General features: G+C 64.6%; 50 protein-coding genes and 3 pseudogenes. 15 read left to right on the forward strand and 38 right to left on the reverse strand.

Annotated elements, in window-relative coordinates:
* Positions 1–237: 237 nt before the first annotated feature.
* The 3 genes from dapA to ACFTZB_RS06405 form a co-directional block, all read right to left on the reverse strand.
* Positions 238–1,137 (reverse strand): 4-hydroxy-tetrahydrodipicolinate synthase, encoded by a 900-nt coding sequence (dapA, locus tag ACFTZB_RS06395; RefSeq protein ID WP_378430622.1) that lies wholly within the window; start codon positions 1,135–1,137, stop codon positions 238–240.
* 66 nt (positions 1,138–1,203) lie between these two features.
* Complete coding sequence (locus tag ACFTZB_RS06400) at positions 1,204–2,595, reverse strand: protoporphyrinogen/coproporphyrinogen oxidase (protein WP_378430623.1); 1,392 nt, start codon at positions 2,593–2,595, stop codon at positions 1,204–1,206.
* A 101-nt stretch (positions 2,596–2,696) separates the two neighbouring features.
* Positions 2,697–4,061 (reverse strand): MFS transporter, encoded by a 1,365-nt coding sequence (locus ACFTZB_RS06405; RefSeq protein ID WP_378430624.1) that lies wholly within the window; start codon positions 4,059–4,061, stop codon positions 2,697–2,699.
* 343 nt (positions 4,062–4,404) lie between these two features.
* Between ACFTZB_RS06405 and ACFTZB_RS06410 the strand changes: the two genes are divergently transcribed.
* The gene (locus ACFTZB_RS06410) at positions 4,405–5,997 is read left to right on the forward strand and encodes a helix-turn-helix domain-containing protein (protein WP_378430625.1); all 1,593 of its coding nucleotides are present in this window, start codon (positions 4,405–4,407) and stop codon (positions 5,995–5,997) included.
* 197 nt (positions 5,998–6,194) lie between these two features.
* Here ACFTZB_RS06410 and ACFTZB_RS06415 read toward each other — a convergent pair.
* A pseudogene (locus ACFTZB_RS06415) lies at positions 6,195–7,286 on the reverse strand (IS630 family transposase).
* A gap of 648 nt (positions 7,287–7,934) precedes the next feature.
* On the opposite strand from ACFTZB_RS06415, the gene ACFTZB_RS06420 reads away from it, so the two are divergent.
* The 6 genes from ACFTZB_RS06420 (at position 7,935) to ACFTZB_RS06445 (ending at position 12,713) form a co-directional block, all read left to right on the forward strand.
* Positions 7,935–8,288, forward strand: coding sequence for a hypothetical protein (locus tag ACFTZB_RS06420; protein ID WP_378430626.1), 354 nt, complete (start codon positions 7,935–7,937; stop codon positions 8,286–8,288).
* Positions 8,289–8,709: 421 nt separating this feature from the next.
* The gene (locus ACFTZB_RS06425; protein ID WP_378430627.1) at positions 8,710–9,612 is read left to right on the forward strand and encodes a phosphate/phosphite/phosphonate ABC transporter substrate-binding protein; all 903 of its coding nucleotides are present in this window, start codon (positions 8,710–8,712) and stop codon (positions 9,610–9,612) included.
* Between the two features lie 53 nt (positions 9,613–9,665).
* The gene (locus ACFTZB_RS06430) at positions 9,666–10,415 is read left to right on the forward strand and encodes a phosphonate ABC transporter ATP-binding protein (RefSeq protein ID WP_378430628.1); all 750 of its coding nucleotides are present in this window, start codon (positions 9,666–9,668) and stop codon (positions 10,413–10,415) included.
* Positions 10,412–11,272 (forward strand): phosphonate ABC transporter, permease protein PhnE, encoded by an 861-nt coding sequence (gene phnE, locus ACFTZB_RS06435; protein WP_378430629.1) that lies wholly within the window; start codon positions 10,412–10,414, stop codon positions 11,270–11,272. Before ACFTZB_RS06430 ends, phnE begins: the two co-directional genes overlap by 4 nt.
* Before the next feature lie 2 nt (positions 11,273–11,274).
* Positions 11,275–12,033: a tyrosine-protein phosphatase gene (locus ACFTZB_RS06440; RefSeq protein ID WP_378430630.1), complete on the forward strand. Its 759-nt coding sequence runs from the start codon at positions 11,275–11,277 to the stop codon at positions 12,031–12,033.
* Entirely contained in the window at positions 12,030–12,713 is a 684-nt protein-coding gene (locus ACFTZB_RS06445; protein ID WP_378430631.1) for a TetR-like C-terminal domain-containing protein, read from the forward strand. The genes ACFTZB_RS06440 and ACFTZB_RS06445 overlap by 4 nt, the downstream gene beginning before the upstream one ends.
* Before the next feature lie 24 nt (positions 12,714–12,737).
* Here ACFTZB_RS06445 and ACFTZB_RS06450 read toward each other — a convergent pair whose 3' ends face one another.
* The 18 genes and pseudogenes from ACFTZB_RS06450 to ACFTZB_RS06535 all read right to left on the reverse strand — a co-directional run bounded on the left by ACFTZB_RS06450 (position 12,738) and on the right by ACFTZB_RS06535 (position 33,598).
* On the reverse strand, positions 12,738–13,046 hold the full coding sequence (locus tag ACFTZB_RS06450; RefSeq protein WP_378430632.1) for a hypothetical protein: 309 nt from the start codon (positions 13,044–13,046) through the stop codon (positions 12,738–12,740).
* Positions 13,047–13,796: 750 nt separating this feature from the next.
* Positions 13,797–14,768 carry a porin PorA family protein gene (locus tag ACFTZB_RS06455; RefSeq protein WP_378430633.1) on the reverse strand — a complete coding sequence of 324 codons (972 nt, stop codon included), beginning with the start codon at positions 14,766–14,768 and terminating at the stop codon, positions 13,797–13,799.
* A 604-nt stretch (positions 14,769–15,372) separates the two neighbouring features.
* A complete protein-coding gene (locus ACFTZB_RS06460) occupies positions 15,373–16,947 on the reverse strand; it encodes a class I adenylate-forming enzyme family protein (RefSeq protein WP_378430634.1) in 1,575 nt (524 codons plus the stop codon).
* On the reverse strand, positions 16,944–18,089 hold the full coding sequence (locus ACFTZB_RS06465; RefSeq protein ID WP_378430635.1) for an NAD(P)-dependent alcohol dehydrogenase: 1,146 nt from the start codon (positions 18,087–18,089) through the stop codon (positions 16,944–16,946). The genes ACFTZB_RS06460 and ACFTZB_RS06465 overlap by 4 nt, the downstream gene beginning before the upstream one ends.
* A gap of 57 nt (positions 18,090–18,146) precedes the next feature.
* Positions 18,147–19,607 (reverse strand): aldehyde dehydrogenase family protein, encoded by a 1,461-nt coding sequence (locus tag ACFTZB_RS06470; RefSeq protein WP_378430636.1) that lies wholly within the window; start codon positions 19,605–19,607, stop codon positions 18,147–18,149.
* Positions 19,608–19,681: 74 nt separating this feature from the next.
* Entirely contained in the window at positions 19,682–21,385 is a 1,704-nt protein-coding gene (locus ACFTZB_RS06475; protein WP_378430637.1) for a sigma-54-dependent Fis family transcriptional regulator, read from the reverse strand.
* A gap of 61 nt (positions 21,386–21,446) precedes the next feature.
* Entirely contained in the window at positions 21,447–21,863 is a 417-nt protein-coding gene (locus ACFTZB_RS06480) for a hypothetical protein (protein WP_378430638.1), read from the reverse strand.
* A gap of 236 nt (positions 21,864–22,099) precedes the next feature.
* Positions 22,100–22,615, reverse strand: coding sequence for an SCO family protein (locus tag ACFTZB_RS06485; RefSeq protein WP_378430639.1), 516 nt, complete (start codon positions 22,613–22,615; stop codon positions 22,100–22,102).
* A complete protein-coding gene (locus tag ACFTZB_RS06490; protein WP_378430640.1) occupies positions 22,608–24,245 on the reverse strand; it encodes a hypothetical protein in 1,638 nt (545 codons plus the stop codon). The genes ACFTZB_RS06485 and ACFTZB_RS06490 overlap by 8 nt, the downstream gene beginning before the upstream one ends.
* Before the next feature lie 398 nt (positions 24,246–24,643).
* Positions 24,644–25,690 carry a 2Fe-2S iron-sulfur cluster-binding protein gene (locus ACFTZB_RS06495; RefSeq protein ID WP_378430667.1) on the reverse strand — a complete coding sequence of 349 codons (1,047 nt, stop codon included), beginning with the start codon at positions 25,688–25,690 and terminating at the stop codon, positions 24,644–24,646.
* Between the two features lie 103 nt (positions 25,691–25,793).
* Complete coding sequence (locus ACFTZB_RS06500; RefSeq protein ID WP_378430641.1) at positions 25,794–27,020, reverse strand: cytochrome P450; 1,227 nt, start codon at positions 27,018–27,020, stop codon at positions 25,794–25,796.
* 376 nt (positions 27,021–27,396) lie between these two features.
* Complete coding sequence (locus ACFTZB_RS06505; RefSeq protein ID WP_378430642.1) at positions 27,397–28,581, reverse strand: thiolase family protein; 1,185 nt, start codon at positions 28,579–28,581, stop codon at positions 27,397–27,399.
* Between the two features lie 99 nt (positions 28,582–28,680).
* Positions 28,681–28,938 (reverse strand): DUF3263 domain-containing protein, encoded by a 258-nt coding sequence (locus ACFTZB_RS06510; RefSeq protein WP_378430643.1) that lies wholly within the window; start codon positions 28,936–28,938, stop codon positions 28,681–28,683.
* Positions 28,935–29,114: a hypothetical protein gene (locus ACFTZB_RS06515; protein WP_378430644.1), complete on the reverse strand. Its 180-nt coding sequence runs from the start codon at positions 29,112–29,114 to the stop codon at positions 28,935–28,937. The genes ACFTZB_RS06510 and ACFTZB_RS06515 overlap by 4 nt, the downstream gene beginning before the upstream one ends.
* A 25-nt stretch (positions 29,115–29,139) precedes the next feature.
* Positions 29,140–29,934: an enoyl-CoA hydratase/isomerase family protein gene (locus ACFTZB_RS06520; RefSeq protein WP_378430645.1), complete on the reverse strand. Its 795-nt coding sequence runs from the start codon at positions 29,932–29,934 to the stop codon at positions 29,140–29,142.
* On the reverse strand, positions 29,934–31,949 hold the full coding sequence (locus ACFTZB_RS06525; protein WP_378430668.1) for an acetoacetate--CoA ligase: 2,016 nt from the start codon (positions 31,947–31,949) through the stop codon (positions 29,934–29,936). The genes ACFTZB_RS06520 and ACFTZB_RS06525 overlap by 1 nt, the downstream gene beginning before the upstream one ends.
* 132 nt (positions 31,950–32,081) lie before the next feature.
* A pseudogene (locus ACFTZB_RS06530) lies at positions 32,082–32,702 on the reverse strand (HpcH/HpaI aldolase/citrate lyase family protein); the annotation flags it as partial.
* Positions 32,699–33,598, reverse strand: a complete 900-nt coding sequence (locus ACFTZB_RS06535) for a hypothetical protein (RefSeq protein WP_378430646.1) — start codon at positions 33,596–33,598, stop codon at positions 32,699–32,701. The pseudogene ACFTZB_RS06530 and the gene ACFTZB_RS06535, both read right to left, overlap by 4 nt.
* 160 nt (positions 33,599–33,758) lie before the next feature.
* On the opposite strand from ACFTZB_RS06535, the gene ACFTZB_RS06540 reads away from it, so the two are divergent.
* The 4 genes from ACFTZB_RS06540 (at position 33,759) to ACFTZB_RS06555 (ending at position 36,800) form a co-directional block, all read left to right on the forward strand.
* Positions 33,759–34,679, forward strand: a complete 921-nt coding sequence (locus ACFTZB_RS06540) for a VOC family protein (protein ID WP_378430647.1) — start codon at positions 33,759–33,761, stop codon at positions 34,677–34,679.
* A gap of 33 nt (positions 34,680–34,712) precedes the next feature.
* A complete protein-coding gene (locus ACFTZB_RS06545) occupies positions 34,713–35,186 on the forward strand; it encodes a nuclear transport factor 2 family protein (protein WP_378430648.1) in 474 nt (157 codons plus the stop codon).
* Entirely contained in the window at positions 35,187–36,005 is an 819-nt protein-coding gene (locus ACFTZB_RS06550) for an alpha/beta fold hydrolase (protein ID WP_378430649.1), read from the forward strand.
* Between the two features lie 120 nt (positions 36,006–36,125).
* Positions 36,126–36,800, forward strand: a complete 675-nt coding sequence (locus ACFTZB_RS06555) for a GntR family transcriptional regulator (protein ID WP_378430650.1) — start codon at positions 36,126–36,128, stop codon at positions 36,798–36,800.
* Here ACFTZB_RS06555 and ACFTZB_RS06560 read toward each other — a convergent pair.
* The 6 genes from ACFTZB_RS06560 to ACFTZB_RS06585 all read right to left on the reverse strand — a co-directional run bounded on the left by ACFTZB_RS06560 (position 36,754) and on the right by ACFTZB_RS06585 (position 42,799).
* The gene (locus ACFTZB_RS06560) at positions 36,754–36,978 is read right to left on the reverse strand and encodes a helix-turn-helix domain-containing protein (protein ID WP_378430651.1); all 225 of its coding nucleotides are present in this window, start codon (positions 36,976–36,978) and stop codon (positions 36,754–36,756) included. The genes ACFTZB_RS06555 and ACFTZB_RS06560 overlap by 47 nt on opposite strands.
* The gene (locus ACFTZB_RS06565; protein ID WP_378430652.1) at positions 36,923–37,531 is read right to left on the reverse strand and encodes a TetR/AcrR family transcriptional regulator; all 609 of its coding nucleotides are present in this window, start codon (positions 37,529–37,531) and stop codon (positions 36,923–36,925) included. Before ACFTZB_RS06565 ends, ACFTZB_RS06560 begins: the two co-directional genes overlap by 56 nt.
* A gap of 274 nt (positions 37,532–37,805) precedes the next feature.
* Positions 37,806–38,894 carry an alcohol dehydrogenase catalytic domain-containing protein gene (locus tag ACFTZB_RS06570; RefSeq protein WP_378430653.1) on the reverse strand — a complete coding sequence of 363 codons (1,089 nt, stop codon included), beginning with the start codon at positions 38,892–38,894 and terminating at the stop codon, positions 37,806–37,808.
* A gap of 126 nt (positions 38,895–39,020) precedes the next feature.
* Entirely contained in the window at positions 39,021–39,953 is a 933-nt protein-coding gene (locus ACFTZB_RS06575; RefSeq protein WP_378430654.1) for a lipocalin-like domain-containing protein, read from the reverse strand.
* A gap of 143 nt (positions 39,954–40,096) precedes the next feature.
* Entirely contained in the window at positions 40,097–41,809 is a 1,713-nt protein-coding gene (locus ACFTZB_RS06580) for a thiamine pyrophosphate-binding protein (protein WP_378430655.1), read from the reverse strand.
* A gap of 153 nt (positions 41,810–41,962) precedes the next feature.
* Positions 41,963–42,799, reverse strand: a complete 837-nt coding sequence (locus tag ACFTZB_RS06585) for a mycofactocin-coupled SDR family oxidoreductase (protein ID WP_378430656.1) — start codon at positions 42,797–42,799, stop codon at positions 41,963–41,965.
* Positions 42,800–43,691: 892 nt separating this feature from the next.
* Between ACFTZB_RS06585 and ACFTZB_RS06590 the strand changes: the two are divergent.
* Together ACFTZB_RS06590 and ACFTZB_RS06595 are read left to right on the forward strand one after the other, a co-directional pair.
* Positions 43,692–43,973 (forward strand): annotated as a pseudogene (locus tag ACFTZB_RS06590) (DUF4158 domain-containing protein); the annotation flags it as partial.
* Positions 43,974–45,348: 1,375 nt separating this feature from the next.
* On the forward strand, positions 45,349–45,597 hold the full coding sequence (locus ACFTZB_RS06595) for a Tn3 family transposase (protein ID WP_276141778.1): 249 nt from the start codon (positions 45,349–45,351) through the stop codon (positions 45,595–45,597).
* Here the strand turns inward: ACFTZB_RS06595 and ACFTZB_RS06600 are convergent.
* The 9 genes from ACFTZB_RS06600 to ACFTZB_RS06640 all read right to left on the reverse strand — a co-directional run bounded on the left by ACFTZB_RS06600 (position 45,544) and on the right by ACFTZB_RS06640 (position 53,678).
* Positions 45,544–45,864 (reverse strand): hypothetical protein, encoded by a 321-nt coding sequence (locus ACFTZB_RS06600; protein WP_378430657.1) that lies wholly within the window; start codon positions 45,862–45,864, stop codon positions 45,544–45,546. The two genes, ACFTZB_RS06595 and ACFTZB_RS06600, sit on opposite strands and share 54 nt — an antisense overlap.
* Positions 45,865–46,357: 493 nt before the next feature.
* Positions 46,358–46,801: a molybdenum cofactor biosynthesis protein MoaE gene (locus ACFTZB_RS06605; protein ID WP_378430669.1), complete on the reverse strand. Its 444-nt coding sequence runs from the start codon at positions 46,799–46,801 to the stop codon at positions 46,358–46,360.
* Positions 46,802–46,815: 14 nt separating this feature from the next.
* Positions 46,816–47,400: a (2Fe-2S)-binding protein gene (locus ACFTZB_RS06610; protein WP_378430658.1), complete on the reverse strand. Its 585-nt coding sequence runs from the start codon at positions 47,398–47,400 to the stop codon at positions 46,816–46,818.
* A complete protein-coding gene (locus ACFTZB_RS06615) occupies positions 47,400–48,239 on the reverse strand; it encodes an FAD binding domain-containing protein (protein WP_378430659.1) in 840 nt (279 codons plus the stop codon). Before ACFTZB_RS06615 ends, ACFTZB_RS06610 begins: the two co-directional genes overlap by 1 nt.
* Positions 48,240–48,249: 10 nt before the next feature.
* Entirely contained in the window at positions 48,250–48,978 is a 729-nt protein-coding gene (locus ACFTZB_RS06620) for an enoyl-CoA hydratase (protein WP_378430660.1), read from the reverse strand.
* Positions 48,975–51,320, reverse strand: coding sequence for a xanthine dehydrogenase family protein molybdopterin-binding subunit (locus ACFTZB_RS06625; RefSeq protein WP_378430661.1), 2,346 nt, complete (start codon positions 51,318–51,320; stop codon positions 48,975–48,977). Before ACFTZB_RS06625 ends, ACFTZB_RS06620 begins: the two co-directional genes overlap by 4 nt.
* Positions 51,317–52,084, reverse strand: coding sequence for an SDR family NAD(P)-dependent oxidoreductase (locus tag ACFTZB_RS06630; protein ID WP_378430662.1), 768 nt, complete (start codon positions 52,082–52,084; stop codon positions 51,317–51,319). Before ACFTZB_RS06630 ends, ACFTZB_RS06625 begins: the two co-directional genes overlap by 4 nt.
* A 2-nt stretch (positions 52,085–52,086) precedes the next feature.
* On the reverse strand, positions 52,087–52,893 hold the full coding sequence (locus ACFTZB_RS06635) for an MBL fold metallo-hydrolase (RefSeq protein WP_378430663.1): 807 nt from the start codon (positions 52,891–52,893) through the stop codon (positions 52,087–52,089).
* The gene (locus ACFTZB_RS06640) at positions 52,890–53,678 is read right to left on the reverse strand and encodes an SRPBCC family protein (protein ID WP_378430664.1); all 789 of its coding nucleotides are present in this window, start codon (positions 53,676–53,678) and stop codon (positions 52,890–52,892) included. Before ACFTZB_RS06640 ends, ACFTZB_RS06635 begins: the two co-directional genes overlap by 4 nt.
* 204 nt (positions 53,679–53,882) lie before the next feature.
* Between ACFTZB_RS06640 and ACFTZB_RS06645 the strand changes: the two genes are divergently transcribed.
* Positions 53,883–54,341, forward strand: a complete 459-nt coding sequence (locus ACFTZB_RS06645; protein ID WP_276141788.1) for a thioesterase family protein — start codon at positions 53,883–53,885, stop codon at positions 54,339–54,341.
* Between the two features lie 1,124 nt (positions 54,342–55,465).
* Here the strand turns inward: ACFTZB_RS06645 and ACFTZB_RS06650 are convergent.
* Positions 55,466–55,954 (reverse strand): hypothetical protein, encoded by a 489-nt coding sequence (locus tag ACFTZB_RS06650; protein WP_378430665.1) that lies wholly within the window; start codon positions 55,952–55,954, stop codon positions 55,466–55,468.
* Between the two features lie 467 nt (positions 55,955–56,421).
* Between ACFTZB_RS06650 and ACFTZB_RS06655 the strand changes: the two genes are divergently transcribed.
* The coding region (locus tag ACFTZB_RS06655) for a class I adenylate-forming enzyme family protein (RefSeq protein WP_378430666.1) at positions 56,422–57,617 on the forward strand (1,196 nt) is incomplete at its 3' end.

The following is a 57,617-nucleotide window of genomic DNA, read 5'->3' on the forward strand; positions in this document are numbered from 1 at the left end:
TGCACGGCGTACCGTCACGTCCTCGACGGGGGTTGAGATGGACATCAGAGGTACCTCCATGATCGTGGAACTCGAGCTGCAGGCCCGGTCCGTTGCGGATCCCGAGCCGATTACCGCGGGCGTCGGGTGGGGACTCGGCTCCGGGTGGGGACATCGCGGACCTCTCACCGTCGACGCGATGTCGATGAGAGGGCCGCGACAGTCAGCCGGGGTGCGGTCCGGGCAGTGGTATCGGTCTTACTTGGCCGTCGACAACTGCGGGAGGGCCGCGGCGGCCGCCGAGATGGCCGCTGCCGCCTCCGGATCGAGGTCGAGGGTGGGCTTGCGGCACCTTCCCACGGGGAACCCGACGGCGTCGAGAGCGGTCTTGACCGCGGCGTTGTAGGGGGCGGCCGTGATGGCGTCGATGAGCGGGTAGATCTGTGCCCACTCGCGTCGTGCACGGTCCAGGTCGCCGTTCTGCAGGGCCTGGTGGATGGAGACCAGATGGGCCGGAATCACGTTCGCCGATCCCGACATGACACCTGCGGAGCCCTCGGTGAGGGCGGCCAGGAACAGGCTGTCCCACCCGACGAACGTCGAGATGACGTCACTGTGGTTGTGGATCAGTTGCCCGGCGTACGCCATGTCGGCGCTGGTGTCCTTGATGTATCGGAAGTTGTCGGTCTCGGTGGCGAGCCGCCGGACCAGGTCGGGTGTCAAGGGGACGCCGGTGGCGACGGGGAGGTTGTAGAGCATGATCGGAATGCTGACGGCGTCGGCGACGGTCCGCAGGTAGTGCACGGTCTCCTCGGTGGTGAGGGGCTCGTAGTACGGGGCGACGACCATCAGCACCGATGCGCCGGCGGCCTCGGCGTGCTTCGACAGTTCCACGGCTTCGGCGGTGCTGACGGCTCCGGTCTGGGCGATGACCGGCACGCGGCCGGCGGTCTGATCGATGACGGTCTCGACGACCGTGCGGCGTTCGGCGTTGCTGAGGGCGGCGAATTCGCCGGTCGACCCGCAGGCGACGACGCCGTCGACGCCGCCGTCGATGCTGCGGTCGACGACCCGGCGCAGCGTGCTCGCGTCGATCTGTCCGTCGGGGGCGAAGGGAGTGGTCAGGGCGGTCAGAATTCCATGCAGCTGAGCGGTCATGGGGATACTCCTTGTGTTGCGGCCGGGTGAGGGGCCGGTGGCGGGCGGCTGTGCTTTGGGTTGTGGTCAGTTGGCGGCGGAGACCGGGCTCAGCAGGCGATGGGCGGGACTCTGCCGGTCGGTGGCCAGCAGGCTCTGAACCTCTTGTGCCGCGGTGAGTCCGGTGCCGATGGCGCTTTCGGTGTAGAGGCTGCCGAGGTAGTCGCCGGCCAGGAAGACGCGGCCTCCGCGTCGGGTCAGGGTGGGCTGCAGCTTCGCCCGGCCCGGGAAGCAGTAGGGTGCCCCGGTTGGGAACTTGTGGACCTGCGACTCGACGACCGTGTCGGCGAAGCCGGGCAGGATGTCGTCGAGATCGTCGAGGTAGGTCTTGATGATCTCGTCATCGTCGCGGTCGAGGAGTGAGCGTCCCAGGCTTGCCGGGGAGAACGTCATGAGGCTGCTGCCGGGCTGGCGTTCCTGTTCGTACCCGCGAACGATGTTCGACATGTTCAGCAGCACGTTGAACGATCGCTTCGGGGTGGCGATGGCGTAGGAGTTGTCCCAGACCTGGCGTTCGGTCTCGTTGGTGAGGAACGCGGCGCTTACATGGGTTCCGTACTTGACTTCGGACAACGCCTGGCGGATGTCACTGTCGAGGTCGACGGCGATCTTGTGGCTGACGGTGGCGGGGGTGGCCAGCACGACCGAGCGCGCTTCGACCTCCTTCTCGATTCCGTCCTGACGGTAGCGGACGACGACGGAGTTCTTCTTGTGCACGATCTCCTCGACTGCGGCGCCGAGTTGCACCCGGTCGCCGAGCGCGGCGGCGATGCTCCCGGTCAGGGTCGAGGGGCCACCGACGATGCTCTGGGTCAAGCCGCCGCCGATGCCCCATACGAGGCTGAAGTACCCGACCCCGGCACCGGCGGAGATCTGGTCCATGTCGCCGGAGGAGCGGGTGACGGTGGGCTTGAACAGGGCCTCGACGTCCTCGGGCAGGTCCCCGACGAAGTCGGCGAAGCTGCGGTCGTTCATGAAGTCGTAGACCCGCTGCTGGCGGGTGGCCTCGTCCTCGCCGGGGCGCAGGCCGACGATCTTGGCGTATTTGGCGACCGCCAACCCCACCTTGGCGCCGGACTTGAGCACCCCGATCCGGGAGGACATCGACATCGGCACCCGGAACGGGTAACCCTCGACGCGGCCGTTGAGTAGCAGTGTGCCGTTCATCGCCAGCCCGGTCAGCGATCCGGGGACCGCTACCGAGTCGACGCCGGTGTCGCCCAACAGCCATGCGGTCGAGGAGTTTCCGCCGGCGTAAACGTGACCGCCCCAGTTGAGCCAGTACGGTCCTCGCCGCTCGGAGCGGATGCGGCCGCCGACCCGCTCGTCGGATTCGAGCAGGACAGTGTCCCAGTGACGCAGCCGCCAGCCTGCGGCCAGCCCGGCGATTCCGCCTCCGACGATCACGACGTCTTTCATCGATGTACCTTCCTAATTTCTCTGCCAAGCGTGGGTTCGGCCGGGCGGCCGGTGAAGAGTTGAGGGGCCCCAGCACTGCTGTCGGGTCGACCTCCGGGGGTTCAGGCGGCCGGTTCGACGGTGCCGGCACTGTGTTGGCCGGTCTTCGTCGGCAGCGAGGCACTGTCGCTGAGACTCAGATTGCGTGTCTCCGGCGCCCACAGCACCGCCGTCACCGCTCCGATGATCGTGATGCCTGCGGCGATGAGCATCGTCGCGCCGATACCGAGGCCGGTCAGCGACAGCGGGACCAGATAGGTTCCGACTGCGGCCCCGATCCGGCTCAGCGACGAGGCCAGACCGACGGCCGAGCCTCGCACCTCGGTGGGGAAGAGTTCGTTCGGGTACACCCATTGCAGAATTTGGGCCCCACCGATGAGGACGGCGTACGCGCTGAAGAGTACGAGTACCACCGCGGTGGAGGCATTCGGGAAGGCCCCGAGCCCGAGCAGAGCGAGTCCGGACCAGACGAAGCTGTGAATCAGCAAGGGGCGGCGGCCTATTCGATTGACCACTAGGACGGCGGCCACGCAGCCGATCATGAACATGATGGTGATGACGGCAGAGCCGAGGTGGGCGAGGTCACCTTCGAGGTTGAGGGCGGACAGGATGGCCGGCGCGAAGGCGTAGACCGCGAACAGCGGGATGATCGAGCATGTCCAGAATGTCGTCACGAACATCATCCGCTTGAAGTAGCCGCCGCGGATCAGGGCGCTCACTTTCAGGTTCTCCCCGGTTTCTTCGTCCGGAAGGTCGTCGACGGTCACCCCCGGCCCGAAGACCTTCGCCAGGGCGGCATTTGCCTCTTCGATGCGGCCTCGCTTGAGCAGCCAGCGGGGGGATTCCGGTGTTCCGAATCGGGCGAGGACGATGATGATCCCCGGCACCGCGGCGCTGGCGAGCATCCATCGCCAGCCGTTCTCGTCGACACTGAGCAACAGCTCGCCCACGATATAGGCGACGGCGGCACCGACGAACCACATGGTGGTGAAGAATCCGATGAGGGGCCCGCGGTAGCGGCGGGGGGCGAACTCGGCGAGCAGTGAGGTCGCGATGGGATAGTCGGCGCCGACTGCCATGCCGATCAACAACCGCAACACGAACAGCCAGACCGCGTCCTCGACGAAGAACTGGGCGATCGAACAGACGATGATCATGCCCAAGTCGAGGGTGAACAGCACCTGTCGACCGAAACGGTCGGTCAGCCAGCCACCGGCGAAGGCGCCGAGGAGGATTCCGACGAGCGAGGAGGCACCGATCAATCCCTGTGCCGAGGTGGACAGGTCCAGATGTGGGGTGAGCTGGACCATCGCGACGCCGATGATGCTGAGCACGTAGCCGTCGAGGAACGGTCCACCGGACGAAAACAACGCCAGCCGTTTGTGGAAGGGCGTCAAGGGCGAGTCGTCGAGCGCATTGGTAGTCAAGGTGATCTCCTCGATAAGCCAGGGGAAAGTCGGGGTTTCGCTAAAAGGGCCGAGCGACGGAGCGTCCGCGGTCGCCGATTGAGGCGTGTGAGCTGTGCCCTCACCTATCGGTGGGAGCCGGACCCACATCTGTGCGGCACAGCGTTGAGATGAACGTCGAACCTCCGAGGACTAATTCGCGATCTCCGTACGGGGGAAGCACCGGAGGTCTTCGGCCACCTACCGAGGTACGCGGGGTCGTGCAGTTGATGGCCACGAGTATGTGTCGCTCAACTCACATTGCGCGCGATGCGCGCACGAAATCGACATTGATGAGTCATAAATCAAGTCCTATAGTGTGACGATGCCGAACAGCCTTCTGCAGATCACCGATCGGGATCGCGCAACGCTGACCCGGATGGCGGTGGCAGCGCAGTCGACACGCAACCAGGCTTTGCGAGCGGAGATCGTGCTCGCCTGCACCGAGGTCAGCGTCGCCGAAGCAGCGCGCCGCACCGGGGTGAGCTTTCGTACCGCGATGCGGTGGAAGCGGCGGTTTCAGGACGACGGACTGGCCGGGCTCGACGATGCCCAGCGCCCGGGACGACCGCGGTATCCGGGGGAGGTCATGCACGAGATCTTGACCACGTCGCTGCTCGAACCGCCCGCCGGGAAGTGGACGACCCGTTCGGTCGCCGAGGCCACCGGGATCAGTCAGACGATGGTCAGCCGGATTCGGCGACAAACGTTCCCGCCGGCCCGACCAGGCGACGCGCCGATGCTGGCCGACCAGAGCGCGCTGCTGGCGTTCGTCCACATCGACCCCCATCGCCGCATCCTCGGCTTCTACGCGCCCGCCGAGACCCGGGGGGCACACCGGCGGCGCCGGTCGCCATCCACCTCTGTCACCGATCCCCTCGAGACGGTGCTGTGCGCGGCCCTCGCCGGCGAGAAAGGCACCCACCGCCTCGCGCCGACCGAGGCAACCACCACACTCTTTCGCCGGGCGATCGACGGCGCTCCGACCGATCGCAGCATTACCCTGTTTCTGGATTTCACCCCCGACGCCGCAGCGGAACGGTGGCTCTCCCGCAATCCCCGGATCGACGCGGTCGTTGTTTCCCACGACCTGTGGCTTGCGCAGCTGCACTCACTCGCCGACAACATCGACACCCGCCAACTGCCCGAACTCCTCGAAGTCCAACGACGCATCCGGTCGTGGTATCGCCAACCGGAGGGGCCATTCACCTGGTCCCGCATTGTCCCGATTTTCGGTTCATTGACTCAAATTGTCACACGAGAAGAGGGGGCGTTACCGGCACAGTCTGCCGTCGTCCGCGGCCTGTATGAGAGCATGGCCGACGGAACACTTCACGCCGGCGGCAAGATCGCCGAGCGCAAGCTCGCCACCCGCGTGCAACTGCCCCGCAGTGCCGTCGCCGACGCGCTCAAGCAGCTCGCCGACGAAGGACTGATCAACCAGGACGACAGCGGGCGCTCCTGGATCCCTGCCCCTACCGAACGCGATGTGTCGGAGACCTACACCGCCCGGGCATTCCTCGGCACCACCCTGATCCGCAGGCTCGCCGCCAGCGACGAACCACTTCCCCACCGCCTCGATGCCCTCCACGACGAAGTCGTTCGCCACGCAGCCGAGGGCACCAGTCTCATCACAGGATTCATCGACCTCGATCTGCAAGACGAACTGGCCAGGGCCGCGCACATGCCGAGAACGGAGGCGATGTTCGTACGCCTCACCCTGCAAGTCCGGCTGTTCGTGACCACGATGGGCTTGAACTACCAATATCCCAAGGACGACATCGTCGAAGGCGGGCGCCGGCTCCTCGACGCAATCCACGCACACGACGTCGACGCCGCATTAGCAGCGTGGCGCAGTAAGGTCGACCACGCTGCCCACTACATGCTCGAACAACTCGCCGGACCCACACAACGATGAGTCGAGTCGGCAACAAGAACAGGATCTGCCGACACGCCGGAAGTGATTACCATTGGAATCGAGCGGCGAAATATGTTGCAGCTTAGTATGTTTTGCAACATTCAATGAGCCGGAATGCAAATGTTCAACCCAGATCAGATGAAATGGTTCAGCCGCTACCCATTACCACCGGGTGAGAAGTGCCCCTGCGGCGCACACTAGTGTCCCGCGTCAGAAATTCGTGAGATATATTTGGCGAGGGAATCGAGGATCTCCTCGGCGGTCTTGTGCCAGACGAACGGCTTCGGGTCATCGTTCCAGGTCTTGACCCAGTTGCGAACTCTTTCTCCAGTGCTGCAACGCTTTTGTGTACACCACTGCGGAGCAGCTGATCGGTCAGGAATGCGAACCATCGCTCGACCTGATTGATCCACGAGGACCCGGTCGGGGTGAAGTGGACGTGAAAACGTGGGTGCTTGGCCAACCAGTCGCCCACTGCCGGCGTCTTGTGGGTGGCCAGGTTGTCGCAGACGAGATGCACGTCCAACTCGTCGGGGACGGCCTTGTCGATCGCGGTGAGGAACTTCTTGAACTCCACGGCCCGGTGACGTCGATGAAGCTCGGAGATCACCGTGCCGTCGGCGATGTTGAACGCCGCGAACAGGCTGGCGACGCCGCTGCGGGCGTAGTCATGACTGCGCCGTTCCGGCATGCCGGGCATCATCGGCAGCACCGGCTGGGAACGGTTCAATGCCTGCATCTGGCTCTTCTCGTCCACGCACAGGACGACGGCACGCTCGGGCGGATTATGGTAAAGGCCAACAACATCGACGACCTTGTCCACGAACTGCGGATCCGTGGACAGCTTGAAACCGTCGGTCAGATGCGGTTTGAGTTCGAACTTGCGCCAGATCCGGCCGATCGTCGACGGTGACAGGCCGGTGCGCTTGGCCATCAAGGTACGCGACCAGTGCGTCGCATTGGCCGGGGAGGTTTCCAGTGTCGCGGTAACCACGTCTTCGACCCGGTCCAGCAAGATCGAGGGCGGACGACCCGGTCGAGGTTCGTCGACCAAGCCGTCGAGGCGTCGGTCGACGAAGCGCCCGCGCCATTTGTTGACCGTGTTGGCGGATATCCCTAGGTCTGCCGCAACTTGCTTGTTTGTCATCCCCGGCTCCGCAGGCCAACACGATCCGCGACCTCAGTGCCAACGATTGTGGGGTTTTCGCTCGCCGCGACCATCGAACGAGTTGTTCGCGTTCGTTATCGGTCAACATCAACTCAGCCTTCGGGCGTCCGGTTCGAGGCATGCCTCAGGATATCAAGTTAAAGCACGAATTTATGGCGTACGACACTAGTAGTACTTTGTTGCGCGACCAGGGAATGGAGGTGACCTTGTGTAGGTGACCTGTGTTCGTAAGCTCGTCGTCGCTTGCCGGTGTGAGTCCGGTCCGGGTAACTGTCAGGGGGCCCGGTAGCAGACTGGCGGCTTCGTGGGAAACCGGCGGGGTCGAAGCCCAGTGTCGAGAGCCCTTCAAAGGGGGAGCAACCGATCGGTCCGTAGCATGAAGCGAAGCCTGCGGCGTCGTTAACTACCCGCCTTCGGGTGGGCACAGGGAGTGCCGAGCCGGCAGCATCACGGTGAAGGCCATGGAAGACGCTGAAGACCTGAATGTGCAGGCGTCGAAGAACTCCCCGGCGTATGGGGTGCGGAACGTTCGGATAGTGACGGCGGGAACTGGTGAGGCCTCCCCGGCCCGGCGACCTGCGGAAATATGTCGCCGGAGGGTGGTGCCCTATAACCGATGACCTCGGGAAATGGGTGGCCTGTCGGGAGGGAGTCGGAGGCGGTCGTAGTACCGATCGAGCCGAGCGGACTACAGAACCGTCGGTGAGGGAAGGGCCGCTGCTCCGTCGATGTGTCGTGTTCGTTGAGAGGGGCCTGGTGAGTGCCGGTGATGGCTAGTTCCGCCACGGTGGGGTCCGGGTTGGACCCGGTTCGAGATCCTCATCATGCGCTTTACCGGGCGGCCAAGGCCGATCCCCGGCGACGGTTCCATTCGTTACGGGACAACGTCTTCCGCAGAGACGTTCTGTGGCGGGCGTGGGTGGCGGTGCGTGCCAACAACGGCGCACCGGGTGCCGACAAGACCACTCTGGCCGAGGTCGAGCAGTACGGGATCGAGCGGCTGCTCGACGAGTTGGCTGCGCAGTTGCGGGAAGGAGCGTATCGGCCGTTGCCGTTGCGGGAGAACCGCGTGTACGGATTGACGGGCGGGAGCTGGAAACGGAACCAGATCGGCCACGGTTGAGGAGAAGAACGATCACGTCGACGCGGTGGACCTGCACCGGCCACGCGCCCGGCGACCTAGCGGTGACCGGGGACACGTTGAGGTAGCCCTGATTCGGTGACGGTGTCGACCGCGGCTTCGGCGGCGTGCCGTGCGGCGAACCGCCCGGAGTCCGCGGGCGAGACAACGAACACACCAAGCAGAAATATCTGAAACTCAGAGTCGTAGAAAACGCTCGATTAGGCCCGCGATCCTAACCAGAAGTCGAGAACCGCAGTGCCGCGTCCACGGAGGCGCCGCCCGGCATCAACTGATCCGGTAATCGAGCGTTCACCTGGCGTTCGATTTGAGGTACCGCGTTCTCGTATTTCGACGTCACCTGTTGAGGATTGAATCCCGGTGTCCGTGTCACACGGAGCTTTGCCCCTCAACGAAGGACATCATGCGTATTCATGCCGTGCCCATGGGCATACTGGGTCTCACCGCCCTACTCGCACTTTCCGGCTGTCAGGTTTCCGGCACCGGCAGCGAGAATTCCGCCGTCGCGCCTATCACGATTGCGACACTCCCACTCGGTGATGACCCGACGACCGCCAACCCGATTGAGGTCCTCGGTGAGCTGCTCGAGAAGGAGACTGGCCGGGAGGTCGAGATCGTCGATGTGCCGGACTATCTCAGCGTGGTCGAGGCGATCAGATCCGACCATGTCGATATCGGGTTCATGAGTGGGTTTCCTTCGGCCCTTGCGGTGAACACCGGCGACGTCGACGCGCTCGTGGCCTGGGAAGGCAACGGTGATCCGGTATCGACGTGCGTCGTGCTCGATGATTCGCCGGTGCAGACAGTGGATGATCTTCGCGGCAAGACGATCGCCTTCGCGGATCAGGCGTCGAGCAGCGGGTACTTCATGCCCGTGTACATGCTTCATGAAGCCGGCCTTGAACAGGGGGAGGATTTTGAGTCCGTGTTCTCGGGCGGGCACGAGGGAAGCTTCGCGGCCCTTCGTCAGGGGCAGGTCGATGCGGCATGTACAGCGATCGTGCTGACGCAGCGCGCAGCGCCGGCGTTCCCGTTCGCAGCGGGGGAGTGGCGCGCAATCGGGGAAAGTCCTTCGATGCCGGTGATGGCCACCGTGCTGGCGAGGCAATCGCTCGACGAACCCACACGCGTGTCGCTGCAGGAGGCGCTTCCGAAGGTGTTCGCGGAGGAAAATAGGGAGGCACTCGGTGCCATGGCGTCCGGGACCGTCGGCCACCCCATGATGGCGGATCCCGATCCCGCGGTGTTCGGCCCCTTCGTCGACATCGCCGCGGTTGCCGGTGTGGACCTGGGAGACCTCAAGTGAGTGGTATGCCAGCCATCCCGGTGCTGGAGCCCGTTCCGGTAGGACCTACCGCTGTGGCACCCGTCGTGACGGTACGTGATCTGCAGGTCGCCTACGGCGAGCACACGATTCTGCGCGGCGTCAATCTCGATATCCACCCGGGTGAGATGGTGGCATTGCTGGGGTCGTCAGGATCGGGAAAGTCAACGCTCATGAAGAGCCTGACGGGCTTTGCCCCTGTCACCGGTGGCGTCGCACAGATCGCAGGTCACGATCTCACCGCTCTGCGGGCGGGTGAACTGCGGCGACTGCGCGCGAAGGTGGGACAGATATTCCAACAGTTCAACCTCATCCCGCGGATGAGCGTGCTGAACAACGTGCTGACCGGTGCACTACACCGTGCCGGCCCGCTCAACCTGGTCGGCGGATTCACCAGCGAGCACCGCACCCTCGCACTGCACTACCTCGACCGGGTCGGCCTGTCACACAAGGCAAAGAGCCAGGCGCGCACGCTGAGCGGCGGCCAACAGCAGCGCGTTGCGATCGCTCGCGCCCTCATGCAATCACCTCGCGTGATCCTCGCCGATGAGCCCGTCTCGTCTCTTGATCCGAAGCTCGCCGACTCCGTTCTCGGACTTCTGCGCGACATCGCCAGCGAGCACGCCATCCCGGTGCTGGTCAGTCTGCATGTGCTTCCACTCGCGCTCACGCACAGCGATCGCATCATCGGACTCCGGGGCGGCGAAATGCTCATCTCAGCACCCACCGCCGACCTCGATGCAGACAAGCTGTCCGTGCTGTACCACGAGGAGGACCCGCGATGACCGCGACCTCACCTGACCTGTCTCCCGCCGCAGGCCGGCGGACGGGGCGGGCGCCCGACGTACTCGATCCCGCCGAACGTCGACGCCTCGAGCGCGCGTTCTCCATCCCGCGGACGCGCTTCCTCGCCGGTGTTCCGGTAGCGCTGGTCGTACTGCTCTGGTCATTTGCGGGAGCCGAGTTCAACTTCACCATGCTCGCCGAAGGCTCGATCAACATGGGCGAGTTCCTGTCGCGGTTGTTCCCGCCCGACTTCGCGAAGCTCGGGACCATCGTCGAACTGCTGGTCGAAACACTTCAGATGGCCGTGGTCGGAACAGTTCTCGGTGCTGGACTGTCGTTGCTCGCCGCGCTCGCGGCTTCCTCGAACATCGCACCCCCATGGCTGTACTACCCCACACGGTGGGCAATGAATGTGATCCGATCGATCCCCGACCTCGTGTTTGCCCTGATGTTCGTCTCGGCGGTTGGTCTCGGACCCTTTGCGGGCATCCTCGCAATGACGCTCGGGTCGGTCGGCTCGATCGGCAAGATCTATGCCGAGGCCATGGAGTCCGTGGACCGCGGCCCCGTCATCGCGATGCAGGCAGTGGGCGCTTCGAAACGCCAGGTAATCAGCTACGGGATTCTGCCACAAGCCGCCCCCGTACTCGTGTCGTACACACTGCTGCTCTTCGAGGGCAATGTGCGTGGAGCCACCATTCTCGGGCTCGTCGGTGCCGGCGGCATCGGACTCGAACTCACCACGGCGATGCGGATGTACGACTACGGACATCTCAGCGCCATCATCATCTGCATAATCGCGCTCGTCACGGTGATCGACCAGTGCAGCGCACTCATCCGAAGGAAAATCACCTAACCATGACCGTTGACATCGTCCCGACCGTCCCCGTCAATCTGCGTGATCTTGGCGGCATCCCGATCGCCGGAGGCACACTGCGCACGGGGTTGGCGATCCGCGCCGACGACCTCTCCCTCGTCACGGAGGAGGCGGCACGCGAACTCGTGAACGGCGGCCTCTCCGCTGTCATCGACCTCCGCACCAACGACGAGGTCGCGATCACCGGACGTGGCCCCCTCGCAGAGCACCGAGTTTCGTATCATCACCTGTCACTCGTGGCGAGCGTCCATTCCGATCTCCCCACGTCCGACGAGCGCGCGTTCGTGCTCGAGTACGCGGCGATCGGGGAGTTGTATGTCCGCCTGTTCGAAACTGCAGCACCACAGCTAGCGAGCGCACTGTCGATCATCGCCCTGACACCGGGCGCAACGGCCTTTCACTGCGCCGCCGGACGCGACCGCACCGGTGTCCTTGCTGCTGCGCTTCTCCTCGCGCTCGGCGCCACCGACGAACACATCGTCACCGACTACGCCCGTACCGATGCGAACATGGCCGCCGTCCTGGAACGCCTGCGCCCCAGAACCTCGCTACTCATGCAGCGACTCGGCGTTAACTGGGATGGCACGACGCAATTTCCGAACGAACCCATGGATGTCTCAATGCACATCCTGCTCAACGAATTACGAGCGCGCCACGGCGATCCGCTTACCCCGCTTCGCGCCGCCGGCCTCAATGACGCAACGATCGCACGGCTGCGTGAGCGGGCACTCACCGCATGACGACGCTCGACGATGCCGCGCCCGCGCCCGCTCCGCGCGAGAACCACCGCGGGCGCGGCCCCGGGCGCCCACGCCACGAGGAGATCGACGGGCAGATCCTCCACGCGGTCCTCGAGCTCATAGACATGGGCACACCCGTCACCGCGGCGCACATCGTCGAGCGAAGCGGCGTCGGTCGCGCCGCCATCTATCGGCGCTGGACATCACTGAACCACCTCATTGCCGCAGCTCTCGACGTCGGCATGATCGACCACCCGCCGATTCCGACCGATGGGGACCTCCGCCAAGCGATCCTCGACTTCCTCACCGGAGCGGCGACCAGCGGTGAGGTCGCCGACTATCCGCACGAGCGGTTTCGCCACCGGATCCGGCTCGCCATGACCGATCCCACCCTCCAGAAGGTGTACTGGCAGTCACACACCACCCGCCGGCGAGTCGTACTCGAAGAGGCATTGCGTGCGGGCATCGACCGGCGGATGCTTCGGCCAGACCTGGACGTGGAGGCGTGCTTCGACCTCATCGCCGGTGTCTCCTACTACCAAGTCGTCGCACGCGGCGAACGGATCGACAGTCCCGAGACCCAGGCGCGGATACACGCGGCGTACGAAATCGTCCTCGACGGCATATTTATCCGCGACCCCCGCCTCGACAGCCCTCGCGGTGGTGACGATCTCGCATGAGCGGCGCAATACCCTCATCACCGGTCACGAGCTGCGACTAGCACGAATCTGTCCAAGCGAGGGGCGAACACCGGTGGTAGGCAACGCCTCGACTTCCGAGCCGACCCGCTCGGCCAGGACCGCAATTTCGTACGCCGCCTGCCAGATGTCGCAGTTCGCGGAAGCCGCCACGGCGAGCTGGGATCCATCCCCGTGTGAAGAGACACCGAGGATGTCCAATCGGAAGTTGTCCACGGCGTTGCCGCTGGAATGCCGGGTCGGTGTGCCAAATAACCTGTCCAATGATCGAAAATCGTCGGTCTCCGTGCGGGTCGTGTCAGTGACGTTGTCCAACGCGGAAGCCGGGCCAGAGCAGTCCTCGTGTGGAGATAAGGGGTCTGGACCTGCGGCGAGGACAGGCAGCGAGCACGGTCGGGGCTTTTCGCGAGGAGGGTCTTCAGCGGCTGGCCGGATTCGGCGCGGGCCTGGTGTGTGTACCGCACTGTTCGCTTGGTGGCTGTCGATACCCGATTCATTTCTATGTCGGCAACTGCGAACCGCTCGCCGCCGGGTAGCGACTGGGTTCGATCTCCGGCTTGTTGCCGCACGCCAGGCTTGGCGACTGATGCAATTTCTCTCGACTGCTGAACGGACGGCGTGGCTATCAGCGCGGGAATCCGCGCGGGCAGGAAGGTGCCGAGTGTCCGACGTAGCGCTCGGTCCGGGTGCTCCAACAGTTGCACCGGGACCGAATCGCGCGGGCAATTTACCGGCCAGGAGTGGAACGCATTGCCGCGTAAGCAGCTACCTTCTTCGAGGAAAACCGGCCCAGATGCCTACGGACGTTTGCGTCCGGACCGCCGACCCACCGAGTGGACACCAGGTGGAGTAGTCGGCAGTAGAACTCTTCCGGAGTGAGCCCGAATTCCGCCAGGATCTCATCATCCCCGCCGCCGTAGTCGATCCACCGGGTTGTGTACTCAAGCATGCGTTGTTCTTGGTCGTTCATTTCATCCTCATGCACGAAGTGACATCCGTACGGACATCACGCCAGTTTGTCGCGTTCTGCTACGTCGTCGGGCTCAGGTGCGAGTGGCTACTTCCTCATCGACGGGCTCCACATCTGCGGCCGGTGTGGGCCGGCGTCGGATAACGGCCAGCACAATGCATGCTGCGCCGATGACGAGCAGACCGAGGGGAATGTATTTTTTCGACAAGCGACAGCATCGTGCTCGCGGAGGAGGCCGCGGCGGCCGCCTCTGTAACCGAGGCCTGGGTGAGCTTGGCGTCGATCGACATCACCGGCATCAGTGGGACGGGGCGACCGTTGAGATCGATGTTGGCAATGATCTGCTGTTTAAGCGAGCCGTTGACCGGGGTGCCGGTGACTGTGTCCGCGGCAAGGGTTGCCTGGGTGTCTGCGTCGTATGTCAGCGATACCGGATCTGCAAGCTGCTCGAGTGCGGCGGTAACGCTCACTCGGGTTTGCTCAGGTAACAGGGGTGTCAGGGATCTGAGCAGCGATTTCGGAAGTGCTTTCGGGAGCGTTTCTGCTATGGCAGGGTCTTGCAGAGCGCCCTGGGCCGCAATCGCGTAGTTATAGGTGGTGCGTCCGGCGACCTCTCCGCTGTCGACGAACGTCATCGGAACCGTCGTTCGGGTGGCCGAGTCGTAGTACCGATAGCCGGACGAGGGGGAAGAGTGCAACGGAAGCGAGATCGTCAGACCTGAGTGTGATTCAACCGCCCGGTCGGTAGACGGTGCCCTGTCCAACGTCGACCGGTTCAAGGCGTACGTGTGGTTGTTGGGAATCGATCCTGCGGGGGTGTGCACTGTCGTGTCGTCGTGCGTGATGGCGGTGTCGCCGGATGTGCTCCACACGTACACGTGCCGATCGATAGTGATGGGTACCCCGGTTGCGATCGCGTTGGCGAGGTCCCCGACCTGCAGTGCGTCAGGGTTGAGCAGATTTGCGGTGCCTTCGTACTGAGCTGTGCTGTCGAGGTCGCCGGGAAGCCTCGTTGCTAGGGGGACCAAGACGAACCGGATTGCGGCCGCCGCTAGGAAGAGCAGCATCCCTATCGCGATAAGTATTTTCGAGGAGCGTCGAATTACCACTGTGTCTCCTTGCCGGGTTTCGGCAGATGTGGGAGGGGTGGGGCTATCTGGCTACGCCGTCCGAATAGGGTTCGCGGCTGAAGTTGCGCCGCGACCGCAGGTACGAGGCACGCCGCGAGGGTTTCAATGAGGCAATCTCCCGTGCTCGGTCGCAGCGACGGGCAGCCGAGCTCACGAGGGATCGGTGCACCGTGCCCTGAATGTGCGGGACGCGTTCAATGTGGATGTGCTTTCACCCCTTTGCGGTTTCGAAATCGGAGTGCCGCTCGTTCAACGACATCCGTTGGTTCATCACTGTTCTCTTGCCGCATCAAGCACTGATCTGGTGATGCTGATCAGGCTTGTATGCAACTCTTTTCGAAGTGACGCGCGATGAGACCTCTGCTGAGCCGGAATTCGTCTCACCGCGCATGAAGACGCTGAGTGCCTCGAGTGGTGTCTGAAATGAGAGGCCACGGTGAAGCAACAAGCAGTTTCGATCTCGGCGTGGTCGATGTCGGCAAAAGATGTTCGAGGGTGTCCGATGTGGGGCGACTGGACATCGTTCTATCGTGAAGCGGCTCTACCGGGCGTGGGTGGGATGGAGTTCTGTGAGTTTGCGGCGCATCAGCTTTCCGGATGATGTCGTGGGGAGGGCGTCGACGAAGACGACTTCGCGGGGCCGTTTGTAGGCGGCGAGGTGCTGTCGGCAGTGTTCCAAGATCGATGCGTCATCGACGTCGGTGTCGGGTGTGGCGACGATGTAGGCCACCGCGACTTCCCCTTTCACCTCGTCCGGGCGTTTGCCGACTGCGACCATCGTCACCTGGGGATGCGAGCTGATGACGCGTTCGATCTCGGCCGGGTACACGTTGTAGCCGGCGGTGAGGATCATGTCCTTGAGTCGGTCGACGACGAAGAAATGGCCGGTGTCGTCCACGTACGCGACATCACCGGTGCGGAGCCACCCGTCCGGACTGAGGACCTCCGCGGTCGCATCTGGGCGACCGTAATACCCGAGCATTACCAGCGGCCCGCGCACCATGAGTTCACCTGGCGTGCCGACGGGCACTTCACTCAAGCTGCCGTCGATGGGACCGATCTTGATCTCGATACCTGGCAAGGAAACTCCGATCGACCCCGGTACGGGAGGAGCGTAAACGGAGTGGGTGGCGCCGAGGCCGGCGATCTCGGTCATGCCCCAGAGTTCGAGCATCGGCCCGGCGACACTGGCCTGCCAGCGTTCGGCCAGGCTCGGGCTGAAGGTCTGCCCGCCGATGGTGCTTTTGCGCAGACTCGACAACTCGGCCCTGTTGAACGAGGGGTCGGCCAGCATCATCGAGTACATCGCGGGGACACCCTCGAACATCGTGGCGCTCTCATCGGCGATCAGACGTAGAGCGTGAGCTGCGTCGAACCGTTCCATCAACACGACGGTTCCGCCGGCCAGGAAGGTGCTGTTAATGGCGACGTTGCCGTAGACGTGCGCGGCGGGAAGGGCGGTGACCACGATGTCGTCGTCGCGGCGACCGTGCATGGTCGCCGTCAGGGCGCAGTTGAGCAGTACCGCCTGGTGCGTCTGCATGGCGCCCTTCGGGTGTCCGGTGGTCCCGGAGGTGTACCCGATGCAGCACAGGTCTTTCGGTGTCACCTTCTGTGCCGGTGTGGGCGACGTGTGACTGGCCGAATCCAGGAACTCTGCCCACGAGACGGCGTTCTCGGGTGCCGCACTGGGACCGTTGAGGACGCAGAACAGTTCGACCGACGCCACAGCCTGGAGCGCACCTTCTACGGTGTCCGCCTGTGCGGACCCGGCGAACACCGCCTTCGCACCGCAATCGCCGAGGACGTAGGACAGTTCGGGGCCTGTGAGCATCACATTCACCGGGTTCACCACCGCACCGGCTTTGAGGGCGCCGTGGTAGCTGACGATCCATTCCCAACTGTTCTGGCCGTACAGCGAAACGACATCTCCGGGCCCGATATCGCGGGCTAGCAGGGCTGCGGCGACCCCGTCGGAGAGGTGGTCGAGTTCTCGGTAGGTCAGCCTGCGGTCGCCGACCACCAACCCGACCTTGTCGGGGTGGCGGGCGGCAGCGAACGGGAGAATCTGACCGGGGCTGACCGAGGGAAGGGCCGCGGGGTGGAGATCACTCACTGCTCTGCGCTTTCGGTTTCGGTTTCGGTTTCGCGGGAGTAGGTGTCGAACGTCAAGACGGCCTTGGTGACCTCGCCGCGGTGGACTGCGTCGAGGGCGTCGTTGATTCGTTCGAAGGGGAAGGTGGTGATCAGTTCGTCGAACGGGAACCGCCCGGCCTGATACAGCTCGATCATGCGGGTGACGAACTCGGCGGGGATGGCGTCGCCCTCGATGACGCCGACCAGGGTGCGGCCGAACAGCAGGTGCCCTTGATCGATCGTGATCTCGTTGGACATGCCCTGGAAACCGACGGTGGCGCAGACACCGGGGGACTGCAGGCATTCGAGAGCGCTCCGCAGTACCGCCGGCAGGGCGATGCAGTCGACCGAATATTGGGCGCCGCCGCCGGTGATGTCACGGACCCGGGCGGCGACATCCTCGGTGGCCGAGTTGATCGTGTGGGTGGCGCCGAGCTTGGTTGCCTGCTCGAGGCGGGACTGCTGGATGTCGACGGCGATGATGGTGCCGCAGTCGGCGGCCACCGCGGCGAGCAGCGCGGCCAGGCCCACCGAGCCGACCCCGAAGATGACGATCGAGGAGCCGGTCTCGGGCCGCAGGGTGTTCAGGACTGCGCCGGCGCCGGTCTGGATGCCGCACCCGAGCGGGCCGAGCAGTTCCAGGGGCAGGTTGCGGGGGACTTTCACGCAGTTCTGCTCGTTGGCGACGGCGTGGGCCGCCCAGGACGACTGTCCGAAGAAGTGGCCACGGATCGGTTCGTTGCCGTGGGCCAGTGCGGTGGTGCCATCGATACGGGCCCCGACCAGGTTGAGCTCGACGAACTGCCGGCAATGCATCGGCACATTGTGTTCGACGCAGTTGTCGCACACGCCGCAGAAGTTGTAGGACAGCACCACGTGATCGCCCGGGGCGACGGTGGTGACCTCGGATCCGACTGCGTCGACGATGCCGGAACCTTCGTGCCCCAACACGATCGGCGACTGATCGGGTCCATGGCCTGCGATAACACCCAGATCGGTGTGGCAGATTCCCGAGCCGACGACCCGCACCAGCACCTCGTGCGGGCGCAGGTCGTCGATGTGCAGTTTTTCCAGCGTGAGCGGGCGGTCGGAGGAGCGCAGAACAGCAGCGGTGGTATCCATCGATGTGTTTCTTTCTTGGTGGGGCGGGTCATCGGTGCAGGAACGGCCGGATGCGGGTCAGGAGACGACGTTCCGCGCCTTGTTGAGGGTGATGGTCTGGTTGTTGGTGTATTCGGCGAGCCCGTGCAGGGAGTTCTCGGCACCGATACCAGATTGCTTGTGGCCGCCGAACACCTGATGGGGGGAGTACTGGTGCACTTCGTTGAGCCAGACGGTGCCGGCCTCAAGGCGACGTCCGATCCGCTCGATCGCCTCGAGGTCCTGACCCCAGACCGTTGCGCCGAGGCCCCAGATGGTGTCGTTGGCCCGGGCGATCACGTCGGCCTCGTCCGTCCAGCGCAGCAGCGGCAGGATGGGACCGAAGGGCTCCTCGGCGACGAGGCGGGAGTCCTCGGGCGGGTTGTCGACCAGGGTGACGGGCACGAACCAACCGCCGGCGTTCGGGTCGATCTCGCCGCCGAGCGCGAAGGTGTATCCGTTCGCGGCGCAGTCGTCGAAGTATTCGCCGACCTTTTCGTACTGCTGCAGGTTCTGGATCGGGCCGAGCTGGGTGTCGGCATCGGCTCCGTTGCCGACCTTGACCGTCCGCGCGTACTTGACCAACTCGTCACGCACGGCGTCGTACACGCTGTCGTGAATGTAGATGCGTTTGGCGGCATTGCAGAACTGGGCGTTGTTCTGGAAGGCGGCCCAGAAGATCTGCGGCGCCACCTTGACGGGGTCGACGTCGGCGAGCACGATCGCCGGGTCGTTGCCGCCCAGTTCGAGGGTGATCCGCTTCAACGTGCCGGCGGCCGAGCTCATCACATGGCGCCCGGTCTCGGTGCTGCCGGTGAAGGCGATCTTCGCGATGTCGGGATGATTGGTCATCCACTTGCCGAGGTCGTCGTCGCCGCTGACCGCGCTGAGCACACCGGGGGGAAGTAGGTCCTGGACGAGTTCGACGAGCTTGAGGTCGCACAGCGGGGTGAACGGTGAGGGCTTGACGATGATCGTGTTGCCGGCGACCAAGGCCGGCGCGATCTTCCACACCGCCAACAGGATCGGGAAGTTCCACGGCACGATCGCGCCGACCACGCCGAGCGGTGTGTGGCGGCTGATGACCCGGCGTTCGGAGTCGTCGACGAGGATCTCCTCGTCCAGCGATTGGGTGGCGATCTCCCGGAACCACGCGACGGACCCGTACACCTCCCACTCCGCCATCGGCCGCGGTTTGCCCTGTTCGGCGGTCAGCAGTGCGAGGAATTCCTCGGCGTGTGCCTCGAGTCGGTCACCGATCGCCGCCACGATCGCCTGCCGCTCCTCGAGTGGTGTCGCGGACCAGGTGACGAACGCGGTCTTCGCGGCCGCTACGGCGGCGTCGAGGTCGGCGCGCGAGGCGACCGGCACCTGGGCGATGATGTCCTTGGTTGCCGGGTTGTAGACCGGCGCGGTGTCGGCGGTGGTGACGGGGTCACCGCCGATCGTCATCGGGAACTGCGTGTCGAGGTTGACTCGGGGCTGGGTGTGAACGGTCACCAGATTCGTCCTTTGCGAGTAAGGCTGACTCCCCACTGGAGTGGCCCCACTCACATTTGTCGATCAGGGACGGTTCAACTGTTCCGATTACGAACACCCGGCCGCGGCACCGACTCCGCGATTCCGTACCGGCGCAGACGGTCATAGAGCGTCGTCCGTCCGATGCCGAGTTCTGCTGCGGCAGCGGCTCTGTTGCCGTTGGACGTGCGCAGTGCGGCGACGATCGCGTCCCTTTCAGCGGTTTCCATCAAGGTCAGTGTCCGGGCAGTGCTGGTGTTCATTCGCACCGTGCCGGGGAGATCGTGTTCGATGATCATTCCGCGTTCTCGGCCGCGGGCGCCATACTCGAGAACGGCTCGCAGTTCGCGGATGTTGCCCGGCCACGGTTGCGCGGCGAGAAGTTGGAGGGCCGAGGGGGCGAGCTCGACGGTGGATTCGGGAAGTAGTTCCGCCAGAACGGACTTGGCGACTGAGGCAAGCTTGTGCGGGTAGGTGCGCAGCGGTTGCAGCTCGTGCCGGGTCAGGGCCAGTGACGCGAGAGCGCGGTGTGGTGTGCTCAATTCACCGAGCGGTGCGCTGGTCATGACGACCTGGTTGCGGCTGACCCGCACCGGTCCGGCGAGCTGACCGGCCAACCACGCACTGACAGCGTCGATGTTGTCGATCACGACCGAGCGGCCGTCCTCGCGCAAAGCTGAGCGCACGTCAAGGAACCATTGCTGTTCGTCCCCGATCGCCTCGGCGGCGTCGAAGACCGTGCACCCTGCGCCGCCGATCGTCCGCGCGGTGGTGGTTCTGCCGGTCCCCGGCTCCCCGGTGATCAAGATGGTCCGGGACAGGCCGGTCGGAGTCGGTTCATTCTCCGGTGTGCTGACCGCGGGTGCGGTGCGGGTCCAGGTGGGCCCGGGCATGCTGGTTCTGGCTTCTTCGGTGATCTCGAAGAGCGCGCCACCGTGACTGCCGGCGACGGCCCTGGCCCGGACGGACACTTCGGCACCGGAGGAGAGGGTGAGCGAGCATTCGACCGGCGCGGTCCCGGGAAGATCGGCTGCGATGGCACGCAGGGCGACGTGGTCGGTTCCCTTGACGAGGTCGACCGCTGCGGAGTTTGTCAGCACCAGATTCTCGCTGAGGGCGACCACCGCGTACCTTCGGTGGTTTGCGTGGGCCTGGAATTCGGCGAGGAGCTGCTTCTCCGCCACCCGTGATCCTTCGAGCAGACGTTCTTCGATGTCGCGGGCCGCACGCATCAGGAAGGGCCCGAGCAGCGTGGTCGCGTCGGCCACGGGGCCGGAGACGTCGATGACGCCCTCGAGCCGGTGGGTGACCGGATGGACGATCGGAGCTCCGTAGCAACAGAAACACCGCAGCGCCTCGAGGAAGTGTTCCTCACCGGTCACCGCGATCGGCCGCCGGAGCTCGAAGGCGGTGGCCAACGAGTTCGTCCCGCTCACCTCCTCGAGGTACTGGAAGCCGGGAACGGCGAGGACGCGGTCGAGGGCACGGCCGATCGTGCTGCTGGTCACGCGTCGGTCGACGATGCGGGAGGTCCGGTCCGCGAGGAGTATCGAAAATCGGGTGTCCGCCAATTCGTCGACCATTTTGTCCAGGACGGGACCGGCGGCGATCGTGAGGGTGCTGCGCACCTCGATGTCACCGATCGCGGTTTCGCGGACCTCCATTCCGGGGTCGAGGCCACTCATCGTGGCGCGGTGCCATGCCAGCTCGATTTCCGGTCGCCGGCCGAACGGCTGGTCTCGGGACTGCTCAGGTGTCATCATTGCTCCACTCACCGCGTACGGGAATCCGCACGTGAGGCGCTTGCTTCCATGTTGCCGCTCACGTGGCCATCGGCGCCATTCCCGTGAGCATCAGGAGGCCCGAAGCGACGGCGACCTTCGCCTGATTGCCGATCGGTCGGCGACGAGCAAGAACGGGGTACAGCACGATCGCCGCCCAGCACGTCAATACGAGCGGGCCCAACCAAATTGAAGGATCCATCATCGTCCTACCGAGAGACTCTGCATGGTCGTGGGACAACCGATGAGCATGAGTGGGCAACGCCGCAGAGTTCGTCGACGCAGGGGCAACGAACAGAAGAATCACGGCCATCGCGGTCAGGTCGGCTGCGCAGGGTAAGGCAATCGAGCGGTCCGCCATCTCGCCGGTGACCCACATCGCGAGTGCAATCAGGAAGCAGCCCATGCCCAGGTTTGCCCAACCCGACGTCCCCCCGGGAACGAGCATTGCCGCCATCGCCACCACTATCGCGATGTGCGAAATCCATAGCCTGTGTTGCCGCAGCTTCGCACACGCCAAAGGGAGTGCGGCACCCACAACGCCGAGAAGCATGAGCGTATGAATCAACGGGTGGTCGTGCATTGGAACCCTCGAACTTCGCTTGATCGACTGCCATCAATTCATGCTGGCCCGGACCGCTTCCGAAACGAACACCGAGCGGATCAGGACCATGCCGCCGGCAGCTTCCACCGTCATCGCAAGATCGACGACAGTCGGACAATCAGCTCATCCTCGTCAACGGCATCGGTGAAGTGCGTGACGTACGCCCCGTCCGGGCCGAGGACATAAGTGAACGCCGAGTGCGGCATCTGGTAGCTGTCCGGGTCGTCCGGGTCGGCGACCATGGTGGAAAACACTCGGAAGGATTTCTTGGCACTGTCGATCTGCGCCGGTGTACCGGTCAGGCCCGTGAACCGCGGATAATCGGCCGAGAGGAAGCCCTTCATCACCTGCGGGGTGTCCCGTTCCGGGTCGACGGTGATGTAGAGCGGCTGAATACGGTCGGCGACTGAACCCAGGCGGTCGAGCACCGTCGACAATCGGTGCAAAGCCCGCGGACACACCATCTTGCAATGAGTGAACCCGAAGAAGATCACGACGTATCTGCCGCGGTAGGTCTCCTCGTTGACCGTGCGCCCGTCGTGGTCGACGAGTTCGAATGTTCCACCGATATGTCGTCCGGTGACGCTGTTCGTCGTCTCATTCATGGTCAGTTCCCGCTGCCGAGGACACATCGAGGTGAAAGGTGCGCGGCGCACCGGCGGCCAGCTGAATCTTGATTCCGGCTTCGACACGCTCGATCTCGATGCCGCCGTCGGCGGGGCCTGTTGTGATCGGTTCGCCGGCTCGCCCCGTCGCTAGGACAACTCCGTTCTCCGTCAACGACCACTGCTTCCTGTCTGCGACGTTGCCGAGGACGATCGACCCGTCTCCCTCGCGCTCAGCATGTCGCTGCACGCGGAAGGTCAGCCTGTTCGCGTCGGGAGCGAATCGGGCCTGGCTCACGGCGATGTCACCGGCCACTTCGGTCAGGGACGGTTCGGTGAAATGCGCTGTGCTCCAAGGATCGTTGTACAGCTGTCGCATACCGTCCGGCACATTGAGACGGGCGTATCCGAGCAGGGTGTTGCCGGTCAGCGGTTCGATCTTGGTGCGGTTGCCGTGGTCGTCGGCCTCGGTGTCGTTTCGTGGGTAGTACAGGCCTCCGTCGCGCCAGGTGGGGTTCATGTATCGGTCGGCGTGAGCGAGGAGTCCGTCGAGTGCGGCGGTGTCGCCCATTTCCGATGCCCACGTCGCGACCCATCCGAAATCGCAGGTGTCGTTGATGACGGTTTGGCCCATCACCTGCATGTCAGGTGGGGTCCGCACGGATTTGGTGTCGTCCGGGCCGTCGACGAGGAGGTCCTTGATCTGTTGGGGGTAGTGGGCGTGGACGAACTCGCTGTTCCACGTGTTCATCAGCGTTCCGCACCAGGCGTCGATCCACGGGGCCTGGGCGTCGTTGGGGAAGAGGGTGCCGGAATCCTGGGTGAGCATCATGTTGTAGTGGCCGGTCGAGTCGAGTCTGCCCAGTTGCGCCCAGGCTTGTTCGTAGCTTCGAGTGACCTCGGCTGCGACGTTTTCGCCGGTCACCAGATCGTGCATGCGGAAGCCGATGATCGCGGGTTGGTTGCAGATCTGGAAGGTGCAGTTGGGTTCGCAGGCGACGCCGAGGTAGCCGCTCTCGACCATCTGCCAGTAGAGGTGCTCGTTGAGGGAGTGTTCGTCGTACTCGAATCGTTTCGGTTCGCCGCCCCAGAAGAAGGACCAGTAGTCGAAGGCTAGGGCGCCGGGCTGTGCGTACCGGTCGTCGCCGAAGAGATGGTGATACATCAGGGTCATGGACTGCACGTAGGCGCTGTACATGATGTTGTCGCGAGCGACCGGGTTCCACTCCTCATGGTAGTTCTCGGCCAGGTGCGCATTGAACACCGCACCGCCGCGGCTCACGTCGCGCCAGTACAGCCACGCCTCGGGCATCAGAATCTTATCGATAAGACGTTCGAATACGGGTTTGAACACACCCGGCGCGTTCGGCAGCCGATGGACATGCGCCAACGCGAGCGCGTACGCCATATAGGCAACTTGGAACCGTATGCCGCCGAAGTCGAACTGGCCGATTCCCTTGCCCTGCATCAACGACCAGTCGTTCGGCAGTTGCCGGGACAGGTTGTCGAAATGCCGGATGTGACCGAGCTGCTCCGCGGTCAGTACATCTTTGATATCTCTCCTGTCCGACAGCTCTGGCATGCTCTTCAGTGACGACACGACTGGTCCCTTCTTGGAGTGCTCGTCCATCGAGGCATGTTCTGATCGTGATGCCGCGAGGAACGTTTCTTAGGGGGTGCTGGGGATATGACTCGTCCTAACCAACATCCATGGTAGTGACCTGATTCACAATGCCGGGTTTCGTGGCGAGAGAGTGTTCTGATTGCGAACACTACGGCTCGAGGGGCCCGCGCCGGCTTCGATCATGCCGGTGTCGCTCTTGGTGGAAGCCGTTCGCGCAGAGTTGACGTCGCCGGCGACGCTCGGCACCCGTGCCGGTCTGAGGGCGGCAGGATGGCTGCCACCTCTTCCGGGTGGTTCGGGTGGTCTCTCCCGGTCGGGGCGCACGTTGCGGCCGCATGCGGGGAGTCATCGTTCGGCATTGTGTTGTCGTTCTCGTTGTTTCGTGAGCTGTGCGTAGCTAATAGTTAACTCGGTGAGTTGGTGCTATGGGGCAACGGATTACCGCCCGTTGGCGTGAATTCCTCGCGAAAGATCAGGCGCGGGGACATGCGTCGACGCTTGAACGCCTTCACTGCAGCCGTCACCATGGGTGGAGGGCCGCAAATGTAACCGGCCATTCCTCGACAGGTCGCAAAATCTTCGAGTACGGCATCGGTTATGAGGCCATGGGCGCCGGACCATTGCTCTTCGCTTAATGCCGGTCGGTAATGGAAGTGGTCGTACTTTTCGGACAGTCCTTCGAAGAACTCCACATCGTAGAGATCTTGTTGGGTTCGACCGCCGTGGTAGAGGTAGATTTCAGGCAGAAGATCATGCTCGAGGGCGTGCAGGACGATGGATTTGAGTGGAGCGAGCCCTGTCCCTCCGCCGACGAGGATCGTGGACTCCTGGCGTGGCTCGAAACAGTTGAACTGTCCCAGCGGCCCACGGAGTGCCACCTTCTGGCCTGGTTGCAACGACGAGAAGATCCAACCTGCCGTTGCGGCGCCTCCGGGTGTGAGACGAACATGGAACTCGAGTAGTTGATCCTGCGACGGTGGATTCGCCATCGAATAGTGTCGCGAGATGGGTGTTCCTGGAATGTCCAATGCACAATACTGTCCCGCATTGAACTTCATCGGCTCGTCCAGTTCGATCAGTAACCTACGTGTTCCTGTCGCGATGTCATCGAGTGCTACGACCGTACCGTGGTAGTCCCGCAGCGGGTGGTGGGGAGCCGCGTCGTCTGTTTGATCGACGGGTTCGATAACGAGGTTTGAACATGCAGAGGCGGTACAGGCCAGCGCCAAACCCGTATCGCGTTCCTCGGCTGTCAAGGTGTATTCCGGCGATGCGTTGTGCGCGACTTCGCCCTGCAGCACGCGAATCTTGCATGTTCCGCAGGTTCCCTGGGTGCACGAGTGCGGTAACCATTCATTTGCGCGTAGTGCGGAATCGAGGATGGTTTGATCCTCTGCGGCGTAGAATTGTGCGTTCGTTTTCTGATTTTCAATGCTGTACTCGACGGCCATCGGCTGTTCTCTGTTGCTTCCGCTGGGCATATGGAGTTGATTCACGCGATGTAACGTCTCGCTGACGGTGCCCTCCGGCACTTCAACTTCTGCAGTCGTCATCTCACACTTCCCAATTCGCACTTAGTTCTCGAACGCCACGAAAACCCCAGCCCCAGAATGAGACCGGACGGTCCGGTGCGAGTTCTATGTTCGGAATGGTTTCGAAAAGTTCCTCGAGGCCGATTTTGACAACTGCCGTGGCGAAGTACGTGCCCGCGCATGCATGTGCGCCGGCGCCGAAGGCGAGGTTCGGTACGACGGGCCTGTCCAGGTTGTACTCGTCGGCGTCGTCGTAGACCGTGGTGTCCCTGTTTGCGGAGCCATACGTGAGCATGACCAGAGATCCGGCAGGGACGGTGATGCCTCCGATCTCGGTGTCCTTGAGCGCTCGTTTGGTCACCACCGACCAGATCGGGGCAACCCATCGGAGGCCCTCTTGTACGGCCCGTGGAATCAGCGCAGCGTCGTCGACGACTCGCTCGAGCTGGTCAGGGTGGGTCAACAGGCCCGCCAATGTGGTCGACATGGCATGCCCGGGCTCTTGCATCGCGCCGAGCAAAAACACGTAGAGATTGGGAAAGATCATTTCGTCGGGCCGTGTTGTGCCGTCAGGCATGCCGTCGTGCAACCAGTGCGAGATAGCGCTGTGGTCCGGGTTGGACCGCCAGTGTTCTAGCTTCGGCGCGACGGTCGCGATGATCTCCCGCTTGGCGGCGTCTCCAGGTTCGAACCCATCCGGATTCAGAAAGTCTCCATTCTCATCGAGTGCGGCGTTGACCGATGACTCACTGAGCTGGTGGAACCATCGCCGGAGTTGGTCACTGCTGACGTCGGTGAGTCCCAGCATGTCGCCCAGGGCTCGGACGCTGAGCGGCTCGCAGTACTGCTCGACCAGGTCCGCACGACCATCGGCTTCGAAGGCGTCGAGTAGTTTGCGGGCGTGCGGCCGAACGAGATCGTCTACGTATTTGTCCACAGCCGACGGCTGAAGATGGGGTTCGACCATCGACCGCAGTTCTCGGTGCTCGTCGCCGTTGGCATCGAGGATTGCACCGTCACCGAATGTGCGACGAACAGCTGGCGTCACGATCGCGGGCCAGTTCTCGGGATCACGGGCGATTTGTTCGCACAGTTCCTTGGTCGACACGACCCACATGCCAAGCATCGGCACAAAGACGACGGGCGCCTCCGAGCGCAGCTTCTCGTACAAACCGTTGGGGTCCTTTTCGAGCTCTTCGAACGAAATGTCTCGGACCAGTTCGGGGACTGCATAGTTGGGGGCAACCATTAGGGCTGTTCCTTCCATTGGGGAGCCATGTGAGGCGACGGGAGGGCAGGAGGCCCTTTGGATGCGGGGCAACACGCTGGCACCCGTTTCGTGACGTACAACACCCTCTCAAGTGAATATATACATCGAATACACACTTTTCAACAGCTGGGATCCGAGCGGCAGTGAGGGCGTGCCGGGAGGTCGGCGGATGAACGCGAGCTGGGGGTGAGTGCCGCTGTCTGCGATGGTCGTTGTGTTTGGTTTGCGCATGGTCTCCGTCGGCGGGGGCGTCTGCGGCGAGGTCTGGTCCCTGACATTCGCCCTGGTAGTGGTCGCGATCCCGCGGTCGTGTCCACGATGGGCGACACGGCGGTGTGGCGGGTGTGGGGTGGGTTCAGTGGGCTCGGCGGAGCAACGCGGCGAGGGCTTGGCCGCCTCCGATGCACATCGTGACGATTCCGAGTTCGAGGTCACGCCGGACGAGATCCTTCGCGATCCGGAGGGTGAGGATTGCTCCGGTGGCGCCGACGGGGTGGCCGAGTGCGATGGCGCCGCCGTAGGGGTTGGTCTTGTCCGGGTCGAGTTTGGCGTCCCGGATGACGGCGACGGCCTGCGCTGCGAAGGCTTCGTTCAGTTCGATGGTGTCGATGTCGCCGGGCGTGGTTCCGGTCTGTTCGAACAGGTTCTTCAGAGCGAGGACCGGGGCGTAGCCCATCACGTCGGGTTCGAGAGCGGAGGTGGTGACGGCCTCGAGGGTGACCAGGCCGGTCAGACCGCGTTCGCTGGCCGTCGATTCGCGGGCCAGGACGAGGGCGGCGCCGCCGTCGTTGATGCCGGAGGAATTTCCTGCGGTGACGGTGCCACCCTTCTCGAAGGCGGCGCGCAGTGTTCCGAGTGTCTCGAGGGTGGTCTCAGGTTTGGGGTGCTCGTCGGTGGTGATGGTGGCCGGTCGGCGGCCGCCGACCACGACGGGGGTGATTTCCTCGGCGAAGGCGGCTTTCGCGGCATCGGTGGCGGCTCGGTGTTGCGATTGCAGGGCGAACTCGTCCTGTTCTTCGCGGCTGACGTTGTACTTGCGGGCGACGTTCTCGGCGGTGACGCCCATGTGGATTCCGTGGAAGGGGTCGGTGAGCATTCCGACGGTACCGTCGACGAGTGCACGATCACCGAGCTTGTAGCCGGCTCGGGCACCGAAGTCGTAGAACGGCATCCGGGACATGCTGTCGTTGCCGCCCGCCAGCGCGAGGTCGAGCCCGCCCCAGCGGATCTGCATGGCCGCGGACCATACTGCTTGCAGACCGGAGCCGCAGAGTCGGTTGACGGTGTACGCGGGGGTGGATTTCGGTAGGCCGGCGGCGAGTGCGACCCGCCGGGCGTTGTAGGCGTCGGGGCCGACCTGACCGATGCAGCCCATCACGACCTCCCCGACGGCGTCGGGAGCGACACCGGCACGGTCGAGGGCTGCCTTCGCGGCGGTCGCACCGAGTTCGTGGGCGGGTACGTCCTTGAGGACGCCGCCGAAGCTGCCGACGGGTGTGCGGGCGCCGTCGACGATCAGGATGCGGTCAGGGGAGGTCATGGAGATCCGATCTGTAGTGGTTGCGTGACAAATCATTTGGGTCGTGGAGTTGGTGGCGTCGGTCGTGGCCAGCGATATCTGCGAGGTGTGCACCGGATGTCAGGTGTGGTCTCCCACCAGTTGCAACACCTGTGAGCGTTCGGCGGGTGCGAGGAGGCAGGACGGACAGTGGGTCGACAGAATGCGCATGAGGTCGCGGTAGAACCGAGTCGGATCGACCCCGAACTCGACGAAGATCTCGCCGTCGGGTGGCTCCCCGAATGGTGCCCACGTTCGTGCGAACTCGAGCACGCGCCGCTCCTGCGGCGTCAGGGGATCGGGGACCGCCGTGGCAGTGCCCGGCCGTCGCCGCGTCATCGCTGTGCCCACGAGTCATCGGCGGACACATATCCGACGCTGAACAAGGGAAACGTTCGAACTTTCTCCGCCGGACGGGAGAGGTCGGCGACCGCGACCCGGACCGATTCGGGCAGGCACAGTCGGAGGGTGACCGCCGCGGCGGCGATGAGGGCGTCGAGCATCAGTGTGGGCATGGTCGGTCCTGGTTCGAAAGGGGTGTCAGGTGAAGTGCGGGGTGCGTCTGGTGAGGAACGCGTCTATTCCCTCGTGCGCGGCGGGTTCGTCGACCAGAGTGGTGATCGCCGCGGCCTCATGGTTGAGCTGGGCGGTGAAGTCCTGGTCGGCGGACGTTCGGAGTAGGTGTTTCGACGTGGCGAACGCCCGGGTGGGTCCTGCCGCCAACTGCTCGATGACAGATTCGGCCTCCTGCGGCAGGACGTCCGGGGCTACGGCCCGGCTGATCAGCCCCCAGCTCTGCGCTTCGGCGGCGGTGAAGACGCGGTTGGTCAGGGTCAGATCGAGGGCACGGGCGAGCCCGAGATCACGGGCCAGGCGCCAGGTGCTGCCGAAGTCGGGGCTCAGTCCCGCTGCGGTGTAGGCCATCTTGAACTTCGCGGTGTCGGCGGCGATGACGATGTCCCCGGTGAGCACGATGCCGATGCCCCCACCGGCGGCGGTTCCCTGGACGATCGTGACCACCGGTACCGGCGCCGTCGTCAGCAACTCGATCGCGCGGTGCGCCGTGGAGGTCACCTGGTCCATCAGGGCACTGCGGTCCTCGGCGGTGGCGAAGCTCTGCAGGTCGCCACCGACGCAGAACATCGGCCCCTCGGCATCGAGGACCGCCACGCGCAGACCGGTGGTGCATGCGTCGTGGACTCGTTCGGCGGCTTCGAGGAAGTCTTCGGCCATCGGAAGGTCGAAGGCATTGCCGTGCCGGGGGCGGTCCAGGGTGATGCGGGCGATGACGCCGTCGGATTCGAAGGCGATGCGCTCGTGGGTGAGATGTGCCATCAGTGCGTGTCCTCCGAGGGGCGGTTTCGTTGGGCGGCGAGGTCGATGTACCACTGCAGGGCGGCGGCGTCGTCGACGGCTTGGGGGTCGATGACGGCGTCGACGGGTGCACCTTGGAACAGTCGTTTGATGGGGATTTCCAGCTTCTTCCCGGTGCGGGTGTGCGGAATCGCGGGTGCGGCGAGGATCTCGTCGGGCACGTGCCGGGGTGAGGCGTCGCGGCGGATGGTGTCGCAGATCGCGCGGGTCAGGTCGTCGTCGAGAATGGTGTCGTCGGTGAGTGTGACGAACAGCGGCATCCAGTAGGTCCCGTCGGGGTATTCGACTCCGATGACGAGTGATTCCCGGACCTCGGGGAGTTTCTCGGCGGCCTGATAGATGTCGGAACTGCCCATCCGGACGCCGTTGCGGTTGAGGGTGGAGTCGGAGCGCCCGTGGACCACGACGCTGCCGTGGTCGCTGATGGTGATCCAGTCGCCGTGCCGCCACACGCCGGGGTAGGTGTCGAAATACGCGTCGCGGTACCGCTTCCCGTCGGGATCGTTCCAGAAGTGCACCGGCATCGAGGGCATCGGTTTGGTCAGGACCATCTCACCGACGTCGCCGACGAGGGCGTTGCCGTCCTCGTCCCAGGCTTCCAGCGCCACGCCCAGCGATACGACGGGGATCTCCCCGGCCCGGACGGGCACTGTGGGGACGGCGGTGGCGAAGGCGCTGACGACGTCGGTTCCGCCGGTCATCGACGCGACCTGGACGTCGGATCCGACGTGTTCGGCGACCCAGTGGTAGGACGCAGGGGGGAGCACGGAGCCGGTGACCCCGAGCGTCTTCAGTGTGGAGAGGTCGTGCTCGGCGGCGGGGGAGTGCTGTCCTTTTTCGCAGGCCTGCAGGTAGGCGGGGCTGGTGCCGAGGTGGGTGACGCGGTTGCGGTCGGCGAGCGCCCACAGGGTGTCGGTGGTGGGGAAGCCGGGGCTGCCGTCGTAGCAGACGATGGTGGCCCCCACCAGCAGGCCGGCGACCTGGAAGTTCCACATCATCCAGCTCGGCGAGGTGTACCAGAAGTAGGTATCGCCGGGGGAGATGTCGAGGTGGAAGGACATGGACTTGAGGTGTTCGAGCACCACGCCACCGTGTCCGTGGACGATCCCCTTGGGGCGTCCGCTGGTGCCGGAGGAGAACAGCACCCACAGCGGATGGTCGAAGGCGACGGGGGTGGTCTCGAGTGCGGTGTCACCGGCGGCGGCCTCGGCCCAGGTGTTGATCGGTGCGAGTCCGGCGGTATCGAGTCCGATTCGAGGGATGACGATGGTGGCGTCGAGGGAGGGAATGTGGGATCGGATGTAGTCGATGGCCTCACGCCGCTCGTGGGCTTTGCCGCCGTAGTGGTAGCCGTCGGCAGCGATCAGTGCTTTGGGTTCGAGCTGTCCGAGGCGGTCCACGGCCGCCGGCGCGGAGTAGTCCTGTCCGCAGGAGGCCCAGATCGCGCCGAGGCTGGCGGTGGCGAGGAACGCAACGACCGCTTCGGCGATGTTGGGCAGGTATCCGACGACGCGATCACCGTGCCCTACTCCGGACCGGCGCAGGGTGTCGGCGACGGCACCGACCTGCCGCTCGAGTTCCGCCCACGACAGGGTGCGGCGACCGGCACCGCCGGGTTCGCTTTCGTCGATGACGGCGACGGCATCCGGGTGGCGGTGCCGGAAGATCTGATCGACGTAGTTGAGGGTGGCTCCGGGGAACCACTGGGCGCCGGGCATGGTCTCGTCGACGAGCACCTGGTGGTAGGGGGAGTGGGCAGCGATGTCGAAGTACGCCCACAATGCCCCCCAGAATGCCGAGATGTCGGTCGCCGACCACCGCTGGAGGGCGGTGTAGTCGTCGAAGTCCAGACCCCGATTGGTCTTCAACCAGCGGCGGAAGACCTCCACGTTCGCGTTCTCGGTGCGCTCACGGGTGGGGTACCAGGTCGGCGGCGACCCGTCGGCCCTCCCGCAGACGCGGCGACCGACGGACACGGCCTGCCGCGCGGCGCTGCCGAGCAGGGTGGCGTCGTTGCTCAGCAGGGTGAAGTCGTAGCCGGCGTCGACGGTGGCGCGCACCGCCTCCTCGGTGGCTGCCCCGGCGTTGCCGACCGGCAGACCCGCGGCCTGGACCGCGGCGATGGCCTTGGCGATCAATTCGACGATCGGGGCATCGGTTTCGGCGTGCCCTTCGCTGACAGCGAGGTCGGCTGCACCGATGAGGACGGCGTCGACACCGTCGACGGCGGCGATGTCACCCGCGGCGAGTGCTGCTGCCGCGCTTTCGATCTGAGCGATGCACATCACTTCCTCGTTACCGAACCGGAGGTACTCGTCCCGGTCGAGGGCGCCCCAGTGCCCGGCGCGGCTGGTGTTCCCGACTCCGCGGGTTCCCTGTGGTGGGAACCGCATGGCTTGGACGGCGCTGTGTGCCTCGTCGGCGGAGTCGATGTGCGGGAACATCAGTCCGTCCGCGCCGCTGTCGAGCACCCGTTGGATGAGTCCGGTGTCGGTAGCGGGTATCCGGACGATCGGGGACAGGCCGGAGGTCTTGGCGATCCCGATGAGCGCGTACACCGTTCCGATGTCGAGGGGGCTGTGTTCGAGATCGATCACCACGAAATCGAATCCGGCGCCGGCGACGAGTTCGACGCTTTCGAGGGCGGGAAGCTTGATCCAGGTGCCGAGCGGAAGATGGTTGTCTCGTTCGAGTGCGGCACGGAAACCGCAGGTGTGGGTCGTGTTCATCGGGTCGGGTAGTCCTTTGCGTTGAGAACCCAACCGGCGTCGGAGAAGTCCTGGCGAGGTGGGGAGAAGATGTCGATCAGCTGTTGAGCGGGGCCCACCCCTTGGCTGGTGTGCACGGTGGGCGGGGGGATGATCGCCACCGAGGGGGAGCCGACCGGGGTGTGTTCGTCGGGTTTCCACGCGGTCGAGTCCGGTCCCCACGGGTAGCGGATGTGGTGGACGTAGTCACCGGTGACGGCGAGGGACATCTGCTCGAAGTCGTCGTGGTGGTGGGGCGAGAGCTTGGCCGGTGGCCGGGGTGCGGATTCCTCGGCGAGGAAGTTCACCATGATGGTGGTGGTGCGGAAGATCCGTCCGAACCTGCCCTCGGCGATGGGGGTCTGGGCGAGCGGGTAGACCCGTAGCCGGAAGCCGTCGACGGGGTCGGGCCACGGCTGCCAGGGGGCGACCTGCGGGTCCCGTTCGGTGTAGGCGGCGGTGTTCTGGGCGGTGGCCGCGACGTCGTTCTGTGTGGTGATCAGCCGGATGACCGGCCCGTCGGTCAGGGCTTCGATGCTGCTAGGACCGGGCGGAATCACCACCAGGGCGTCTTCGGTGACCTCGGCACTGTCGCCGCCGGCGGCGACCCGGATCTGGGCGCTGCCGGAGTAGAGCAGGGCGACGTACTCGTCGTCCTGCTCGCGGGGAAATGTGTCGCCGGCGACGGCGTCGGTCCACAGAACGGCCAGGTTCTGACTGCGAAAGACCCAGGTCGTGGAGCCCTTCTCGGTGACCTCGTCCGGTTCGGAATTCCGGAACTCGAGGTACTGCGCCGCTCGGATACCGGTAGCGGGCAGGCCCTGCGATTGCGGCTTGCCGCCCGCGAGCTTCGATCGCACGTCATCTGCCGCGTACATCTCTTACCTCCATTGTCGGTGCCGCGAAGCCACTGAGGGCTCGTTCCGATCCGAGTTCGGATCGCTTCTTTACAGCCCTACCAAAGTGTGTATACGATTTGTGTGTTGAGTATAGGTGATCGTGCTCACAGCGTGTCAACGAACTTCCGAGGAGTAACAAATGGCAATCAACCGGATCGACCACGCGGCCGTGCGGGTCAAGGACCTGGGTCAGGCGCTGGAGTGGTACGAGGGTGTCCTCGGTCTGACCGTGTTGGATCGCAACGCCGATCGTGCGTTGCTGGCGTGTTCGGGCACCGACGCCGACCTGACCCTGATCGACGGCGGGCAGAGCATCGACAGCTTCGCGTTCGGTGTCGACCATGCCGATGACCTGGACGAAATCACCTCGCGGTTGGACAAGAACGGGGTGGCCTACAAGCGCTACAAGGAAGCTGACCGGCCCGGCCACAGCGACATCCTCGGATTCGATCTGCCCAGTGGTCATCGGATGGAATTCGCGGTCGGCTACGGCGACCGGCGGGCCGGGGTGACGAACTTCCAGTCGGACGGCTCGTTCATTCCCACCGACATCGACCACATCAATCTTCTCGGAGAAGGAGATCCGCAGGAATTCTCTGAGTTCATGAAGATGGTCCTGGGCTTCAAGCAGTCCCTCGCGCTGACCATCGCCGGCAAGTGGGCGGCCTCCTGGCTGCGCGCGTCCAAGCTCGACCACGACCTGGCCTACATGCAGGCGCAGCGTCCCTCGGACCGCCTGCACCATGTCGCGTTCGCCGTCCAGGACGGCAACCACTACTTCCGCCTGAGCGACCGGCTCACCGAGACGGGTAACCGGTGGGAGTTCGGGCCGGGCCGGCACATGGGTGGTATCCCGCGGGACACCCAGGGTTTCGGTACCAACAACTTCGCGTACGCCTTCGACCCGACCGGAAACCGCAACGAATTCAGCTGCGGCATGAACGAATTCGAGGACGACGACCCGGGGTACATCGCCGAGACCAGCCCCGAGAAGTTCCCCGAGATCATGAACGGGTGGGCGTACAACATGCCCGAGTCGTTCATGACGATCGGTTCCTGACCCCGTCCCATCACCTTCCCTCAGGAGAAGTGCATGTCTTCGGACCCTCCGCACGGCCCGGCGGCCGCCGAGTCGAATCGTCATACCGAGATCGCGCAGGCGGTGTACCGCAGTTGGTGGAACGTCGACCGGGCCGCCGGGATCGGTAGCGAGCTGCTGTACACCGAAGACGGGGTGTGTGTGATGCCGGCGTTGACGATGACCGGCCGGAACGAGATCGTCCGCGGGTACGCCGCCCGCCAGGCCCACGGGCCACGCCTGTCGCGTCACCTCGTGTCCAATCTCGTCACCGACCACCACGACGACGCCCGGGTCACCGCCACATACGCCCTCACCCTCTTCGCCCGGAACGGGATTGCGCCCCTGGAGTTGGATTCGCCGTCGGCGATCTGCGACGTCGTCGACGACTTCGTTCGAGCCGGCGGCGACTGGCTGATCCGCCGCCGCGTCCTGCAAGCGGTCTTCGTCGCGCAGGACAATGACTCGGTCCTCCTCGGCAGGAAGTGAATGAACGTGGCATCCGACCACACGTGCACCCCACCCGTCGTCCTCGTTCACGGGTGGGGTAGCACGTACGAGCGCACCTGGGGCGGATCCGACCTCGAACGAACCCTCGAGCAGGACGGCCGCCGGATCATTCGCGTGGACCTGCTCGGGCACGGGACCTCCCGTGCCCCGCACGAGAGCGGCGAGTACGCACACATGGCCGACGAGCTCGCCGAGCACCTGCCCGACGACACTGCGGTGGACGGGGTCGGGTTCTCTCTCGGCGGCAAACTCCTGCTTCAGCTCGCCGCCGAGCAGCCCCAGCGGTTCCGGCGACTGGTCATCGCCGGCGTCGGGGATAATCTGCTGCGCCCGGAAAACGGCGCAGCAGTGGCGCAGGCCCTGCACGCGGGAATCACCGACGACACCGCGGCCGCACTGCGCCCCGTGCTCGCCGAGGCGCTCGCATCCGGCAACGACCCACAGGCCCTCGCGGCCGCCATCCAGCGCCCCCCGTCCCTGCTCACCGCACACCAGCTGCACACGATCGGCGCCGAGGTTCTGCTGGCGGTCGGCGACCGCGACGTCATCGCCGGCGTGGCCGATCAGGTCAGCGCGGCAATCCCGCACCTGGCCGGCATCGTTCTCGAAGGAGTCGATCACGTGTCCACGCCCCACTCACCGCGATTGCAGATGGCGGCGGCGCAGTTCCTACAACACGGGAACGCCACGACCGAGGTGCTCGCCTCGTCCCCGGGCGCACCCCGGATAGAGCACACAGCCGCAGGGCCGGGTCAGGTGTCCCGGCCTGCGGCGTCGACACTCGACCTGCCGGGTTAGCCTGGGCAGGAACACGGCAGCGCACGAAGGTTTCGTGTGATCCCGAGGGATAGGATCCTGCTAATGGAAGACATTGATGGGGCCACGCGTGACGGTTCCGGCTCCGGTCCGAGGTCGGTCGTGGACCAGGTCGCCGCGCATATTCTGAATATGATCCTCGCCAACGAGCTCAAGCCTGGACAGCCGGTGGCCATCCAGGAACTCAGTGCGATCCTCGATGTCAGTAATGTCCCGATCCGCGAAGCCCTGCGCCGCCTCGAGGGCCGTGGGCTGGTGACGTTTCGGCGAGGCCGGCGACCGCAGATCGCGCCGATCAACATCGACGACTTCGACGACGTCTACCGGCTGCGCGGCCTGCTGGAGGGGCAGATCGCCGAACGGTCGGCGGAGCTCATGACGCCCGAGCGGCTCACTCTGCTCGACGAGACCCTCGGCGAGCTCGAACGCATCATCACCCGGGGCAACGCCTTCGACGTCTATTCCGTGCACGCCAGGTTCCATCTGTTGATGCTGCCCAGTGCCACCGATTGGGACCGCCGACTGCTCGACCAGCTGTGGGTGGCATCCGAGCGCTACATTCAGCTGTACGTCGGGGCGCAACCGGACCCGGAGGTGGCGGACAGGATCATTGCCTCCCACCGGGTCCTGGTCGACGCGGCCCGCGGCGGCGATGCCAACACCGTCCGTGATGCCGTCGTCGAACACGTCGTTTACAGCCACAAGATGATCGCCCCCCTCGTGCAGGCTGCTAGCGGTAGCCGCCTTCGCCCCGCAGCGGCCGCGCACTGCGACTGAACGACGACAGCATCGCGTGTGCGGTTGAGCGTGGTACGCCGAGTGTATCGGCGACTTCCGATACACCCCATTCAGACCTCGCAGCGATGTAGCGCAGACCCGCGCTTCGCGTCTTCAGGTACTCATTTCGGCTGTAGCGCTGCGGTCCACACGTCGCAGAGGTAGTCGAGGACTTCATCCGGCGACGTACCCACCTTCCCGCGGCTGCTCAGCGAAAAGACAGTGCGAGTGGACGCCTCGAGCAGGACTGCTCGCGTCCGTACCGCGGAGGCTTCCGCCTCGGGTATCTGGTCGAAGTACCTGTGGAGCGAATCGATGAGAGTGAAACTGCTGGTGAATATCCAATCTTCGATCGAAGCGTCACTGAGGGCGGCCGCGGTCAATGCATCGAGAAGCGCGGCGTTCTTGCGCCAGTACTGTTGCCATTCACGCAACCAGTCACGCAGAGACTGACGGAGGTCTTCTTCACCCGACGTCAGCACCTCGTCGAGTCTCGAGTACCGGTGAAGCGCGTACGAGTGCAGGTCATCGAGCATCTCGCGCGTCAACGCGAGTTTGTTAGGGAAGTGTAGGTAGAACGTCGCTCGACTCACTCCAGCCGCGCTGACGATGTCGTCGATCGTTGTGGCGGAATACCCCTTTGTCTCGAAGACTTCGAGCGCCGCACCGGTGAGTCGGGAGCGGGTCACGTTACGCTTCAGTTCGCTCAAGGACGGGAGGTCAGGTTTCATGATGCCCGCAGTCTATCGTCGGCCCCGGCTTCCATAGCGATTGCTCAGCGAAGGATGGCGCATTGCGGGAAGGCGGAGCCGGGGTCGGGGCCCGGCCCCGACACCGCCCTCTGGGTCATTGGCCGCCACGGTTTATCCGAGGCTGCGTTCGGTCCAGTGCACCATGGGTGGGTGCACTCAGACTTCACTGTGCATCGCTCGACCCTTTCGATTCCCGGCTCCGCGGCTCTCTCGTCCGGGAGCCGATGTCGAGTCTGGAGGTCAGTAATTCGGGTCAGGACGCGACGTCGATGAGAACCTTGGCGGCCTTTCCGTCACGCATGTCCTCCATCGCAGAGATCAGCTCGCCCGGCCCACGATGTTCTACGAACGCCGAGACGTCATACCAGCCTTGGCCCATCAATTCGATCACGCGTTGGAAGTCGACGCCCGTGTACGCCGCGGTGCCCATGATCGTCAGCTCGTTGAAACCGAAGTGATTGGGCTCGATCGCGGTGGTAGGGTGCGTCGCGACAGACACCATCCGGCCACCACGCCTCGTGCTGGCAATCGCATCGTTGAACGGTACGAGAGGGTTGCCGTCCGGACCGTTGGCCACCGGCGCGCCGGCGACGTCGAACGACACGTCCGCGCCAATGTCTTCGACGAGATCACCGATGGCCGCGACGATGTCGACTTCGGTGGGGTCGAGGATCGCTTCTACGGCTGGCAGCGCCAACGACTCCACAATCTTGCGGCGAATCGGAGAGATCTCGCTGACAATGATCCGCTCGACTCCGGCCGCGGCGAGCGCAAGGGTCACACCGATCCCCACCGGGCCCGCGCCGTGAACGGCGACGCGGTCATCAGGCCGGGGGGCGCCACGGCGCACCGCGTGCGTTGCCACCGACATCGGCTCGACGACGGCGCCGGCCTCCAGTCCCACTCCGTCGGGCAGTCGGTGCACTCGGTCTTCAGCGGCCACGAGGTACTCGCCCAGCCCTCCCCCGTCGGGGCTGCTCAACCCGAGGTAAGCACTGATGTCGCACAGGTTGTAGTCGCCGCGCTTGCACGGAAAGCACTCGCCGCAGTTCATGCAGGGTTCGACAGCGACGAGGTCTCCCTCTTTGACAGCGGTGACGCCGGAACCGACTTCGACCACGGTTCCGCTGCACTCGTGTCCGAAGACGACCGGCAGCGTGATGCCGGTCAACAGGTGAGGCCACACCGGCGTGAGGATAGGGCCGTCGAAATACTCGTGGATGTCGCTGCCGCAGATGCCGTTGTGCGCAACCTTGACTTTGACGTGTCCGGCTCGCGTCTGCGGTTCCGGAACATCCTCCCAGCGAATGTCCTGGTTGCCGTAGAAGATAGCTGCTTTCATACTCACTCCGATCGTGGGGCCTCGCGCACGGCGAAGCTTGTCACACAGACAATTGGTCCTGCTGCGGCGCGCCCGCTCTACCTGAGGCGATGGTCCCGCGTGTCTCCTGGCCTACTCTTAGGTCCTCTAGGAGGGCCATCCCACGAGGTCGCAGAACCCGTACCCGGCGACGTCGGCGCCGTCATACGATCCGGTGACCTCCAAAGCGCCCGAGTAGAAGAAGAAGCCAGGAGTGTCCTCCACCATTCGTTGGACCACCGTCAGTTCCGCGCGCCTCTCCGGAATGACCAGTCGCCACTCCCGCGGCACTGTGCGTCCTTGCGGTGTGCCAAACGTTCCGCTCGCCCATTTGGCGACAGGCTCGACTGCGGCCAGCACATGTGTTCCATCCGATTGCATGATCGTGGCCCAGGTGTGTCCACCGTCGGCATTCATGCTCGTATCGAAAAGGCTGATCGTCTCCCCTCCCTCCAGACAGATTCCGAACCAACTGAAGGTGGGGATGTCAGCGACGGTGCCGGAGTGCATCCACTGACGGTCGTACCAACCATGCCCTGTGACGCTCATAGCTTGGCCGCCCAGGCGGATTGTGCCCGTGGCCTCCAAGCCAGCTATCGAGTACTGAGTGGTGACGTGGGCTCCCAGTTTGTACTGTCCAGCTCCAGCGTTGAAGAGGACCGGTCTGGTGGGGTTGAGTACGAGATCGAAGCTGTTCCCGTCATCCAGCTCCGCGTGGACTTCGTATCCAGTTGAGAAGGAGCCTGAGAAGCGTCCAGCCTTCGTCGTAGTTTCAAGGTGGTCGGTCGTCAATGTCGACTCGCCGCGCGCGGCGGTCACGCGAAGGCTGTTCCCCGTCTCTTCGTCGAGATCGGCGATGGTTGCTACGACAATGACTTCACCACTCTCAAGGTGTTGGAGTGTCAGGTGAGCAGCGAGTCGGCGTTCACCCGAGGTGAGGATGGTCGTGATCCACCAGATCTCCCAGGGAACGCCTTCATGGGCTGCCTCGTCGCGAGGCCAGTCTACGAGCGTGGGGAGCAGAGCAGGGTTGAGTTCCATTCTCAAGTTTCCTTTCTTGCGGAGGGAAGGTCGCCAGGGTGTGCATGCGCTGCAACCGCCCCGGGGTCCCTCATCTGATCTCGTTGCAGTTAGTGGCCCACTGCTCGCTGAGCATCTCGCGCCGCATTGCAGCGCGCCTAGACCTAGAGAGTGGGGATGTTCTCGTAGTACGGAACCGCGATTTCTCCATCTCCAGCCGGGCCGAACAAGGCCGCGATAGCGGCCGGAACAACCTCGGACGAGGTTGAAACGTTGATGCAGGACGGACGCCCAGAAGCAAACGCGCGCTTCAACGCCGGTTCGATGTCCTCGAGACGGTCCACATTTTCAGCATGACAGCCAAAACCCTGTGCGGCGTCAGCGTATGCGACTCCGGGAATTCGAGTGATGCAACTGTAATCTTCCCCGTAGAAACCTTGCTGACCATGTAGTGAAACTCCCCAGATGTCATTGTTCAGAATTACCGTGACAACTGGGAGGTTATGCCGCCGAAGGGTATCGAACTCTTGAATATGGAATCCCATTGCCCCGTCACCGAGGATGTGCACGATCGGCCTGTTGGGCATGATGGTGGCGGCTCCGAGCGCCATCCCCATTCCGGTTCCGAGCCCGGCGAATTGCCCGGAGGCGAGCACTCCTCCAGGAGTTGTCGTACGAACCACGCTGCTGGTGAAGATCAGAGCTTCGGCGCCGTCCAGCACGTAGACCGCGTCAGCCGGGGAATGCTTGATCACCTCCTGAGCCGCGTGGAAGGGGTGAATTCCGTTGTTCGCAACTTCGGCGGTGAGCATCGTGTCCCGGGAGGTCGGCACCTGCGTAAGTGAATCTCGCCACGCCGCATGATGTTCGGGAGTCGACTTCCATGCCTCAGTGATTGCGTCCAGAAACGCTCCGCAGTCCGAACTGACAGCGACCTCCGGCTGCCGAAGAGCACTCAGTTCGAGCGCCTCGGGGTGTACGTGGATCACGCGGCAGTCTGCCGGAAGGAACGCCCCCGACCGTCCGCCCAGTCCACCACCGAGCCGCTGGCCCAACACCAGAGCTGCGTCGGCGGCGCCGGTACCGGTTGCCGAGGCGATCGCCAGGGTGTCCAACAGGTGCGCATACCCCGGTGCCGCTGGGTCGGCCAAGCCGAGTGCCTGCATGTCTGACACAGCGGGGATTCCCGTGGCTGCCAGGAAACTGGCTACCTGGTCGGGTGTTGCCTGGTACCGGGCGACATCTCCCAGGATGAGGACGGGTTTGACGGCGGATTCCAGGATGTCCACCACTTCACGTATCACCTCAGTATTCGGGACGCTTGGCGCGACCCGAACCGGGCGACGGCCGCCCGCCTGACGTGGACAGGGGCGTACGAGTACGTCGAGCGGTAGCTCTACGACGACGGGTCCGGGCCGTCCGGAGAGAGCTACTGTGATCGCTGTTGCGATCTGGTCGTCGATACGGGCGGGATCGGTGACCTGGACAACATGCTTGGCGATAGGGCGCGCCATCGCCAGCTGGTCGAAGCCTCCCTGCATGAGGTTCAGGCCGGCTTCTCGAAGCGGAGCTGCGCCAACCAGATACAGGACCGGAGTGCCATCGAGGAAAGCGTTGGCCATCGAGGTCAGGACATTCGTGAAGCCCGGGCCTGCTGTCACGACGCAGGCCCCGATGCCGCCCGACAGACGCGCCCATGCCTCTGCGGCATGACCGGCGGAAGCTTCGTGGCGTACATCCACAATCTTGATCTCATGCTCGAGGCAGGCGTGGTAGATCGGGTCGAGGTGCCCCCCGTGCAGCGTGAACAAGGTGGTGATGTTCGCCGCCGACAACGCGCGGACCACCGATGTGGCTCCGTCAATGGTCTCGGTCATTGTTTTGTTCTCCTAATTGTGTTCAGAGCCAGCGAAGCGGGGAGCTTAGAGGCCGCACAAAGACCCGCGCCCACAGCGCAGCTCGCTGAAGTGACGGGGACTATGCGTGCGGCAAGTGCCTCCCCGGCCGCCCAGAAAAAAAGGGGGGGGGGGTTACACCAGCATGAAGCCGGCATCGACCGGGAGGGTTACGCCCGTGATGTAACGGGCCTCGTCCGAGGCGAGGAAGAGTAGGGCATTGCTGACGTCGACTGGATCGATCCACGGTACTGGCATCGCGTTGAGCGTCGAGAATACCTCTGCCAGTTGCTCTCTCGTCGGCTTCTCGACGTCGGGCAGAAAGAGCTCGGCTGCCCGGTCATTCATGATCAGCGGCGTGGGGACAGTGGTCGGGTGCAGCGTGTTGACTCGAATGTTGTCTCTCGCAAGCTCAGATGCCAAGCTGCGCATCAGGCCGACCACGCCGTGCTTCGCCACGGTGTAGGTGCCGAGGTTGGGGAGGCCCTTCAAACCAGCCATAGAGCTGGTCAGCACCATCGCGCCGCCACGACCGCCGGCCAGGATGTGAGGTACCGCCACTTTGGTGGTGTGCCACACGCCCGTGAGGTCGACGTCCAGCACCAGCTTCCACTCATCCTCGGTGAATTCGTGGTTGCGGGCGACTGGCGTCCCGATTCCGGCGTTGGCCGCTACAATGTCCAGACGACCGAGTTGGGCCACCGCACCGTCAATCTCTTCGGTGAGCTTGGGCAGATTCCGCACGTCTACGTCCAACGAAACAACCCTGCGTCCAAGCTTCTCGACAGACTCGACGGTTTCAGCCAACTCTTCGGCGGTTGCCGTCCGATAGGGGAGACCCTCGATGTTCTCCGAGATGTCGACCGCGATGATATCGGCGCCCTCCTCTGCAAGCCGAATCGCATGGCTGCGTCCCTGCCCTCGCGCCGCACCGGTAACCACCGCAACTTTGCCTTCAACCCGGCCTGTCATAGCAACTCCTTGTCGAACATGGATCGCAAACGGGCGCCGACATCTGCGGCTGCCACGGTGCGCTCAGACACTCGCACTCCTCATGGTGTGCTGCGTCACACAATACGATCGGCTAGACATGATGTCAATTGCACTAGGCATACCGTCTTGTGAGAGTTCATCTCGGTACCGCGGGCGTAAGCGAGGCCGGTGGTAGCCCGGGCGTGACGGCTTCCAGCAGACAGGCTGCTCACCGTGGACGAGGAATGTTGGAGATGGTCGCTACACGACGCAAAGTTCCGTTAGACTCGAAGTCGGGCGGCTGGCGCTACGCCGGTCACGCACGCATATCCAGCTGGCCTACAGACACACTTATATGTCAGTGTCGCGCTGGGTGTTTCAGCGGTCAGTGCCTCCGCGGATTCGGCGGGGCGAGCCGGTCCTACTCTCTGGGGTGTGAAATAGCCGTTTACGAGTTCCTCGCTCTTTTGAGAGACTCGATGCGTGAGCGCACCCAGCTGAGCAGCTACCATCGCCGCTACCGACCGACCTCGCGTAGCATGCGACATGTCGGACTCGGTATCGGTTCATCGCATCGAGTCGGGCAACCAACAAGAGGCTCGTGGGCCGGGTCGAGGTGAGACGCCAATCTAGGCCTCGGCTCGGTTCACGAGACCTCTACAGGCGTAGTGCAGGCACTACCTCCTCCCCGCTGGATGGCGACGTGTCTCTCGCCCGCGCTTCGCGCCGGGGCTGCCACAACCCGACACGACGATGGATCGGACCGCTTACCCGCGGTTCAAGCGGGTGGTGTCCGCCCAGGAGCCGGCAGAGGCGTTCACGCCGACGCCTGACGAGGTCGCGTGGGCGCGCGAGAAGACGCAGAGCGGATCCTCACTTGCTTGCCCTGGCGGTGAGGCTGAAGGCATATCAGCGGCTTGGGTACTTCCCGAAGCTCGGTGACATCCCGGCCGTGGTCGTCGATACCGTGCGCGGGGTGCTGGACCTGCCCGGCGGTGTGACGCCGAAGACGGACGCGGACCGCACCGCGAAACGGCACCGTCAGTTCGTCCGTGAGTACCTGTGTGTGAGGTACGAGGCGGCGAAGGTGCGGGCGGTCGCCGAACAGGCGATCCGGGCGGCGGCGGCGACCAAGGACAACCCGGCCGACCTGATCAACGTGGCGCTCGAGGAACTGGTCCGGGCCCGCTGCGAACTACCGGGGTACACGACGCTGGATGCGATGGCCGCGACGATCCGCGCGGAGGTCAACGGCGAGTTCTTCGCCCTGGTGTCGGGGCGCCCGGCGTGGGACGAGCGGGCCCGGCCGGACCGGCTGCTGGTGGTGGACCCGGCGACGCGGCGCAGCGAGTTCGACCGGATCAAGACCCCGGCGCGGGCGGCGACGCTGGGCAAGTTCAAGGCGCGCCTGGCGCATGTGCAGGCCCTGGACGCGATCGGGCCGACCGAGTCGTGGCTCGACGGTGTTCCGCCGGGCAAGGTCGCCCACTTCGCCGGTGAGGCGCGAGTCGCGGGCGTCGATGACATGCGCAAGACTGGCGAGGCCAAGCGGGTGACGTTGCTGGTCGCCCTGGTGCATCAGCAGCGGGTGGAGGCCCGCGACGAGGTGGTGACCGTGTTCTGCAAGCGCATGGCCGTCTTGCACAATAGGGGCCGCGAGCGTCTGGAGGAGCTGCGCGAGGCGCACCGCTCGGAGACGGAGCGGCTGATCGGCGTGCTCGGCGATGTTCTGGCCGGCGCCCGCGAGGCGACCACCCCACCCGAGCCGGACTCCGGCGACGGCCCGCCGCCTGTAGCGGGCGCTGGTGCGGAGGTCGACGTCGCCGAGCGAGCCGAGCGGCTGCTGCTCAAGACGCTCGAGTCCGCCGGCGGGCTGGAGCAGCTGTCCGCGGCGCAGGAGGCGGTGTCGGCGTATCACGGCAACAACTACCTGCCGCTGTTGAACGGGTTCTACCGCTCGCACCGTCCGGCGTTGTTCACGCTGGTCGGCGCACTGGGCCTGGTGCCGACCACGGCGGACCGCAGCGTGCTGGACGCGGTGGAGTTCATCCGCGCCAACCGGCACCGGCGCGGTGATTGGATCGAGGAGAGAACCACCCACGGCCGCGACGGGCAGCGGCACACGGTGACCGTGGACGTCGACGCGTTCGCGAGCGTGATGTGGCGCAAGGTGCTGCGCGAGAAGAACCGCCCGGGGATGCTGTCGCGCCGGCACCTGGAGGTGTGCGTGTTCTCCCACCTGGCCGCCGAGTTGCGGTGGGGCGATGTCGCCGTGGTCGGGTCGGATTCCTACGCCGACCTGGGCGGGCAGCTGATGAGCTGGGATGAGTGCGCGCCACTGGCCGCGCAGTTCTGCGAACAGGCCGGCATCCCGGCCGAGGCCGAGGCTCTGGTCGCGTTCTACCGCCGCCAGCTCACTGGCACCGCGGCCGCGGTCGACGGGGGCTACCCGGCGAACACCGATCTGGTCCTCGGGGACGGCAGCCGACGCTCAAGCGCCGTAAGGGAGCTGACCGGCGCGCCCGTCCGCGTTGGCGCTGGAGCAGGCGGTGCACCAGCGCAGTCTGCTCGACATCCTCACCCGCGCCGCCTATTTGACCGGATGGCCGCGACATCTGGGGCCGGCGTCCGGGTCGGACCCGAAGATCCGCGGCGACGTTCTGGGCCGGTACGTGCTCACCGCCTACGCGTACGGCGCGAACCTCGGCGCGACGGAAGTGGCCCGGCACATGCGCGGCGCGGTGTCACAATTGCGCCAGCACAGGGAACAAGGCTACCGCGGAGACGATGATCCCTGAGGTGCCGACGACAATCCCCAGCATGGCCCGCATCGATGCGGCCTCGTCGTCGGCGATCGCAGGCCGCGACGCGGCGCCGGCACCGCAAACCACCGCGGCCACTCCCAGAATGAAGCCCAGCCCGACCACCCAGAACGACGCGATGGACAAGGCCCCCAGCGCTATCGACACGGCTGGCAACCGCGAACCATACGGCTTCGTTATCGCGTTGCTGGCGACGGAGGAGCGCAGCCGGTGACGCGAGCTGCGGGGGACGGCGGCGGTCATGATTTTTCCTTAGTGGGTTCACAATCGGTTCGGCGGGCACTGGTCGGTGTCACAGGGGTGAAAGCGTTTTCGGAAGTGCCCAAAGAAGACTCGAGCTACGGTCTCGAGGTCGCTCACACCTGCTCGAAGTTCCCGGCGTACGTGCGGTTTCGACACCGGAGAATCGCTCTCTCGTACGCCGAGGTGGCGGACACAACGTCGACGGGTCGACTAATCTCCGATGAGCCGCCATGGCGACCTGGCTCCTCACCACCGTCGCCCCGCTCCTCGTCCTGCCCGATCCCGACACATTCGGTCAACAGCGCACGCGAGTCGATCGCGGAAAGCCGCTGTTCGGTAATGCAGCAAGTACATCGCAACGGACATTTCTCGGTTATCGAAACCCTGAGGTCGCGTGCGACTCCGCCGTATTCGTCCATCAGGTCCGGAAGCGGTGGGCGTCCGGATCGAACACGCCGACTGCGAATTGGTGGGTAACCCAGGCCGACGGACGTCACGAGGCTGGTGCGTCGAGGTTGGACGTCGGTGCCCCGACCCACTCGACAGTGCCATCGGCAAAGGATTGGTGTTTCCAGATCGGTACGCAGACCTTGATCCGATCGACAAACAGCTTGGAGACGGTGAAGGCGTCCGCTCGGTGCGGTGCGGCGACGGACGTCACTAAGGCGAGATCACCCACGCGTAGCGTGCCGACCCGGTGTACCGCAGCGACGGAGAGCCCGAACTGTTGCGCGACACCTCGGCAGCAGTCGTATAGGAATCGTTCAGCGTCGGGATGAGATCGGTACTCGAGGCCGGTCACTATCTGGCCGTTGTCGAGGTTCCTCACAACGCCGGTGAATAACACCGTGGCACCGTTCTCCGGACCTGCAACCGCCGCGTTGACCTCGACCGGATCGATCGGTTCAGTGGTGATGCGGGCGAGTACATCTGGCATGCCGTTTCTCCTCGTCATCCCGGGAACGACGGTTCGGGGCCGGAGGCAACTTCCGCCTGGGTTCCCGATGTGCGCTCTGTCGAGGAGTTTTCGTGCTCGTGGGCAGGGCATTCGTGCACCGGTTCTGTCCCGATGCGGTTGATTTCCGCGGCTGCCTCCTCGACGGCGTCGACGATGCCGACATATCCGGTACATCGGCAGATGTTGCCCGACATTTCTTCGCGGATCCGTTCCCGGCTCGGCTCGACTTCCCGGTGCAGCAGATCAAGCGCGGACATGAGCATTCCCGGGGTGCAGAATCCGCACTGCAGGCCGTGTCGGTCACAGAACGCCCGCTGCAGAGGGTGCAGGGTACCGTCGTCTGCGGGCATCCCTTCGACCGTGGTGACCGACGACCCATCGGCTTGCACGGCGAACATCAGACATGCCCGGACTGGGCCGCCGTCGACCAGGATGGTGCAGGCACCGCAGACGCCGTGCTCGCATCCGAGGTGGGTGCCGGTAAGCCCGAGGTCTTCACGGAGCGCATCTGCGAGGGTCTTGCGGGGCTCGATGTCGATTGAGGCTCGTTCCCCATTGACGGTCAGTTCGATTCGCATCAGTTCACTCCTGCCTTGATTCCAACTGCCTGGGTCAGTGCGCGGAGCGTGAACTCCTCGGTCATCGCGACTCGGTAGTCGGCCGAGGCGTGCAGATCCGTCGCTGCGGTGATCGCTGTCGCGGCGACGCGCGCCGCTTCGGCGATCTTGTCGTCGGTTGTGGGCCCGTCCGCGAGGATCGCTTCCGCCGCCAGTGGTCGGATGGGTACGGCGTCAACTCCGCCGATCGCGATCCGCACAGTTCCGGCCATCTCGGCTACGGCGACGGTCACAAGCCCGAAGTCGCCGTGCCGGCGAGCGAATTCCGCGAAACCCGACCGCTCCGGAATCGGAAAATCGACGGCGGTAACGATCTCGTTCTCGTCCAGGGACGTCTCGAGGGGGCCGACGAAAAGGTCGTCCGCGGATACCGTCCGGCTACCGCCGGGCCCGTGGACGTGCACGAGCGCCCCCAATGCGGTCGCCACGACCGGGAGCTCCGCGGACGGGTCGGCGTGGGCGATGCTGCCGCCGGTGGTGCCCCGGGTGCGGATGGCACTGTGGCCGATCCACTTCGCCGCCTCCGACAGCAGGGGCAGGTGCGTCTGCTCGATCAGCATCGAGTGCCGAACCAGGGCACCTACCCGCACGGTGGTGTCGTCGAGCCTATGGATCGTGTCGAGTCCGGGGACGCGGTTGATGTCGACCAAAATCGACGGACGACCGAGACGCATCGCCAGGACCGGCACGAGGCTCTGTCCCCCGGCCAGGACCTTGCCGTCGCCGCCCGCGGATTCCAAGGTCTTGACGGCCTCGGCGATGCTGGAGGGGCGGCTGTAGTCGAATGGTGCAGCCTTCATGGGTGCATCCTCACTTTCCCACGAATTTCGGCAAACGGTTCTCGGCGCGGGCGAGTCGGCTCTCGGCGAAGTCCGCGCTCGCCCAGCACTGATCGAACTCGGCGTCGAGCCGGTCGTCCCAGCTGTCGGGTTCGGTCAGCGCCTGCACCGCACGCTTGGAATACATCAGCGAGAGCGGGGCGTAGGAGGCGATCTCCTGCGCGAGCGCCCGGGCCTCGTCGACCGTCCCGAGTCTGTCCGCGAGCCCGCGCGCGACCGCAGTCGGTGCGTCGAGCGTGTCGCAGGCGAGCAACACCGCGCGGGCAGTACCGCCTCCGGCCAGTCCGGCCAGTCGCCGGATCGTCCACGGGTCGACGGCAAGCCCATTGCGGGCCGTCGGGATCGCGAACTTTGCACTCGGGGCTACGACACGCAGATCGCATGCGATGGCCAGTTGCGTGCCGGCCCCGATCGCGGGCCCGTTGACCGCGGCGATCACCGGAATCGGTGCCGCGGTGATCGCACGCAGCGCGGTGTAGAGGGCGGTGCGGAACCCGTCGCCGTAGACGCCGCCGAAGTCCGCACCGGCACTGAATGCGCTCCCGGCGCCGGTGATGACCAGTGCCCGCCGCCCCGCCGACACACATCCCTCGACCGCGGCGGTGAGCTCGGTCAGATGCGCCACATCGAGGGCGTTGCGCTTGTCGTGACGATCGAGGGTGATCTCCGCGACGTCACCGTGCTCGGTGAGGGTGATCATCGCAGCGCCTCCCACAGGGTGGCCGGCGTGATTGGGAGGTGATGGATCTCGATGCCGACCGCGTTGTGCACCGCACCGGCGAGGACGGCGTTGGGGCCGAGTGTGCCGCCCTCGCCGACACCGCGGACCCCGAGAGGGTTGTCGGCGGGGACAGAGATGTGTTCGATGATCATCTCCGGCACCTCGTGGCTGGTCGGCATCAGGTAGTCCATCAGCGTTCCGGTCGACAGGTTGCCGGCGTCGTCGTAGATCAGGTGTTCGTACATGGCACCGCCGATGCCCTGCGCGATGGATCCGACGATCTGTCCCTCCACCACCATCGGGTTGATCACCCGGCCGGCGTCCTCGGTGCAGACCCATTTGAGGATTGTCAGGTCGCCGGTCTTGCGGTCGATCTCGATGGTGGCCGCCTGAGCGCCCGCGGCGAAGGCACCGCGGATCGGATCGAAGAATCGGGTGGCTTGCAGGCCGGGTTCAATTCCTTCGGGCAGCTTGTTCGACTCCAGGTAGGCGATCCGTGCCAACTCTGCCAACGTGGCGAGAGGTTTGGTGTCGTCCGGGCCCCAGATTTCGCCGTCGCGGCAGTCGAGTTCGCCCTCATCGATGTCGTGCAAGGCGGCGGCGAGTTTGAGGACCTTGGCTTTGACCGCTTCCCCCGTTCGGTGTGCGGCACCGCCGCCGATGACCGCCTGCCGCGAGGAGAAGGCGCCGAAACCCCACAGGGATTCGTTGGTGTCGCCGATGCGTACGTTGACGTCGTCGTAGCCGACGCCGACGGCGTCGGCGACGATCTGGGCGATGGTCGTCTCCGACCCCTGCCCCTGGGTGGTGACCCCACTGAGCACGGTCACCTTGCCGTCGGGGTCGACGCGCACGGTGCACGCGTCGTGGCCGGTGCGGAACGGCATTCGCGGGCCGGCGGCAGCGGCACGCCCCAGGCCGGTCAGTTCGTTGTAGCAGGCGAACCCGATGCCGATCGGGTTCTCCCCCGTCTCGCGCCGGCGTTGCTGCTCGGCGAGGAATTCGTCGTAGCCGATCGCGTCGACGCACTTGTCCAGACATGCGCCGTACCAACCGGAATCATCGACAAGCCGACTCGGCATGCGGTACGGGATCTCCTCCGGAGTGACTAGGTTCTTGCGCCGGATCTCGAGGTCGGTCATGCCCAACTCGTCGGCGGCCGCGGTCAACAGACATTCCATCGCGAACACCGTCGCGGGCCGGGCCACACCCCGATATGGGCCCGCATAGGAGGTGTTGGTGGTGACACCGCGGGTGACGCAGCGGTAGTTGTCGAGCCGGTAGGGCCCGGACAGCAGACCACCGGCCATCAGCGGTTCGATGCCCGCGGTCCACGGGTAGACCGAGTAGGCGCCGACGTTGCAGGTGACATCCGCGTCGAGCGCGAGCAGGGTGCCGTCCTGCGCGAATCCGGCCTTGACGAGGTACCGATGGTCGCGGGCGTGGGCGGCGGCCTGCAGGTGCTCGGCCCGGTCTTCCACCCATTTGAGCGGGTACCCCCGCATTTCGCGGGCCATCACGCACAACGCGAGATCCTCCGGGTACAGCACGGCCTTGGTGCCGAAACCGCCGCCGACGTCGGGGGCGATGACCCGCACATTGGACTCGGCCAGACCGAGCAGCTCGGCGAGCATGTTCCGCACCAGATGCGGAATCTGTGTACCCGACCAGAAGGTGAGTTTGTCGTCGACCGGATCCCACAATGCCACTCCCGCACGGCATTCCATCGGGTTGCCGGCGTGTCGATTCGTGGTGAGCTCGCGTTCGACGACGACATGCGACCGAGTGAAGGCGTCCTCGACGTCCCCGGCATCGAACTTGCGTTCCAGCAGGACGTTGTCGGGGGCCTCGTCGTGCACCGGGACCTCGGGTGGTTCCCAGGCAATCACCGTCGCGGGCAGCTGGTCGTAGTCGATGTCGATCCGTTCGATCGCGTCTTCGGCGACGTAGCGACTGTCGGCGACGACCGCGGCCACGGCCTCACCGGCGAATCGGGCCTTCTGCCACGCGAGGATGGGTTGCGCGGTCTCGACGTAGGACGGGAGCGCCGACTGTGCGCGCAGCGCGACCGACCGAAACGCGGGCATTCCGCCGGCGAACACGCCGTACACACCGGGGACGTCCTGCGCCGCGGTGACGTCGACGTGCGTGATCGTGGCATGCCCGTAGGGGCTACGGAGGAAGGCGACGTGCCGCATCCGCGGCAGGTCGAGATCGGACACGTATCGGCCGTGGCCGGTGATCAGTCGCGCGTCTTCCTTGCGGCGGACCGACCGGCCGACAGCGCCGGTGACGGGTTCTGCAGCATGCTCGTGTGTCATGGCATCGAGTACCCACCATTGACGGACACGATCTGACCGGTGGTCCAGGACGATTTCGGCGAGGACAGCAGCAGGATTGTCGGGGTGACATCGTCGGGGGTGCCGAAGCGGCGCAGCGGATATGCCGAGAGGATGCGCTTCATCTTCGCGTCGTCGGCGTTACCGGTGTGGGCGTCGAGGCTGCCGGTCTGCACGAGTGCGATGGAGACGGCGTTGGCGCGGATCTTGTGGCGTGCGAGTTCCTTTGCCAGGGACTTTGTCAGTCCCACCGTGGTCGCCCGGGTCGTGGCGGTCACGAGGAGGCGGGATTCACCCACCCGGCCGGAGTCGCCCATCAGGTTGATGATCGAGCCCTCGACGTTGCAGTCGACCATCTGCTTGGCCACGGCCTGGGTGACCCGCAGTGTGCCGGCGACGGTGATCTCGATCTGGGGAGCCCAGTCCTCCTCCGTGGTTTCCAGGAACGGTTTGCTCTGGGTGACAGCGGAGTTGTTGATCAGGATGTCGATCGGTCCGAGTTCGGCTTTGACGGCGTCGACAGCGGCGGTCACGGCGACCCCGTCGGCGAGGTCGGCGCCGACCGCGATGGCGCGCACGCCGAGTGCGGCCGCTTCCTTCGCCGCTTCCTCGGCGCCCTTAGCCGAGGAGTTGTAGTGGAAGGCTACATTGGCGCCCTCGGCCGCATAGGCCATGCCGATTGCGCGGCCGAGGCCTTTGCCGGCTCCGGTGACGAGGACGGTCTTGTCTGCCAGATCGAGGTTCATGGTCAGTTCTCCTTGGTGTAGATCCAGCTGGGCGCACCGTTGGTGGTGGTCAATCGACCGGCCTGCATGCCGGGGAAATGGGCGGCGAGAATGTCGGTATCGGTGTCGGTGAATTCTTCGACGAAGTCGGCACGGACGGTGGCGGCCGCGACGGAGTCGAAGTCGAAGGCGAAATGCCAGTGTGATTCGACGAGTTCGACGGGGGTGTGCGCGAGATCGCCGATCAGAGCGGCGTGCTGTCCCTCGCTGGAGACGATGAAGGTCGTCGATCCCGGGGTGTGGCCGGGGGTGTGCCGGGCGTCGAGTCCGGGGGCGAGGGTCAGATCGCCGGCGAAGAGTTCGAGCCGGCTTTCGAGCGGCTTGAGTTTGCGTACGGCCCCCGGCTCCGCGGCGGGGTTTTCAACGAAATGCTCCCAGTCGAGCTTGTGCACCCGGTACGTTGCGTTCTCGAAGACGACGGCGCCCTTCTTCGTGGCCCACCCGACGTGGTCGAAGTGCAGGTGGGTGAAGACGACATCGGTGATGTCGACCGGATCCAGCCCGTGCGACTTGAGGCTTTCGAGGAACTGGCCGCCGCGATACTTGCCGTTGTCGATCGTCCCGACGCCGGCGTCGACGAGAATGTTGCGATCACCGGTACGGATCAGATACCCGCCGACGGCGAGTTCGAGGTTTCCATCCTCGGTGAGTAGTTCCGGATGGTCGTCCCAGGGATCGCCCGGAATTTCGGGGCGGAACAGGACCTCCCGAGGATCCTCGCGGCCGGCGCCGTCGATGAGGGGGGCGAGAACTATCGAGCCGACATTCATCGGGCCTCCTCGGCGTTGCGGTGCGGGGTGAAGGCATGACCGGCGTCGAGGACAGCTCGATCATGGCGCGCACCGGTGGGAAGGACGAGATTGATCACGAGCGGCAGACCGGCCCCGGCAGCCGGGTAGCCACCGCCGAAACCGGCAGGCGGGAACACCGGTGCGGGTCCGCGGCCCTTCCGGGCGAGGAGCGCGATCAGCGCGATCACCGCGGCCAGCACTCCGGCGCCGGGCAGTGCGTACTTCATCACGGTGCCACCCATACTGCCCATGACATCGAGCGGTTCGACCTCGTCGATCGACTTCAGCCGCTGCGGCGTGCCGGTGTCGCCGGCTTCTGCGCCACCGGCGATCTCGGCTTCGAGGTTCTTGGCGAACTGCCCGAGAATCTTGTTGGACACGTCGGCAATCACTCCGCGACCGAACCCGGCGGCCCGCCCGGAGAGCGCGAGATCGGTGAGCACATGGACGGCGGTTCCGGTTCCCTGTTCCGACAGGGTGGCGGTGATGGTCGCCTTGGCACCGCCCTGGCCACCGACATCCTTACCCTCGGCCTTGATGACTGCGCGGTAGTTGGCCGGGTCCTTTTCGGTGAATCGTCCGGCGCCCTTGTACTGGGCCGAGACCGGGCCGACCTTGATCTTGACGGCGCCCTCGAATTCGTCGCCATCGAGGCTCAGGACCGCAGCGCCCGGCAGGCAGGGGATCACCCGTCCGAGGTCGAGGAGGACATCCCAGGTCTTGGCCACGGGAAGGTCCACCGAGAAGGTGTTGGTAAGTTCCACAAAAACCATCCTAACTAATAATCGTTAGTATTAACGATACGGAGCGCGTCGAACCGTGTCAATCCCGACCGAGAACTCGCATCCGCCGCTGGATCGACTGCATCGGGGGAGGGGGAGTGCTGTTCAAATATCAACAGCTGCAATATATTTGACGAAACAGATTCCATCGCCGCAATATGCGGACCGAAATGACAGGAGACAACGATGAGTGCTGAGGCGATCGAAGTTAGCGAGAGCCCGACGGTGGCAGACTTCACGGTGCGCCGCGCGACCACCACACGATGGTCCGACAACGACATGTACGGTCATCTGAACAATGCCGTGTACTACCAACTCTTCGATGCAGCAATTAACGGCTGGATCATCGAACAGACCGGAGTCGACCCGGTCACCGCCCCGACCCTAGGCGTCGTGGTCGAGTCGGGATGCCGGTACTTCGAGCAACTACATTTCCCCCAGGCCCTGCAAGTAGGTATCCGCGTCGCCAGGCTGGGTCGCACTAGTGTCACCTATGACCTCGCGCTCTTTGCTGCCGAGCTGCCCGAAACCTCCCCGGTTGCCGCGCGGGGCCGATGGGTGCATGTCTATGTAGACCGCGACACCCGGCGCCCTGAGCCGATCCCCGCCGACCTCCGCCAGCTCTTCGAGTCGGCCATCGGATAACCGCGGCGATCCCAGAAAGGTTTCCGTGGCTGCGACGGTGTCCGCAGCCACGGAAACGTTCATTCTAAGCCAGTGTCGTGGTCCTAAGATCTTCGCCACGTATTTGCAGGAGCGTCGTCGATATTCTCGATGGTCGGGCACGCGCCGGCGCGATTCGTATCGCACCGCCAACCCCGACGATCCCTGAGGCCAAGCCAAACTCGATCATGCTCGTCACAGGTCAACGGAAGCTCGATACTACGTGCTGAATCCGCCGCCGGCATCGGCCTTTCAGCGATCATTTCAGGACTGACGCACTATTAGTAGTGCGGCGCGAAATAACTCGACGGTCAGGAGCGCTCAGATTTGAGCACAGTCCACGGATGGTCAATCGGCGGGGATTTGTCGTTGCAGACGGGCCACGGGTGCCCCGCAGCCTCTCGGAGTCGGTGACTGAAAATCGGCGAGCGAATCGCTCACGCTGGACGACCGGATCGACCAATTCGAGAAGGCGGTTGCGACGTTCGGGGGAATGATCTTTCCGTTGGCTCCCGGAGGAGTGCAAGTCGAACATGTCGCTGTCGTATCTAGTTGCATATTGCGTCCTGCCGAGTTTCGGTCGCTCTGACATTGTTAGCAGGTGCCCGGAATCGTTGAATCATTATTCCGTGCCGACGTATTCGGTCACCGAATCGATGCAGTTATTCCCTGGTGACGAGGGTATACGCGCGCTAAGCCGAGTATCTCGCTTTCGGTGCATCTCGATTCAGCAATGACCTGCCATAGTCTGTCGACGAACCGATGTGCTGTCATTCCAAAGTGTACAAGGATTTCCTCCTCTGAAGCGCCGCCGAATGGTGCCCACATGCGGGCGAACCCGATGAGGTGCTCCGCTTCGATGTCAGGATGTGTTCGTTTTCGGTTGGCTTCGATCCGGGCGGCGCGCCGCCTCTCACGTAGTAGGCGATATTCACGGCTGTTCATACGAGTCCGCTCCTCTGATAGTGAATGAGAACCTTCAATTTGTGGTTGCGGGGGAAATTTCTCGCGCTGACTGTCCGTCAGGTTGCTTATTTTTCGCGCCGAGCCCGGTCTCGGAGCGCACCCACAGTTCGGTAAAGCCGTCATCTCGTCGAACGTCGGGCTTATCCCGGATGGTCCCGATCCAGTAGGCCATGAATCCGACGGTGATCGATACCAACACTGTGAAGGTCAGCGGGAAGGGGGCGATGTCGGCAGAGCCATGTCTGAGGACCCAAGGCGATCAGGAGGACGGAGGGGGCCAGCCCAATGCCGATGCCGGTCACGGCGCCGACGGTATTGATGGGTTTCCGGCATGGGCTGAGAGCGAGGGCCGACAAGTCCGCGCTCGCCGCGATAGACAACGCCAACCCGGCGATCAGCGCGACATTGATCCCGGATCCGAGAAGAAGACCCAGAACGATCGCAACTACTCCGACACGGGCGGCTGCGCGCTCGCGTTCGGTCGCACCTTGGCGCTTGACGTTGAACCACAGGGTATGAGGCGGCGCACCCGAAGCCGACCACACCAATCCGGCGACCACGGCGAGAATGGTGGCGAACGCGCTCCCGCCGAACTCTCCCATGAAGTCCAGGGCGGAGGCGATCAGCATGGGGAACGCGACGACCCACAGACCCGCGCCCGGCAAGGTCTTCTGGCGAATCGTGATCGGCGTTCGGGCAGTTCCGCGAAATGCGCTGAGGACGAGATCTTTTGGACGCCCGCTTCGACGGGTAATTCAGGCTACGTCCGATCGTGAAGTGATCCACTCCCATGAACCTCCTCTCCAACTGGCCGCCGAAGTGGCGTTTGTCGCACGGACTAATTAATATACGTTAGTATGCAGCTGTGATCGCGCTCACGTCAAGAAGTAGCACGATCGGGCCGCCGGTGGGTTCGTCGATCTGGTTCGAGGACTGTGAAATGCCGCAACTGTCCGACGCCGGCCGATCCGGGGGAGTGTCAGAGCCGGAGAAAGGTCTCGCCATTCGTGCAATCGGGACTTCCCGCACAGCGTCCTCTTCCGGGGCGTCGCATCGACTGTTATGCTAACTAACACTAATTAGGCTAGGAGATACCGTGCTGCACACCGACGTAATCGTGCCCGTCCCCCAACTGCTGGCCAAGCACGCCGCTGAACGGCCGGATCAGGTGGCGTTCCGCGACTCGACCAAGGCCGTGACGTACGCGGAACTCGACTCCCGGACAGCGCGCATTGCCGGTCACCTCCGCGATCTCGGCTTGGCCGCGGGCGACCGGCTTCTGATGTATCTGGACAACTGCGTCGAAGTGGTGGAGGGATATCTGGTCGCCCCCCGAGCCGACATCGTCACCGTATGCGCTAACCCGGGCGGGACGAGACACGAATTCGACCATATTCTCAGAGATTCCGGCGCCACCGCTGTCCTCACTGACGTGGTACATCTGCCCACTGTTCTCGAGCTCATCGAAGAAGGCGGAGAGGAACTCGCCAGCGCGGAGTTTGTCCTGGTCACCGGAGCAGTCACCGATATCGGGCATTCGGGCAGGGTGAAGGTGATCTTCTATGATGAACTGACCGCGACCACGCCCTTAATCAGCGCCCCCGATTCCACTTCCCTCGATACCTGGTGCTGGATGCTCTACACCTCGGGGACCACCGGGCGGCCGAAAGGGGTGCACCTTACCCAGCGCGGCTGCCTCTGGGTGGTCGGCGCGTGCTGGGTGCCGATCGCCGGGCTGAACGATTCCGACGTGGTGCTCTCTGCTCTCCCGCTATTCCACTCCTACGCCCTCGTGCTGTGCGTACTGGGAGTCGCCGCAACGGGGGCGACCGAGCACCTGCTGCCAAAGTTCTCGCCCACCCAGGTGCTACACGCTCTGGCCGAAGACGGCGTCACGTTCCTACCTGGTGTGCCGACGATGTTCCGGTACTTGATGGACTCGACGAACGACACCCGCCTCGATGCGCCCGTGCTGCGCCTGTGTGTCTCCGCTGGCGCTCTGATGGCAACGGCGCTCAATGAAGCGTTCGAAGAATTCGCCGCCGTTCCGTTGCTGGACGGCTACGGAATCACTGAAACCTCGACGATGGTGACGATGAACTCACCGACCGGCGGCCGCGTTCCTGGCTCGTGCGGTCTGCCACTGCCTGGACTGACCGTCCGGCTTATCGATCCCACAACCGGAAGCGACGTCGCCCCCGGTGATGAGGGAGAACTGTGGGTGCAGGGCCCGAACGTCACGCGGGGTTACCACAACCTTCCGGAGGCGACCACCGAGGTACTGGCCCATGG

It is taken from the genome of Rhodococcus sp. NPDC057014 (assembly GCF_042673295.1).
Taxonomy (GTDB): Bacteria; Actinomycetota; Actinomycetes; order Mycobacteriales; family Mycobacteriaceae; genus Rhodococcus_F.

Coding starts and splice junctions, on each gene's coding strand:
- dapA (WP_378430622.1), bottom strand. CDS start 1,137: ATGACCGCTCAGCTGCATGGAATTCTGACCGCCCTGACCACTCCCTTC.
- ACFTZB_RS06400 (WP_378430623.1), bottom strand. CDS start 2,595: ATGAAAGACGTCGTGATCGTCGGAGGCGGAATCGCCGGGCTGGCCGCA.
- ACFTZB_RS06410 (WP_378430625.1), top strand. CDS start 4,405: ATGCCGAACAGCCTTCTGCAGATCACCGATCGGGATCGCGCAACGCTG.
- ACFTZB_RS06420 (WP_378430626.1), top strand. CDS start 7,935: ATGGCTAGTTCCGCCACGGTGGGGTCCGGGTTGGACCCGGTTCGAGAT.
- ACFTZB_RS06425 (WP_378430627.1), top strand. CDS start 8,710: ATGCGTATTCATGCCGTGCCCATGGGCATACTGGGTCTCACCGCCCTA.
- phnE (WP_378430629.1), top strand. CDS start 10,412: ATGACCGCGACCTCACCTGACCTGTCTCCCGCCGCAGGCCGGCGGACG.
- ACFTZB_RS06440 (WP_378430630.1), top strand. CDS start 11,275: ATGACCGTTGACATCGTCCCGACCGTCCCCGTCAATCTGCGTGATCTT.
- ACFTZB_RS06445 (WP_378430631.1), top strand. CDS start 12,030: ATGACGACGCTCGACGATGCCGCGCCCGCGCCCGCTCCGCGCGAGAAC.
- ACFTZB_RS06455 (WP_378430633.1), bottom strand. CDS start 14,768: ATGCTGCTCTTCCTAGCGGCGGCCGCAATCCGGTTCGTCTTGGTCCCC.
- ACFTZB_RS06465 (WP_378430635.1), bottom strand. CDS start 18,089: ATGGATACCACCGCTGCTGTTCTGCGCTCCTCCGACCGCCCGCTCACG.
- ACFTZB_RS06475 (WP_378430637.1), bottom strand. CDS start 21,385: ATGACACCTGAGCAGTCCCGAGACCAGCCGTTCGGCCGGCGACCGGAA.
- ACFTZB_RS06480 (WP_378430638.1), bottom strand. CDS start 21,863: ATGGCGGCAATGCTCGTTCCCGGGGGGACGTCGGGTTGGGCAAACCTG.
- ACFTZB_RS06485 (WP_378430639.1), bottom strand. CDS start 22,615: ATGAATGAGACGACGAACAGCGTCACCGGACGACATATCGGTGGAACA.
- ACFTZB_RS06490 (WP_378430640.1), bottom strand. CDS start 24,245: ATGGACGAGCACTCCAAGAAGGGACCAGTCGTGTCGTCACTGAAGAGC.
- ACFTZB_RS06495 (WP_378430667.1), bottom strand. CDS start 25,690: ATGGCCGTCGAGTACAGCATTGAAAATCAGAAAACGAACGCACAATTC.
- ACFTZB_RS06500 (WP_378430641.1), bottom strand. CDS start 27,020: ATGGTTGCCCCCAACTATGCAGTCCCCGAACTGGTCCGAGACATTTCG.
- ACFTZB_RS06505 (WP_378430642.1), bottom strand. CDS start 28,581: ATGACCTCCCCTGACCGCATCCTGATCGTCGACGGCGCCCGCACACCC.
- ACFTZB_RS06510 (WP_378430643.1), bottom strand. CDS start 28,938: ATGACGCGGCGACGGCCGGGCACTGCCACGGCGGTCCCCGATCCCCTG.
- ACFTZB_RS06515 (WP_378430644.1), bottom strand. CDS start 29,114: ATGCCCACACTGATGCTCGACGCCCTCATCGCCGCCGCGGCGGTCACC.
- ACFTZB_RS06520 (WP_378430645.1), bottom strand. CDS start 29,934: ATGGCACATCTCACCCACGAGCGCATCGCCTTCGAATCCGACGGCGTC.
- ACFTZB_RS06535 (WP_378430646.1), bottom strand. CDS start 33,598: ATGTACGCGGCAGATGACGTGCGATCGAAGCTCGCGGGCGGCAAGCCG.
- ACFTZB_RS06540 (WP_378430647.1), top strand. CDS start 33,759: ATGGCAATCAACCGGATCGACCACGCGGCCGTGCGGGTCAAGGACCTG.
- ACFTZB_RS06545 (WP_378430648.1), top strand. CDS start 34,713: ATGTCTTCGGACCCTCCGCACGGCCCGGCGGCCGCCGAGTCGAATCGT.
- ACFTZB_RS06550 (WP_378430649.1), top strand. CDS start 35,187: ATGAACGTGGCATCCGACCACACGTGCACCCCACCCGTCGTCCTCGTT.
- ACFTZB_RS06560 (WP_378430651.1), bottom strand. CDS start 36,978: ATGAAGTCCTCGACTACCTCTGCGACGTGTGGACCGCAGCGCTACAGC.
- ACFTZB_RS06565 (WP_378430652.1), bottom strand. CDS start 37,531: ATGAAACCTGACCTCCCGTCCTTGAGCGAACTGAAGCGTAACGTGACC.
- ACFTZB_RS06570 (WP_378430653.1), bottom strand. CDS start 38,894: ATGAAAGCAGCTATCTTCTACGGCAACCAGGACATTCGCTGGGAGGAT.
- ACFTZB_RS06575 (WP_378430654.1), bottom strand. CDS start 39,953: ATGGAACTCAACCCTGCTCTGCTCCCCACGCTCGTAGACTGGCCTCGC.
- ACFTZB_RS06580 (WP_378430655.1), bottom strand. CDS start 41,809: ATGACCGAGACCATTGACGGAGCCACATCGGTGGTCCGCGCGTTGTCG.
- ACFTZB_RS06585 (WP_378430656.1), bottom strand. CDS start 42,799: ATGACAGGCCGGGTTGAAGGCAAAGTTGCGGTGGTTACCGGTGCGGCG.
- ACFTZB_RS06600 (WP_378430657.1), bottom strand. CDS start 45,864: ATGACCGCCGCCGTCCCCCGCAGCTCGCGTCACCGGCTGCGCTCCTCC.
- ACFTZB_RS06605 (WP_378430669.1), bottom strand. CDS start 46,801: ATGCCAGATGTACTCGCCCGCATCACCACTGAACCGATCGATCCGGTC.
- ACFTZB_RS06610 (WP_378430658.1), bottom strand. CDS start 47,400: ATGCGAATCGAACTGACCGTCAATGGGGAACGAGCCTCAATCGACATC.
- ACFTZB_RS06615 (WP_378430659.1), bottom strand. CDS start 48,239: ATGAAGGCTGCACCATTCGACTACAGCCGCCCCTCCAGCATCGCCGAG.
- ACFTZB_RS06620 (WP_378430660.1), bottom strand. CDS start 48,978: ATGATCACCCTCACCGAGCACGGTGACGTCGCGGAGATCACCCTCGAT.
- ACFTZB_RS06625 (WP_378430661.1), bottom strand. CDS start 51,320: ATGACACACGAGCATGCTGCAGAACCCGTCACCGGCGCTGTCGGCCGG.
- ACFTZB_RS06630 (WP_378430662.1), bottom strand. CDS start 52,084: ATGAACCTCGATCTGGCAGACAAGACCGTCCTCGTCACCGGAGCCGGC.
- ACFTZB_RS06635 (WP_378430663.1), bottom strand. CDS start 52,893: ATGAATGTCGGCTCGATAGTTCTCGCCCCCCTCATCGACGGCGCCGGC.
- ACFTZB_RS06645 (WP_276141788.1), top strand. CDS start 53,883: ATGAGTGCTGAGGCGATCGAAGTTAGCGAGAGCCCGACGGTGGCAGAC.
- ACFTZB_RS06650 (WP_378430665.1), bottom strand. CDS start 55,954: ATGCTGATCGCCTCCGCCCTGGACTTCATGGGAGAGTTCGGCGGGAGC.